43 protein-coding genes and 3 pseudogenes (1 of these 46 cut by a window edge) are annotated in these 57671 nt (G+C 35.6%); 5 read left to right on the top strand and 41 right to left on the bottom strand.

What is annotated here, in order from left to right; genetic code table 11:
* Both DS031_RS04560 and DS031_RS24615 read left to right on the top strand, forming a co-directional pair.
* A pseudogene (locus DS031_RS04560) lies at positions 1-38 on the top strand (IS982 family transposase) (it extends 776 nt beyond the left edge of the window).
* Between the two features lie 596 nt (positions 39-634).
* A pseudogene (locus DS031_RS24615) lies at positions 635-769 on the top strand (AAA family ATPase); the annotation flags it as partial.
* Positions 770-957: 188 nt separating this feature from the next.
* Here DS031_RS24615 and DS031_RS04565 read toward each other — a convergent pair.
* The 7 genes from DS031_RS04565 to DS031_RS04595 all read right to left on the bottom strand — a co-directional run bounded on the left by DS031_RS04565 (position 958) and on the right by DS031_RS04595 (position 11871).
* Positions 958-2292, bottom strand: a complete 1335-nt coding sequence (locus tag DS031_RS04565) for a glycoside hydrolase family 68 protein (protein ID WP_113804750.1) — start codon at positions 2290-2292, stop codon at positions 958-960.
* A gap of 56 nt (positions 2293-2348) precedes the next feature.
* A complete protein-coding gene (locus DS031_RS04570) occupies positions 2349-3725 on the bottom strand; it encodes a glycoside hydrolase family 68 protein (RefSeq protein WP_113804751.1) in 1377 nt (458 codons plus the stop codon).
* Between the two features lie 643 nt (positions 3726-4368).
* A complete protein-coding gene (locus DS031_RS04575) occupies positions 4369-5646 on the bottom strand; it encodes an ABC transporter substrate-binding protein (protein WP_113804752.1) in 1278 nt (425 codons plus the stop codon).
* A gap of 68 nt (positions 5647-5714) precedes the next feature.
* Positions 5715-6893 carry a response regulator transcription factor gene (locus tag DS031_RS04580; protein ID WP_113804753.1) on the bottom strand — a complete coding sequence of 393 codons (1179 nt, stop codon included), beginning with the start codon at positions 6891-6893 and terminating at the stop codon, positions 5715-5717.
* Positions 6871-8661, bottom strand: coding sequence for a sensor histidine kinase (locus DS031_RS04585; protein WP_113804754.1), 1791 nt, complete (start codon positions 8659-8661; stop codon positions 6871-6873). The genes DS031_RS04580 and DS031_RS04585 overlap by 23 nt, the downstream gene beginning before the upstream one ends.
* A gap of 313 nt (positions 8662-8974) precedes the next feature.
* Positions 8975-11371, bottom strand: a complete 2397-nt coding sequence (locus DS031_RS04590) for a glycoside hydrolase family 32 protein (RefSeq protein WP_113804755.1) — start codon at positions 11369-11371, stop codon at positions 8975-8977.
* Positions 11372-11550: 179 nt separating this feature from the next.
* Complete coding sequence (locus DS031_RS04595; protein WP_113804756.1) at positions 11551-11871, bottom strand: hypothetical protein; 321 nt, start codon at positions 11869-11871, stop codon at positions 11551-11553.
* 434 nt (positions 11872-12305) lie between these two features.
* Here DS031_RS04595 and DS031_RS04600 point away from each other — a divergent pair, with 434 nt between their 5' ends.
* Both DS031_RS04600 and DS031_RS04605 read left to right on the top strand, forming a co-directional pair.
* The gene (locus DS031_RS04600) at positions 12306-12653 is read left to right on the top strand and encodes a transposase (protein ID WP_113804757.1); all 348 of its coding nucleotides are present in this window, start codon (positions 12306-12308) and stop codon (positions 12651-12653) included.
* 156 nt (positions 12654-12809) lie between these two features.
* Positions 12810-13082 carry an acylphosphatase gene (locus DS031_RS04605; RefSeq protein WP_113804758.1) on the top strand — a complete coding sequence of 91 codons (273 nt, stop codon included), beginning with the start codon at positions 12810-12812 and terminating at the stop codon, positions 13080-13082.
* Positions 13083-13266: 184 nt separating this feature from the next.
* Here DS031_RS04605 and msrA read toward each other — a convergent pair whose 3' ends face one another.
* Positions 13267-13806 carry a peptide-methionine (S)-S-oxide reductase MsrA gene (msrA, locus tag DS031_RS04610; RefSeq protein ID WP_113804759.1) on the bottom strand — a complete coding sequence of 180 codons (540 nt, stop codon included), beginning with the start codon at positions 13804-13806 and terminating at the stop codon, positions 13267-13269.
* Positions 13807-13879: 73 nt separating this feature from the next.
* On the bottom strand, positions 13880-14251 hold the full coding sequence (locus DS031_RS04615; protein WP_113804760.1) for a DnaJ family domain-containing protein: 372 nt from the start codon (positions 14249-14251) through the stop codon (positions 13880-13882).
* A 234-nt stretch (positions 14252-14485) separates the two neighbouring features.
* Here DS031_RS04615 and DS031_RS04620 point away from each other — a divergent pair, with 234 nt between their 5' ends.
* Positions 14486-14623: a YflJ family protein gene (locus DS031_RS04620; RefSeq protein WP_113804761.1), complete on the top strand. Its 138-nt coding sequence runs from the start codon at positions 14486-14488 to the stop codon at positions 14621-14623.
* 109 nt (positions 14624-14732) lie between these two features.
* On the opposite strand, the gene DS031_RS04625 is transcribed toward DS031_RS04620, so the two are convergent.
* The 32 genes and pseudogenes from DS031_RS04625 to DS031_RS04785 all read right to left on the bottom strand — a co-directional run bounded on the left by DS031_RS04625 (position 14733) and on the right by DS031_RS04785 (position 57643).
* The gene (locus DS031_RS04625) at positions 14733-20069 is read right to left on the bottom strand and encodes a GH32 C-terminal domain-containing protein (protein WP_425451927.1); all 5337 of its coding nucleotides are present in this window, start codon (positions 20067-20069) and stop codon (positions 14733-14735) included.
* A gap of 290 nt (positions 20070-20359) precedes the next feature.
* The gene (locus tag DS031_RS04635) at positions 20360-21877 is read right to left on the bottom strand and encodes a glycoside hydrolase family 32 protein (RefSeq protein WP_113804762.1); all 1518 of its coding nucleotides are present in this window, start codon (positions 21875-21877) and stop codon (positions 20360-20362) included.
* Between the two features lie 23 nt (positions 21878-21900).
* Positions 21901-22881, bottom strand: coding sequence for an aminoimidazole riboside kinase (locus DS031_RS04640; protein ID WP_113804763.1), 981 nt, complete (start codon positions 22879-22881; stop codon positions 21901-21903).
* A 150-nt stretch (positions 22882-23031) separates the two neighbouring features.
* Positions 23032-24057: a LacI family DNA-binding transcriptional regulator gene (locus DS031_RS04645; protein ID WP_181833015.1), complete on the bottom strand. Its 1026-nt coding sequence runs from the start codon at positions 24055-24057 to the stop codon at positions 23032-23034.
* Positions 24058-24084: 27 nt separating this feature from the next.
* Positions 24085-24228 (bottom strand): sporulation histidine kinase inhibitor Sda, encoded by a 144-nt coding sequence (locus tag DS031_RS04650; RefSeq protein ID WP_342767228.1) that lies wholly within the window; start codon positions 24226-24228, stop codon positions 24085-24087.
* Positions 24229-24364: 136 nt separating this feature from the next.
* Positions 24365-24979: a YesL family protein gene (locus DS031_RS04655; RefSeq protein WP_181833016.1), complete on the bottom strand. Its 615-nt coding sequence runs from the start codon at positions 24977-24979 to the stop codon at positions 24365-24367.
* Between the two features lie 98 nt (positions 24980-25077).
* The gene (locus DS031_RS04660; RefSeq protein WP_113804766.1) at positions 25078-27336 is read right to left on the bottom strand and encodes a GH32 C-terminal domain-containing protein; all 2259 of its coding nucleotides are present in this window, start codon (positions 27334-27336) and stop codon (positions 25078-25080) included.
* Positions 27337-27460: 124 nt separating this feature from the next.
* The gene (locus DS031_RS04665) at positions 27461-29062 is read right to left on the bottom strand and encodes an ABC transporter substrate-binding protein (RefSeq protein WP_245947204.1); all 1602 of its coding nucleotides are present in this window, start codon (positions 29060-29062) and stop codon (positions 27461-27463) included.
* A gap of 154 nt (positions 29063-29216) precedes the next feature.
* Positions 29217-30833, bottom strand: a complete 1617-nt coding sequence (locus DS031_RS04670) for an ABC transporter substrate-binding protein (protein WP_113804767.1) — start codon at positions 30831-30833, stop codon at positions 29217-29219.
* Positions 30834-30923: 90 nt separating this feature from the next.
* Complete coding sequence (locus tag DS031_RS04675; protein WP_113804768.1) at positions 30924-31838, bottom strand: carbohydrate ABC transporter permease; 915 nt, start codon at positions 31836-31838, stop codon at positions 30924-30926.
* Between the two features lie 17 nt (positions 31839-31855).
* Positions 31856-32809: an ABC transporter permease gene (locus DS031_RS04680; protein ID WP_113804769.1), complete on the bottom strand. Its 954-nt coding sequence runs from the start codon at positions 32807-32809 to the stop codon at positions 31856-31858.
* A 501-nt stretch (positions 32810-33310) separates the two neighbouring features.
* Positions 33311-34867 carry a response regulator gene (locus tag DS031_RS04685; protein ID WP_113804770.1) on the bottom strand — a complete coding sequence of 519 codons (1557 nt, stop codon included), beginning with the start codon at positions 34865-34867 and terminating at the stop codon, positions 33311-33313.
* A gap of 36 nt (positions 34868-34903) precedes the next feature.
* Entirely contained in the window at positions 34904-36652 is a 1749-nt protein-coding gene (locus DS031_RS04690; RefSeq protein WP_113804771.1) for a cache domain-containing sensor histidine kinase, read from the bottom strand.
* 434 nt (positions 36653-37086) lie between these two features.
* On the bottom strand, positions 37087-37323 hold the full coding sequence (locus DS031_RS24045; RefSeq protein WP_113804772.1) for a glycoside hydrolase family 32 C-terminal domain-containing protein: 237 nt from the start codon (positions 37321-37323) through the stop codon (positions 37087-37089).
* Positions 37316-37573: pseudogene (locus DS031_RS24050) on the bottom strand (hypothetical protein); the annotation flags it as partial. The gene DS031_RS24045 and the pseudogene DS031_RS24050, both read right to left, overlap by 8 nt.
* 66 nt (positions 37574-37639) lie before the next feature.
* Positions 37640-37780 carry a hypothetical protein gene (locus DS031_RS04705; protein ID WP_181833018.1) on the bottom strand — a complete coding sequence of 47 codons (141 nt, stop codon included), beginning with the start codon at positions 37778-37780 and terminating at the stop codon, positions 37640-37642.
* 139 nt (positions 37781-37919) lie between these two features.
* Positions 37920-39275, bottom strand: coding sequence for an ABC transporter substrate-binding protein (locus DS031_RS04710; RefSeq protein WP_245947206.1), 1356 nt, complete (start codon positions 39273-39275; stop codon positions 37920-37922).
* 37 nt (positions 39276-39312) lie between these two features.
* Positions 39313-39984, bottom strand: coding sequence for a glycoside hydrolase family 172 protein (locus tag DS031_RS04715; protein ID WP_113804856.1), 672 nt, complete (start codon positions 39982-39984; stop codon positions 39313-39315).
* A gap of 750 nt (positions 39985-40734) precedes the next feature.
* The gene (locus DS031_RS04720) at positions 40735-42078 is read right to left on the bottom strand and encodes a NosD domain-containing protein (RefSeq protein ID WP_113804774.1); all 1344 of its coding nucleotides are present in this window, start codon (positions 42076-42078) and stop codon (positions 40735-40737) included.
* 740 nt (positions 42079-42818) lie between these two features.
* Positions 42819-43709: a carbohydrate ABC transporter permease gene (locus DS031_RS04725; protein ID WP_113804775.1), complete on the bottom strand. Its 891-nt coding sequence runs from the start codon at positions 43707-43709 to the stop codon at positions 42819-42821.
* A gap of 21 nt (positions 43710-43730) precedes the next feature.
* Positions 43731-44621, bottom strand: coding sequence for a carbohydrate ABC transporter permease (locus DS031_RS04730; RefSeq protein WP_113804776.1), 891 nt, complete (start codon positions 44619-44621; stop codon positions 43731-43733).
* A gap of 533 nt (positions 44622-45154) precedes the next feature.
* Positions 45155-46726 (bottom strand): response regulator, encoded by a 1572-nt coding sequence (locus DS031_RS04735; RefSeq protein ID WP_113804777.1) that lies wholly within the window; start codon positions 46724-46726, stop codon positions 45155-45157.
* Positions 46727-46754: 28 nt separating this feature from the next.
* The gene (locus DS031_RS04740; protein ID WP_113804778.1) at positions 46755-48494 is read right to left on the bottom strand and encodes a sensor histidine kinase; all 1740 of its coding nucleotides are present in this window, start codon (positions 48492-48494) and stop codon (positions 46755-46757) included.
* Between the two features lie 110 nt (positions 48495-48604).
* Positions 48605-49930 (bottom strand): ABC transporter substrate-binding protein, encoded by a 1326-nt coding sequence (locus DS031_RS04745; protein ID WP_113804779.1) that lies wholly within the window; start codon positions 49928-49930, stop codon positions 48605-48607.
* Between the two features lie 337 nt (positions 49931-50267).
* Complete coding sequence (locus DS031_RS23520) at positions 50268-50453, bottom strand: hypothetical protein (RefSeq protein ID WP_113804780.1); 186 nt, start codon at positions 50451-50453, stop codon at positions 50268-50270.
* 377 nt (positions 50454-50830) lie between these two features.
* The gene (locus DS031_RS04755) at positions 50831-51817 is read right to left on the bottom strand and encodes a PfkB family carbohydrate kinase (protein ID WP_113804781.1); all 987 of its coding nucleotides are present in this window, start codon (positions 51815-51817) and stop codon (positions 50831-50833) included.
* Positions 51818-51874: 57 nt separating this feature from the next.
* On the bottom strand, positions 51875-52021 hold the full coding sequence (gene sda / locus DS031_RS04760) for a sporulation histidine kinase inhibitor Sda (RefSeq protein ID WP_245947208.1): 147 nt from the start codon (positions 52019-52021) through the stop codon (positions 51875-51877).
* A 67-nt stretch (positions 52022-52088) separates the two neighbouring features.
* Positions 52089-52736, bottom strand: a complete 648-nt coding sequence (locus DS031_RS04765) for a YesL family protein (protein ID WP_113804782.1) — start codon at positions 52734-52736, stop codon at positions 52089-52091.
* 115 nt (positions 52737-52851) lie between these two features.
* Positions 52852-54342 carry a glycoside hydrolase family 32 protein gene (locus DS031_RS04770; RefSeq protein ID WP_113804783.1) on the bottom strand — a complete coding sequence of 497 codons (1491 nt, stop codon included), beginning with the start codon at positions 54340-54342 and terminating at the stop codon, positions 52852-52854.
* Between the two features lie 81 nt (positions 54343-54423).
* Entirely contained in the window at positions 54424-55797 is a 1374-nt protein-coding gene (locus tag DS031_RS04775) for a glycoside hydrolase family 172 protein (RefSeq protein WP_245947210.1), read from the bottom strand.
* A gap of 68 nt (positions 55798-55865) precedes the next feature.
* Positions 55866-56753, bottom strand: coding sequence for a carbohydrate ABC transporter permease (locus DS031_RS04780; protein WP_245947212.1), 888 nt, complete (start codon positions 56751-56753; stop codon positions 55866-55868).
* A 14-nt stretch (positions 56754-56767) separates the two neighbouring features.
* A complete protein-coding gene (locus DS031_RS04785) occupies positions 56768-57643 on the bottom strand; it encodes a carbohydrate ABC transporter permease (protein WP_113804784.1) in 876 nt (291 codons plus the stop codon).
* Positions 57644-57671: the final 28 nt, after the last annotated feature.

Below are 57671 nucleotides of genomic sequence, written 5' to 3' on the forward strand. Positions count from 1 at the left end.
CACACACACTTTGGATCACCGGTGCAGTTGAGCTTTAATGTTCAACTAGCACCATGGGTTAATATATATGATAAATGCAATATCTATTTCGCCCATATCAACGCCCTTAATATCACTAACTATATACTTCCTCCATAAATCTTCCAGTTAGCTCGATTAAAAATGTTACCGCATCATCCCACATCTTTTGCACTCAATCACTCTTTATTTTAATAAATTGCGTAACTACTCAGCCACCTTCCTGATTTAATGTTTTTTTATTTTCTATATCTTCTAGGTTTACTCCCTCCTTTTCCTGTTAACACTTGAGTTATCAAAGTTAGAGGCGAAGAGCATGAAACGAAAAGCCTATGTGGAAAAACCGGAAACAAAACAGGAGGATAGCCTGGACATGTCGGTCATCCTCTTCATCAAGTAGAAGAACCAGGTACGATTATTCGTCATCGTGTGACTGCGTGTTCATGCTGCTATACATCCCTTGAACAAGAATCAGTCGCTCTATCAAAAAGCGACAAGTATTTGACCTTCCATCAATCTTCTTTGAGATCACTCAACACGAAGTTGAACGAAAAGTATGTCCGCATTGTTTTCATATTGAAGAGTCGGCTTTTCCAGAAGGTGTTAGGAGTGTCAAGAAGCAATAAATATGATAATTAGAATTCGTAGTCGCAACTTCAGATTAATTCATAGGTTATTCGCTCAAATGGATGAAATTATACAGATAAATCCTCTATCAACAATAATAGCTAATGTTGTAGAAACTGCATGAAATAGTCTTATCATTGAAATAAAATAAACAACAAGCCTAACAACCATTGAAATAAAAGATTTCTAGGTTTTCTCATGCAAAATAAAATTAAAAATCAAAAAAGCTGACTCTAAAACGTCATTTTTAAATGACCTTTTGAGCCAGCCTCATCTACGCTGTTATTATTTTATATAGACTTGCAACACTATCTATTTAAATACCCCTGGTTCAAGTTCTTTCACAATCTTGGTCTTGTCCTGATTAATGGATATTTTCAATGATGGTGCCAACGTTCCTCCAAAATGTTCAAATTGCCATTCATGAGGTTGGTGACCAATATCATTAATGGTCTTACCTTCAAGGTCAAAGAAATTCAAGAAGCTAACGACTGTTCCGTTAGGCATAACCATCCACGAATAAGCCTGATAAGGATTTTCTTTAGGATTTGAAATGACTAGGCCATCTCCATTTAATGGTTCATAGCCTCCCACAAGAGTATCTGATACAAATCCAAAAAGACCATCCGGACCTGAAACGCCAGGTGCAAATTTATTTAAGTGAGTGTCTGTGAACAAATAATACTTATTTCCTTTTGTTACAATATGTGGACGTTCAAGTTCCTGGTTAACACAATTTGCTTCCACTAAAGGAGGCATAATTTCAAATTCGGTCAGATCGTCATTAGTTGCTTTGGCAATGCCAATGCTTCCATTGTGTAGCTTAGAAACCTCAGGGACTTCATGATTGGCACGGAATTCTTCCGAGCCGATATGCTCAGGTTCACACATGCGTTCAGCAGGTGTTCCATTGGAATTCCCTTCAAAGAGAATATATTCTTCTCCAGTTTTCGGATCTTCAAAAAACCACGGGTCACGGAATGCGTATGCAATATCTCCTTGCATGCCCTCTTCCATAGTTTGATAATATTTACCCTCAGGTTCAAGAATCACTTTATGATCCGACCAGTTAGAAAATGTTATTCCGTCTTTCTTTGATACTTCTATGTCAGCCGATGCTTTGACCAAGCGCTGTTCATAGGAAAGATGCTCTTCGCCTTTTCTCCCGGTTGCGGTGTAGAAAAAGTTCACCTTGCCGTTATCAACCATTGCTGAACCTGCCCATTGACGGGAACCAAGTGCTTCTCCTTCTGGGAACACAGTTCCGCCTAACTCCCAGTCCTGGCCATTCTTAGAGTAAAAATAACGAATTTCTGCAATATCATGACGTTTTCCTGGTAAAATATTGGACGGAGCAGTTAATGAAAAGATAATTTTGTACCCATTAATAACTGCGATGGAACCGTCACGATTTCTCAAAGGCCATGTATCCCAAACATGATAGTCCGGTGTCATTTTTTCTATTTCTCCTCCGTTAAAATACGGGGCTGTGTTATCCGCTGTTTGCTGGATTTTCGATGCTTGTTCACGTGTCCAGTTGACAGTTGTGCCTGCACCCTCCGCCAAAGTCGGAAAATTTGCTGAAGCAACAAGAGTTGCAGCTAATGCGAAGGTCGTTAGTGCTTTTTTTCTATTTCGAATAAACATATTTTTCTCCTTTCGTTCTAAAAATAATTTTCCTGATTAAGGATTGCTCTTATCAATTATCGTAAAGATCTTCCATAAGGTCCGAAAGGTTTGATTTCTCCAACTTCCATTTCTTTCTTTATTGTAGTTTTATCACCGTCAAAGGAAACTTTCAATGTAGGCGCAAATGTACCGCCATATTTCACTACTCCGTTCTCATCTGTCGGTTCGTTTATAAAGCTGATAGTCTGTCCGTCCGGAAGTACCATCCAAGAATACGCTTGGAACGGGCTTTCCTCTGGGTTAGCTACGATAACACCAGTGCCATTGTTGACTGGTTTATAATCAGCACGTAGTCCTCCTTTTCCATAAAAACCGTACAATCCATCCGGACCGTCCAAACCAGGTGCATATGTGAATTTGTGGCTGATCGTAAGCAAGTAGTAATTGTCACCGTCGACTACAACATGTGGACGTTCTAACTGATGGTTAGCCCCAACTGATTCGATAAGTGGCGGCAACAATTTCAGTTTTGTTACATCTTCGTCAAGTACTTCCGCAATTCCGATATTTCCGTTGTAATTTTCCGCACCTTCCGGAACAGTATGAGTATTACGATATTCCTCGTCACCGATGTTTTCCGGCTTCAAATAGTTTCTGTTAGAACCTGCTTGACCTTCAAAGAGAATGTACTCTTTCCCTGTGTTCGGATCTTGGAAGAAAAACGGATCACGGAACGCAGTGATAATATTTCCATGATTTTGGAACTGTTCAATCGTTTCATAATGTTCGCCGTCCGCTTCAAGAATAATTTGGTGCTCTCCTTCATTCGTAAGATGAACTCCATCTTTATCTGCGCTAATATCAAACGTCGTCTTGGCGAGGCGCTGCTCAGCTCTTTTTACCCAATCGTGTTGATTCCATTCTTTACCACCATTAGCATTCATATCAGTTGTTGCTGTATAGAAGAAATGCACTTTCCCTTCCTCATCTAACATTGCAGAACCAGCCCATTGCTGATGGCCATACGCTTTATCATACTCATATGGAATGCCGGCATAAGTCCAATCTTTCCCGTTTTTGGAATAGAACATCCCGATTCTTGCTTCAGTATGACGCTCATTCCAACCAAATGTGCGTGGAGCAACTAATGCGAATGCAACTCTGTATCCCTTTATAATAGCAAGAGAACCGTCTCTGTTTTGAAGAGGCCACGTATCCCAAATCCACACATCAGGTGCAGCATTTTCAAAGTCTGTATCGATTACAGGAGCTGTAGTCTCTTCAGTCAGAGCTACTTGCTCCGCTTGCTGACGAGACCAGATAGAAGTGTGATCATCTCGAACATCCCAGGTAGACTGCTGTGCTGATGCGGTACCTGCTATCAGAGTACTTGTTAATATCACAGTGCCTAAAACTATTTTTCCAATTTTTTCATGAAATTTCGTTTTCATTTGTCTCCCCCTAAATAGTTTTTAAAATTTTTGATTATTCAGAAAACAAAAAACCCAATCGTATAGCACTATCCCTCCTTTTCAAACAGCGGAACAAAAAACGATCAAAAATGACGACCCGCAACGATACAATCATTCTTAGACATTTTGAGTGTTTACTGAAAATATAATGCCAGTCCCGCCGACATTTACTTACATATCTTATTATAATTAGATCTACATTGTATGGATATGGCGCATATTGATTGAAATTCCGTCTTAAATTGATGAGGTATATGTGCCCATCATGCATATATGATTTAGGGTTCAAGACCCGGATCGTTGAAGTCGTTTTAGCGGTTCGACAAAGGAAAGGGGTTCCGGAGTGATCTGAAATCTGAAGGGAATTGGAGGAAAACGAAGGAAAACTTTCGACCTGAGAAACACGACTCTTATATATAACGGACTCGTTGAAATAAGATGGCGTAAACACATTGAAGTCCTAATCATCAAATGTTGAGAAAGTAAATAAAACAAATACAAGTGAAAAAAATTAGAATATTCTGGTCTGATTTTCATGAAATCACCGTTTACAGGTCCATACGCACAGTAGTATAAAGAAACAGGGGGAATCATCCCCCTCTATTCGATTATTCACCAGCAATTATTTCCTCGCGGCTCTCTCCCAAGACTTCTGAAATTCCTGCAATAATTGATCGCGATTAAGCTGTTTGCCTATGTACGCTTGCATTGCAGGGCCGAATTCATCCATTACTCCTCCAGGGTATTTAAACCAGTTGAAGGATAACGTCTTCTCAGCTTTGGAGTAGCGGATAATATCTTCCGCAAGCGGTCCTAAATTGTTCGTCTCAATATTTTTAAAAGCTGGAATAAATTTGAATTGTTCCGTCATAAACTTTTTGCCTTGTTTTGAAGAAACCATCCAGTTTAAAAATTCCTTTGCTTCTTTCTTCTTCTCTGGGGTCGTTTGTTTATTTATAACCCAGTAATTAGGTACACCGACCGTCAGAGCATCATTTTTAGGATCGTCATTAATTGGTATTGGCAGAAATCCGATGTTCATATTCGGGGTTAGTTGATCTATCATCGGTTGAATCCAATTACCTTGCTGAATCATCGCTGTTTTCCCAGTGGCAAACAGGGTTACTGCCATGTTGTAATCCGTAGTCAACGGATTATCGTTTCCATATTTCATCGTTACGTCCAATAATCTAACTAGATCTTTGAATTTTTGATTGCTTTCAATCTTTTGCGTTCCGTCATTTAGGCCTTTAATAAAAGCATCCGGATCTTCCTGTTGAGCAAAGGCAATATTCAAAAGATGACTTAATACCCAATCTTCATAATATCCGATTGCAAAAGGCGTAATGCCCGTCGATTTCAATTTCTCTGCCGCTGCTATCAATTCAGTAGTCGTTTTTGGTAACGTTTCAATGCCTGCATTTTCAAATAAATCCTTATTATAAATAAATCCGTATCCTTCAAAGTTTACAGGCATTCCATAAATTTCCCCATTAATTTTTATTGGTGCTAACCCATTATCATATGCATTTTCAATCCAAGGTTGATTAGAAAGATCCTCCAAATATTTGTTCCATCGTTTTGCCTGGCTATATCCACCGATTGTGAAAATGTCGGGACCTTTTCCGGCAGCAAACAGTGCTTTCAAATCAGTAAGGTTATCGTTGGCCCCACCTACAGTATAAATATTAATATCCACACCTGGGTGTTCTTCTTCATAAGCAAGCACCATCTGTTCAAACTGTGAAGAAATTTCGATTTTTGGATTTCGCACTTCCAAGATGACTTTTTGATCCGCACTTTTCGCTTTCTTTTTCACCGTTTCATTTTTTGCCTCACACGCCGAAAGTAATATGATAAGCAGCCCGACCAAAAACGTTTGAAAAACCTTTTTTTTCATTGTTTCACCCCCTAATAAATAACTTTTTATAACTACATCTTGTTTTATAAGGTGGAAACGGGAATATCTTAAATTTTTCCGCTTTGCCGATTCTTCGCAAAGTTCCGGTACTCAAGCAGTGTCATACCAACCATTTTTTTAAATAGTTTCGAAAAGTATTTTTCATCCTGATATCCAAGCTTTAATGCAATCGAGTACATCTTCTCATCAGTTTGACTTAACCAATATTTGGCTTGTTCAATTCTCAGTTGAATGACGTATGTTGACAGGGTCATCCCTGTTGCTTGTTTGAATTTTCTTGAGATATGTTCCCGGCTCAAGAAGAACCGGTTGGACAGCTTTTCCAAACTCAGCTCTTCCATATAATACTTATCTACATAAGCGACAATGTCATGCATGCGTCGAGCGTCATCCAAATTTGACAAACGGTGTATAGCTCTAAAGTTTTGATCGTCCACTGCTCTTTTCGCAGATTGAAAAGATGTCGGTAGTTCTGCAAATGATTTCAATGGAACTTCGCTAACAAGACGAACGGGGATATCAAAATGACGGATAATCCATTCCTCTACCGATAACCATTGACCACGTACAGTAATAACCACACAGATATTATGGTCGTTCTGAAGCGAAAATGCATTCCCCCACTCTCGATTACAAAGCTCATTAGCTAACAGCTCAATATAAGAATCAGAATGGTGCATTTGGTAAAAGGAAATTAAGGTAAGGTCATATGCATCAGCTTGCGGAAGACATAAAGACATTTCTTCAGCGTCAAAAGATTCCCCGTTACAAGCTGCCGTAATCAATCGGTTCATACGTAACCTTTCGACATCTTCATAGAAACCTGAATCTCTTTTACGGCGTTCCTCCTCTTCGTTTTTCCAACATTCAACAGATGATGCCAAGGCTTTATTTAGCGATTCCTCTTCAATCGGTTTTAACAAATAATCGATACTGTTGCACTGAATAGCTTTACGCATAAAAGAATAGTCGTCATACACCGTGATCAAAATTGCTTTTCCAGGATAAGATATGGTGTCTAACCACTCGATTAATTCAATGCCGCTCATTTTAGGCATTTTCACGTCTGTCAAGATAATCTCCGGGCATTCACGTTTAATTAAAGCTTTTGCCTCTTCACCATTGCTTGCTTCCAAAACAGTGGTAATACCATAGTTCTGCCATTGTCCTAAAGAACGAATGACATCTCGTACATTAAACTCATCATCTACGATCAGAGCTTTCATACAGTTCCTCCTCCTTTGAGAGTAGTGGAATAACTAGTTGAACAGAAAAACCTTTTCCCTGCTTGGAATCCAGTTCGATTCCTGCTGTCGATCCATAATTGAGAACTAATCGGTCATGAATATTTTTAAGACCGATATGTTCGTGTGTATCATAAGCCGGCGCATAGATATTTTTTCTTAATGTCTCTAACTCTGCGTTTGTGATACTAGATCCGTCATTTTCTACAACCAGATATAAATGTTCTCCTCGTATTTCTCCATAAATGTGCAAATGAGCTTCATAAAAACCTTCTTCATAACAGTGTTTAAAAAAATTTTCAACGAGCGGCTGTAGAATCATACTTGGAACTGGTATATCAAGAATAGCCTCGGGTATATCAATAGAGTAACTTGAACCGGTTCGAAAACGCTCCATTTGAAGTTCCCAATACGCTTTTATATAATCTACTTCACTTTGAACCGGTACCCATTGATCCGAACGAATGGAGTATCGCATCATTTTTGATAAAGACGTCACCAATTGATACACCTTTGGAGAATTAGATCGCAGGGCAACTGCACCAATAGACTGTAACGTGTTATATAAGAAGTGCGGATTAACCTGAGACTTTAGCGCCCTGAACTCGTTCTTCCTATTCTCAATCTCCAGTTTATATTCACGTTCAATGTGAAGGTTGATCCGAGTCATCATATCCTTCATATGCTTTTCTAGATGACCTATTTCGTCTTCTCCCTTGTCATCAAAAGGAACTTCCATATTCCCACCTTCAATTCTCCTCACTTTCCTGCTAAGGAGCTTGATTGGACGAGTAATCTTGTAGGAAATAATACTAATCATTAATAAGCCCAAAATTACAACTACCACACCGACAATGATATTTGTATAGGCGGTTTTCCTCACCTCATTGAATAAAAACTGACTAGAGGTTACCTTAACTAAACGCCATTGCCTTAACGGTCCCGACAACGTTCTAGATAAGATAATATCATCATCTGAAGAATAGACTGTCCCATCTATCTGCGTCTGTAAATCGTCAGGAATGGGCTTACCTATTATAGTTTGATCACTTGCATATATGACACGACCACTCGAATCAGTAAGCAATACCGATCCTCCTCCCTCCTGAATGAGACGATTACATATCCGTCCATATTTATCCAAATCGATATCAATCGTGATAATGCCGAGAAATTCGTTTGTTAAAACATCTAGAATTTTATGATGAATAGTCAAAACCATCGTTTTGTCCGACTCGGGAATGATCGCGGCATTGTTATAATTCTGGATTTGATGCGGCGGCTCAATAACAAAATTCAAGTTAGAATTCACCAGTTTCTGAATAGAATCTTGCTCCAATAAGTTTGGTTGATGCTTCCGGGCGCTTACCATCGCATTATAAACAGTGAACGAATCTTGTTCCTTAGCAATATAAAATCGAACTTGACGAATTTCACTTCGCATCAGATAAAAATTTTCCATACCTTTTTCGAGTTTAAGTTGGTTAAAATAAATAGAATTTTCAAAACCATATTTAAAAATACGGAAGATATCGGGATTTCGATATAAAACATACGGAAGGTTAATTATTTCATTAAAGTATTGTTCCAAAGATTCAGACGCCTTTTGCAGTTGTTCGCTGCTGGTTTCAAGCTCGTGCTGCTCCACATTCTTCTTCGTATACCCATAAATCAAAAGCACGGATAAAAAATACGGTAAAATAATAAAAATAAGAAGCATGAACAATAATCGACTTTGAATACTTTTCACTAGAATGATGCTCCTTTCGCTCATGATCACATCACTGTCTATCTAGTCTGAATTTATCAAGAGGTCTTGTCCAAAGTAGAACATCACCCATTTTCCAACATTTACTTTGAACATAAAAACATTATCCTAACAGTATTCGACATTAATAGACGATTATTTTCCATCAGATTGGAATTTTTGACTTTTATTTATCTAGGAAAAAGGAAGTTCATTCTCGAATTTAAAAGGTGTAAATTTCCTTAAACAAATTATAATATGAAGGCAGCCGGTTACGAAATAGGAAAGAACAAAACTTGTAACTTCTGTTTTTTAGTTAATCTTGTTCTCCTTCAATGGCTGTATCTATACTCCATACTCTCATCGATCGTACAAATGGCTCTCCTTCAATTCCATATAATTCGAGTCCTTTTGATTGGTCAAGTGTTGGAAATACCCGGGAGGAAATACTTTTTTCATTATTTACATATGCCTCCACGATTGATTTATCAACAAATACGTGAACTCTTAAGATATTGTCTTCAAGGTTTAATTCCCCACCTTGAATTCCCTTTTCAATATCAGCATTTTCACTTGAAAACCTACGATCTATGTTAACGGTTTTCGTTTCATTATTATAAAAAATAATCGTTTCTTCTTTATTATCCGGATGTTTTAGTAGTTTCAAGCCTGAATGTTTCGTATTCGAAACATCTAGTTCTAACTCGATTTCCACTTGATTACTTTGGATGTTTACAAGCTGTTTATTCGCTTCCTCCATTGTAACATTTTCAACAGATACCAGTTCTTGTCTACGGAGTGAGTAAACCTCTTCAATTGGACGGATACCAAGATCTTTCTTATGATTCAAGTAAATTTCTAGAGGTAATCCAGCTCCATGTGCCCATCCTGATTTATATTTTTCAGCCTCCGATCGCCTGTCTTGTAAAATACTTGTTAGAATCGTCCGACCTTTTTCATCAACAAATCCCTGTGCTCCTGTAAAATGTTCACCATAATCAAACATTTTTGGTTCCTCGTTGTCAGGTATAAACTCCAATCTTTCAGGGTTCCATGTTCCAATCCAATAAAACGTAAAGCGAGCGGCATATACACTAGGTGACATAAAATAAGGACTGATCATGAAAACATATTTTTGTTCACCTATATCACTATTTTTAATCGGTACTAAGAATGGTAGCTCCCAAACATCTCCAGTACGTGGGTATTTTACTTTATCGCCAATCATGAATGGCTTTTCATATTTCCAGTGTGCCAGGTCATCTGAGGTATAAAGTAACGCTGTCCCACCTGCTCCTTCCACACCTGAACCAACAAGCTGATACCATTTATCTCCGTCTTTCCATACATATGGATCTCGAAATTGACCGAACATTACCTTACCTTTTGATGTTTCTATATTTTTTTCTTGAATCGTAACAGGATGAGGATTCATATTCCAATAATGTAAGTTAACATCATCTGTATCCGTTGGACGAGCCATTCCTGTCATTTGATTCGGCTTCATTTCATCATGTCCTGCTGTGTAGAATAATATGGGTACTCCATTTTCATCATATGTTGCACTTCCAGACCATACGCCATCACGAGCTGCTGTATCTTCTGTTGGACTTAAAGCAATCGGACTGTCTTTCCAATGAATCATGTCATCACTAGTAGCATGTCCCCAATGAATCTGATGCCAAAAGGGACCAGCTGGATTAAACTGATAAAACAAATGATATTTACCGTTATAATAAATAGGTGCATGCGGTTCATTCATCCAATGCTGAGGAGCAGTAAAATGATAATTAGGTCTATATCGATCTCCTTTATAAACCGTTCGATCAAATGACGTATCTGGAATTGGCAGCTCATGGTTAAACGTGTTGCTGACCTCTTCATAGTGCTGTTTAATATATTCATTGCTAAATGCTTTATTGTACAATGAAACATTGTCCATTAATCCATTAAACATATTGACTTGGAACACATCAGACACAGAAACAGCCTGATTATGTTTTCCGACAAGTAATGGTAGATGATCCGCTTGTGTAAACTGACTATCTGCAGGCACTTCTTTTTCCTGTACAAGCTCACCGTTTAAATAAAGTGAGATTTTATTTGTTTGTTTATTAAATTGTGCAGTAACGTAGGACCATTTATCTTTCGGCAGAATTTTTCCTTCTGGTGACCAAATTTCATACCATTTCTCGTTAAGAGAAAGCTGAAACGTTATATATCCATGGCGTCCCATTCCTAAAATAAACCCTTGTTTATTTGCTTTATCATGTTGATTAATTATAACGGAAGTTTGTCCGTTGTCTCCCCATTCATAAGCTCTTGGTGCAACCCACGCTTCAACCGAAAAAGACTCGGTTGGTTCTTGAACCTTTTCTGCAGGGACTTCTATCCAGTTTGAATATCCATTAAATAATAATGTCCTGCCGCTAATGCCGTTTTTCCACTCTGGATCTAAGTTTAATGCATAATGAATATCGGAAAACACAGAATTAGCAAGGTCTCTAGTGACTTTTCCATCCCCTTCATCAAATCCCCATTGATGGAGTGCTTGATTATCAAGCGCAAATTCTAATAGTTGGTCTTCCTTTTTATTCTTATTTATTGTATCTGAATCAGATATCATTTGTTTTTTTATCAAAATTCCTACAATACTAATAACACATAGGGTTATAACAACCAGCCCCATCCATACAACTCTCTTCTTTTTCATCTTAAAACTCCTTATCTAGTAATCTTATTTGCAGCGTTAACAATATAAAAAAGACCTAGAATGGATAAGGGTTTGTACACAAAGGTACATACTGTCCTTACCACATTTTAGGTCTTGCCTGCTTTTCAGTCACAATCCTGCAATTTTTAATTTTCATGGCCATTCTATTTCATTCAATACTACCTTTCAATGAATATCCCCGGCTCTCCTTTACTGTTTATTGCCTGATAAAGTAACCTTAGTTTTTCAAACGTATAGGCCCCTTCACGAATTATTATACCAGCAATACTAGAAATAATGCATTTATTATTTTGAATCCGCCACGAGACAATATTTTCCACCTCTTCTTCCTCTTCTATTTTTTCTAATAAGTTGACGGATATATTCAAAATCTCGATACGAAAAGGCCGCCATAATTTCTCAAAATAGATTGTGCGATCAATACTTAATTTTTCAAGAGAAAACGTTGCATCAGGCAGCCTTTCGTTTTCTTCTAACATAATTTTCACTGTATATATATTGAAGAAGTTCCCTAGTTGCCATGAGGATTACCTCTTTATTCTTACTAACGGTACTTGTTGGAATGCCTGCTTCTATGAAGTATGGTCAGGTGTAAACTTCTTCCATATAACCCCCTCCTCTAATTTACTTCATATAAAAAATTCGTATAAAATATCTGCCTTAAGTCCGTCTTAACAGTTTCACAATTTCCTACCTATTATTGTAGGTGCTGTTTATGTTGGGTTACTAAGAATAAAATCAGGCTCCTCTAGCGCCTGATTTTTATTCTGGTGATTTATTCTGAATGAAATTAAAACAATATGAGGGTGTTGCAAAACGCATAATTGATATATAAAACTAAATAAAAAACCACCTTTTTTGGAAATCATGGAAAGTGCGAATAACCAAAATACCAAGAAAGGTGGCTAATTCCATGATATCCAATATCGCACTTGATCAATCCATTTCTTCTATTGAAGATCCAATTTTAAATAAGATATTAATGTTTTTTGATCGCCTTCGTTTTCCTGAGCTACCTTATGTGACTAGTAGACCACGTATTTCACGAAAAATCATGTTGAAATGTTTGGCGATCAAAGCTCATTTAGCCATTGATTCATTAAAGCAGCGCGTCAAATTATTTCAAGATTATCCTTATTGGCGATGGGTGGTAGGCTTTGACCATGTTCCCCATCTTTCAACCTTTTCACGTGCAGCAAAATGGTTTCGTGAAGAGGGATTTCCTCTTCTGCACTCGTATATTTTGCAACACGTTCTTTAATATAAAAACTTCTGCATACTATCACTTGTATATATTACTAGAAGTGACTACAGCTTACAATTCATCTAAACGTTTTAACCATTAATTTATGAGGGTATATATATATATATATATAGGATGTGCAAGATAGAATCTTTCAGGAAGGATGAAATAATTATGATAAGATGGCATATTATTATTCACGGCCGCGTTCAGGGTGTAGGATTTCGAGCTTTTACACAGCAGCATGCTAAAATGCATAACATTAAAGGATCGGTTCAAAACAAGCTAAATGGTACTGTTGAAATTGATGCACAAGGTAAAAAAAAAGACATGCGTTCCTTTATTTCAGCAATAAAAAAAGGAACGCCATTTGCTAAAGTAACTGACATTGAAATAGCTGAAATTGGCACGCTAAAAAATGATCAATCATTTAACATTGTCTACTAAATAATATAGCTTGATCATAGTTCTGCTCCAAACCAAGCATGTAAATGTCGTAGGATTCATTTCTCTGCGCTTGTGATGACTTCGTACATCAAGGCTTGTTCAATGAATTCTACGACGATTTAAGTTTTACACAGAAAAAGCCTTTAGAGCTAGGAAATCTAATCTAGAGGCTTTTTATCTTCAATTATTTATCCCAATGTTCTTCAATAAAAGCAGCGCGGCCAGAACCAATACGGTAGCGGCGGTAATGTTCAGGATTTTTTTTATAATACTGCTGATGATATTCTTCTGCCGGATAAAAAGGTTTAGCAGGCAGGATTTCTGTTACGATTGGTTTATTAAAAGGACCATTTTCTTGAAGATCTCGCTTTGAAGCTGCTGCTTGTTCTTTTTGTTCTTCATTATGATAAAAAATAGCCGTCTGATAAGAAGAGCCGCGATCATAAAACTGGCCGCCTGCATCTGTCGGATCAATTTGCTGCCAATAAAGACGTAACAATTTTTCATATGGAAAAACGGCTGGATTAAAGGTAATTTGTACAGCTTCATAGTGCCCGGTTGTTTCCGAGCAAACTTCTTGATAGGTTGGGTTTTCCGTTCTACCACCTGTATATCCTGATATCACTTCAATAATACCGGGCATTTCATCAAACGGCTTAACCATACACCAAAAGCAGCCGCCCGCAAATGTCGCAAGCTCATAGCGTTCCTTCTTTTCTTCCACGATCGGTTCACCTCTTCTTTTCTTTGTATTCTCATTTTAATCAATTGATTGTAAAAGAAGCAAATATACTGATTCAGAAGAAGCGGCTCATAATTTTTTCGCGATACGCTCCAAATGAGGACGAGCTTTTAGTTTTTCGCTTTTCCATTAACATATTAAACCGGATTGTTTTTTCATTTAACTGCTTTTTCAGCTTCTTTCGTTCCTCTTCATCATAGCAGCAGGAAATTAAATCTTTTAAGCTCAACATCTCTTTATTAAGCTGTACTTCTTCAGGAACAAAGCCAGCGTTTTTCAAAATTTTATATCCAGTACGGAGCTCTTCAGAAACGTCTGACAATTCGTCTAACTTCAGCGGTTTTCCCTGTCCAGGCAAGTTGTTGAGATCTCCATCACGAACAGCTTGACGTATTTTTTCTTCTGCAAGCATTGTAAATAAATCCATCTCTTCACCTTCCAGCAGTTATTCTCGTTAACTTCAACACACATTATTTGTATTTATTTTATCATGTTTCTTCTTATAAAAAGAATTCCAGAAAATTTCCTTTTATCCCTTTTCAAATTCCTTTTATAGATGTTACAATGGCACACGGTTGGTCTTATATCATTCTTGCTGGTTTTACAAAATCCGCAGCAAGGTAATTCCATCATATACATTATTCACAGAAAGGATGTTACCATGCATATCGGGAGCAAAGGTTGGTACGTAAACGAATTAAAAAAATTAGGAGTTCGCTATTATGGAAGCAGAAAAGTTGAAAGCTTTAAGAAGCCAATTTTGGCGAATATACTAGAAAGTAAACAAGGGAATAATTAATTCATACAAAAACCTCTTCTATTACAAAATAGAAGAGGTTTTTCTTTACTTTTTAAGCTTTACTTTCTTCATTTTGACTAGAGCCTGTTTCATTATCAACAATTTCTTCTCAATCCCCGTTGTTATCTAAAGCAACGGGAACATTGACATCATCAATATTAATATGGCCCCAGCCACCAGTTTCATAGTCAACAATTTTAAGGTACAGCTCTTCACCGATATAGTCAGACGCATCCCAATTCACTCTTCGATATGCTTCGCCGTTGTGACCTGTTGATTTCATGAGTTCTTTATCATCGGAAACTCGTACAAGTGCCACATATAATCTGTCAGGATTTGCTCCGCCTCCAATAAGAAAATCAATTTGGCCGCTGCCGCCTAAGACAAAGTTTTGTGAAGTTAACACACCTATTGCCGCGTCTCCTCCTTTATCACCGTTAAAGCCCCATAAATGATAACGCTCTGGATCTGTATCGCTAGAAGCTTGTCCAAATGGACCGCCCCAGCCCCAATCTTCTTTATTTGTTACATGATCATCACTAAAAGCATTGCCTTCTTTAACAATCCATCCTGTTAAATTACCTGTTTGGAAATCATGATTTGGAAGCTCACGATAATTTTGACCTGTATCGTTCTCGCCTTCTGATTGTTCAGGCCAAAATGCTGGAACTGTTTCCCCATAGGCAGAATTCATCTCCCATACTTTCATTGACTTAACAAGCGCCTTACCGTTATCGCTCCAAAGCTCAATGCCTAATGCATCCGCTCTAGTCGGATAAACACGTGTTGTAATGCTCTTCAAACCATTTGCATAAGCTTCAATCATCGAACGATCAAGGTACATATGAAGTTTTAAATGATCGCCATCAAATTTAAGTTCTCCGCCTTGAATCCCTTTTTGAATATCTGGATCTAAGCTGGATTTGTTACGATCAACGCTAAATGTATCACTTTCTGCATCATAATATAGAAGCGTCTCTTCTTCTCCATCTGCAGTTTTACGAACTTTAATACCAAACTCTTTGGCAAATGCTGCATCAATTTCTAATTCAATTTCAAGCATATCGCCTTTTACGTCTCGTAAAAGGTCATTTGCTTCATCAAATTTCTTATTTATAATGGAAACAATCTGTTCTCCTCTTAACGAATTTAATTCTGAAATCGGCTCAATGTTCAGCTCCCCATTTTTCTTTAATGAAAGTTCAAGCGGCAGTCCTGCATTGTGTGCCCAACCTGCATCATAATGCTGCTGCTCGGTGCGGCGGTCCTGCGCTATGCTGAACAAGATAGAACGTCCTTTTTCATCAACCATTCCGCTTGGTCCAGTAAAATGTTCACCATAATCAAATTGTTTTGGCTCTTCATGATCTGGAACAAACTCAAGCTTTTCTTTATCCCACGTACCAACCCAATACCATACATATTTCACGTTATGCGGGCTGTAACCGTCAAACCAAGGGTTAATTAAGAAAATATACTTTTCATTCCCTTTATTATCTTCACCTAAAGGAAGAAACACTGGAAGCTCCCACACTTGTCCTGTTTTTGGGTTATTTGCATAATCACCAACAAATAACGGCTTTTCATACTGCCAATTGATTAAATCTTTTGATGTGTAAAGAAGTGCTGTACCACCTACATCTTTAATACCAGAGCCAACTAACTGATACCATGTATCTCCGTCTTTCCAAACAAATGGATCACGGAACTGTCCGTACCAAACTTCTCCTTCTTCTGCTGGTAAGTTAGGCTCCTGCACTGTAACCGGTTCCTCATACATTTCCCACTCTTTTAACATTGGATCAGTTGGATCAGTGCTTCTTGCAAGACCTGTCATTTGGTTTGGAACCTTTGTATTATCACCAGCTGTAAAAAGAAGAACTGGATTTCCATTTTCATCAATTGTTGAATCACCTGACCATACACCATCCGGCGAAACGGAACCACCGTCTGGAGCTAACGCAATTGGCGCATCTTCCCAATGAACCATATCATCACTTACAGAATGCCCCCAATGAATTTGATGCCAGTACGGTCCTTGAGGATTATGCTGATAAAAGAGATGATATTTTCCGTTATAATAAATTGGAGCATGCGGCTCATTCATCCAATGTTCTGGTGCAGAAAAGTGATACTGCGGACGATAGCGATCACCATCATAGCGGCTGCGATCAACTTCTGTATGAGGCATTGGATGTGTGCCATTTTCAAATTGTTCTGTATAGCCTTGATAATTTGCGGCTACTTCATCATCTGTTAACGCATCGTTATAAATTTTTAATTCATCAATTAAGCCGTTAAACATGTTCCCTGTAAATACACCGTTTATTAATGCTGCAGTATTGTGCTTACCAATTAATAAATCATTATTAGATGGCACAATGGTTCCTTTTGGTGTATCTGTTTCACCGACTAATTCACCGTTTAAATACAGCTTCATTCTTTGAGTTTCTTTATCGAAGGTTGCGACAATATATGACCATTTATCCTTTTCTAAAGGCTTGTCTTCATTTGCCCAAACTTCTTTCCATTCACCGTTAATGCTTGCTTGAAATGACCATTTTCCATGGCGGCCCATACCAAGAATATAACCTTCACTTGCCGCTTTATTATGCTTATTTACGATCGCTGATAACTGTCCAAGATCGCCCCATTCATAAGATCTTGGTGCTGCCCATACTTCAATTGTTAGCGCTTCTTTCGGTTCAGCAATTTGATCTGTAGAGCGCTTTATCCACGTTGAATAGCCATCAAATAATAATGCTTTTCCGTTTATTCCTTCTCTCCATAACGGATCAGTGGAAGGTTTATATTTAGCTTCTGTAAATACATATTCAATCTTATCCTCATGTCCTTTGATTTCATCTTTGGCTTTAATGCCGCTTCCTTCATCAAGTTTCCAGTAAGCAATTGCCCCTGCATTTTTTACATGAAAATCATCGACATTAATATGACCCCAGCCTCCTGTCGCACGATCCACAATTTTAATATAAACTTCTTCACCAATATACTGAGATGCATCCCATGTTACACGTGAGTAAGTTTCACTGTCATTAAAGTTTTCATTTGCTGCTTTTATTAATTCTTTATTATCAGATGCTCTTACAAGTGCCACATATAAATTTTCAATATCGTTTCCACCGCCGATTAAAAAATTAATTTCGCCGGTACCAGAAAGGTTAAAATGATTTGATTTTAACACACCTGTTTGCGCATCTCCACCATCTTTTGCCCCCCATAAATGATACTTATTGTTGTGATTAAACGGACCGCCCCAGCCCCAATCTTCATCAGCTGTTACATCTTCATTACTAAACGCATTTCCTTCGACAATTGTCCAGCCTGTTAAATCACCTGTTTCAAAATCTGGATTTTCAAGGTTGTCGCCAATAATTGGATCTGTATTAAGAACATGAAAATCATCGACATTAATATGTCCAAAACCGCCAGAATGATGATCTACTACTTTAATGTACAGTACTTCACCTAAGTATTCAGATGCATCCCATTTTACCCGGCGATATTCTTCTGTATTTGTTCCTGTTGCCTTGAACAGCTCTTTACCATCTGAAGCTCTTACTAATGCCACATACAAATTATTAATATCTTGACCGCCGCCGACAAGAAAATCAATTGTTCCATTGCCATCAAGACGGAAAAGACTTGATTTCATGATACCTGCACGAAAATCTGACGCACTATCATCTGAAGAACCGGCAAATCCCCAAACATGGTATGTACCCTGCTGGTTAAAAGGTCCGCCCCAGAATGTCGCAGCATCAGAAACTGGATTATTAAAGGCAGAACCTGTTTCTGTCCAGCCTGTTAGATCACCTGTTTCAAAGTCTGGATTTTCGATATCCGCTGCTGTTACGTTATCAAGTGAACCTGTATTTTCTTTCACACTTGTAAAAGCTGCTTTCTGTAATGGGTAAATTTCTAAAGACTTTAATGTCACTTCCCCGTCTAACGTATACGCTTCTAAACCGATACTTGACGCATCAGGGAAAATTTGATCTGTAATCACAGCTTGTCCATCATTTCCAAACAGTTCAACAGAAGCTTGATCGACTAAAAGATGCATTTTAACTGTATTATTTTGTACAGTTAATGGTGCTTCATGTTTAGCTGCAAATTGGCTTTTAAAACTCGATTCACCTGCATTGGAACGATCAACAAACAATTTTTTATTCGCTGAATTATAACCTACTCCTGTAAACTGACTATCCCCTTTACGAACTTTAAAGCCAAACTCGCTTGCAGTAACAGATGACACATCAAATTCTGCAATTAGTTCAAATGTATCTTCATTAACGTTTGAGAGAAGATTATTTTCGGAAGTAATCACTGCATTTTCCCAAGTTTTTGGTTCAGCACGAAGACTTACAAGCTCAGTTACCGGTTTTTGTACAAGACGAATTCCTCCCTCCTGGACTTTAGATAACGTCAGTTCACGCGGTAACGTCATTGCACCTCTAAATGGTGATGTTGGAGTATCTTGTCCATACTGCCAGTTATTCATCCAACCAAGCCATAAACGACGACCATCTTCTTTAGGTACATCACTCCATGAAACCCCTGCATAAAAATCTGCTCCAAAGTCTGTCCACAGCACTTTATCTGGAGCGTTAACATTCGTAAACGTCGAACCATCAAAATCGCCAATAAAATACTGCATTCCAGAACCCCCTGCAGGTGCTCCTTCGCTAATACTAACAGTTAATACCCATTTTTTATTACTTAAATCTCCATCAACAGAAAGCTCGAATAAATCCGGACACTCCCATGTACCGTTATGTGACCCCTGATTACTGCCAAACTTGCTTGTAAGATCCCAAGTTTTTAAATCTGGGGAATTATAAATATATACACTATCATCAGCTGAAATAATCATTACCCATTGCTTTGATTTCTCATGCCAAAGTACTTTTGGATCACGGAAAACATCCACTCCTTCTGGCATCGGGATAACAGGATTCCCTTCATATTTCTTCCAAGTACGACCATTATCATTGCTGTAAGCTAAACTTTGAACTTGATGACCACCTTTTTCTTGTGTAAACATTGCAACCATTGGTGGCTTAGAGCCTGTCCCAAAACCACTTGTATTATTCCAGTCTACAACAGCACTTCCAGACCATATAAACCCATGTTCATCAGGGTACAAAGCGATCGGAAGGTGTTCCCAATTAACTAAATCTTCACTTACTGCATGTCCCCAATACATCGGTCCCCATGTTGTATTTGTAGGATTATACTGATAAAAAAGATGATATTCTCCTTCATAATAAACCATTCCATTCGGGTCATTCATCCAATTTTCTTTAGGAGAAAAGTGAAAATCTGGTCGATAGGATTCATTTTCTAAATTAGAAGGTGAGCCAGATTCTTCTGCATTTATAACCGCTATTGGCGTAAACATCGTAACAACAAATGAAACAATCATAACAATTGATAAAATTTTTCTTGTTAGCTTCTGTACCAACTTTTATCCTCCTTAGACAGTAGTTTCATAGTTTTTTCACAGCACTTCTAACAGTCCACGGCCACTAAAACAATAGCATTAAATACAAGCGTTTACGTAAGCGCTTACGTAAGCGCTTACATAAAACTTTAAAAAATATATTTTATTCTATTCACCTCCTCATTAAAATAAACAATTCATATAATGTCTTTTGCACATGTTATACATAAGTGCAAAAGACATTCTTCTTAAATAAACGTTTCATTGATTACTTACTTCCAAATATCTTTTAATCCCCATACATCAACAGATGAAGCTTTCGCTGAACCGCCTTTTGTAAATAAATCAATTCCAAGGCTGTGCTTACCTGGATAAATACGCGCTGACATAACAACCTCTCCATCATTTGCAAATACTTCTACAGATGAATGATCAAGAAACACATGAAGCTTTAACGTATCTTCAGCAGAAAGATGAAGTTTCGCGTGGCGAACACCACCGTCTCCTTCGCCAGAACGCTCACGGTCAAATACTAACTTTTCTTCCTCTTTATCATAATAAACAAGTGTTTCCTGCTTACCATCTTCAGAACATCTTAATTTTAGCCCGACTTCTTCTGCACTGAATTCAGAAATTGGTAGCTCAATCACTAGTTCAAGAGATTCACCCTTTAAACCGTCAAGTACGTTCGAAGCTCCTTCAGCTATTAATAAATCATTAAACTGTTTGTGAGATGTTCTTAATTCCTGCAGTTCAGATACCGGTGTCATAATCACTCTACCGTTATCAAGCAATGTCAGTTCACGCGGAATTGTCATCGCACCAGACCAACCTTTTTTCTGTGTTGGCATCGTTGATTCCCACATATCCATCCAACCGATCAAGATGCGGCGGCCTTTTTCATCTTCAAATGTTTGCGGAGCATAAAAATCAAATCCTCGATCGAGTTCTTCAAAACTTTTATACGTATATTCACCAGTTTCATAGTTTAGTTTCCCTACCATATAAACACTGTTGTGAACATTTTGATAAGAATCACCTTGCGCTTCAATTCCTTGTGGAGAGGCAACAAGAACCTGCTTTCCACAGAGGTGGAATAAATCAGGACATTCCCACATGTAACCTTTATCGCCGTTACTTTCAGCCATCACACCTACATAGTCCCACTTGCGAAGATCTTTTGATTTGTAAAGAACGACTTTACCTGTATCACCTTTACGAGTTCCAACAACCATATACCAATGATCTTCATGCTTCCATACTTTCGGATCACGAAAATGTCCTGACCCTTCTTCAGGATGCTTTTCTATAACAGGATTGCTTGTATGTTTTGTGAAATGAATACCATCTGTACTTGTTGCGATACACTGTGATTGCTCAACAATATCATTTTTTTGATCAAGGAAAATATGGCCCGTATAAATTAATGTTAATGTGCCATCATCATCGACCGCACTACCTGAAAAACAGCCGTCACGATCATACTCTTCACTTGGCGCTAACGCGATCGGAAGGTGTTCCCAATAAACGAGGTCTTTACTTTTTACATGTCCCCAATGCATCGGTCCCCACTCGGAGCTGTATGGATGATGCTGATAAAATACGTGGTATTCACCATTCCACTGTACGACTCCATTTGGGTCATTAATCCAGTTAGCAGGGGCCATAATGTGGTAACCGAGGCGATGTGGATCTTTTGCTGCCTCATCTTTTGCTTTTGCTACTGCTTCGTCTGCTTTATTTAATAACTCTTGATAACCTTCTTTTGTTTTTAATGTGCTGCTCTCCATCTCTATCCCTCTTTTCTTAAAGTCTATTTAGCATAAAACTCTTCAACTTCTGTTTTCGTTGGCAGTGCGGAAATTGCGCCTAGACGTAATGATGTAACAGCACCACAAATATTAGCAAATGCTAAAACCTCTTCAAACTTTTCTTTGTTTGTGAGAAGTTCATTAAGCTTTTGAATGGTGTTTACATTTTCAGTTAACTGATAAAGAAGTCCGCCAACAAACGCATCGCCAGCCCCTGTTGTATCAGCAGCTTGTACTTCACAACTTTTCACATGTCCATTAAGTTCTCTCGTATAATACGTACAACCATCTTTTCCTTTTGTAATAAGAACGAGTACAACATCACCTTTAAACAGTTCCTGCACAGCTTCCTGCTCATTTTTAATGCCTGTTAAAAACTCTAATTCTTCTTCACTAACCTTTACAATATGAGCACTCGGAATATATTTTAGTATCGTTTCTTTTGCCATTTCTTCATTTGGCCAAAGCGGCATTCTAATGTTTGGATCGTAGCTAATGAGAGTGCCTTTTTTCTTTGCTTCAAAAATTGCTTTATATGTCGCGCTTCTTGATGGCTCGCTAATTAACGAAATCGATCCGTAATGTAAAATATCGCCTTGTTGAAACCATGTAGATTGAATTTCTTCAGGCTCTAACAGCATGTCTGCTGACGGATCGCGATAAAAGGAAAAATCACGATCACCATCTTCTTTTAATGAAACAAATGCCAGGGCTGTTTTTGCTTCATCTGTTGTTAGCATATAATCTGTCTGAACACCTTTTTCATCCAAAACATCTTTTAAAAATTCACCAAATGCATCATTTCCAACCTTTCCGATAAATGCTGCATGCCCACCAAGTACCGCAACCGCTGCAGCTACATTAGCCGGTGCTCCGCCTGGTGCCCTCTCAAAACCGTTTACATTTTTTAAAGCAATTCCTTTTTGATTTGGAATAAAATCAATTAATGCTTCACCAATCGTTATCACTTTATTATTTTTCATGGTTATTCACCTGCTTTTAATAAATTTTTATCGGTATTATAGGTGAAAGGTTTTATTTAATCGATTACGTAATCGATTAAATAAAACCTTTCAAAATAGGGACTTACTCAAAGGTTGAAGATCAGACCCTATTTTGAAAGCTTCTATCCTTTAAATGGATTTTCGAATGACTAGTTCTGTTGAGAGACGATTTTCCCGATACGACTGATTAGGATTGTTAATTCGATCAATCAATGCTTCAGCAGCTTTTTCTCCTAATTCATATGCAGGCTGTTTAATGACTGTTAGCGGCGGTGTTGTAATCTTCGCCCAATCATAGTCGTCATATCCAATTACTGCAAGCTCTTCTGGGATGTTCGTTTGTTTTTCCTGCAGGTAAGCCATCGCCCCCATTGTCATAACATTATTTGATACAAGCAGTGCGGTAATTTCTTCTTCCATTAAACGTTTCGCTAACTGATAGCCGATTTCAAAGCTTGCATCACCAACCTTAATAAATGATTGCTGTACAAGAATGTCGTTATCGATTAACGCTTTTTTATAGCCTTCTAGTCGTTCATCACTTGTTGATAGTCCAAGTGTCCCGGAAATAAATCCAATTTGCTTATGCCCCTTTTTAATAAGCATTTCAACTGCTTCATACGTACCCGTAAAATTATCAACGAGTACACAATCACCTTTATATCCTTTAGGTTTGCGATCAATAAAGACGACTGGATACGTGCCGCTTAATGTTTCATCAAGATAAGCATGATTATTCCCAGTCGGAGCCATAATTAACCCGTCAATTAACTGAGCATTAAACGCTTTAATTTGCTCTTGTTCATTTTCAAACTGTTCATTTGAGTTGCTTAAAATAAGGTTATAACCGTACTCTCTTAGTTTACTTTCAATTCCTTGTGCAATTGACATAAAGAAAAAACTTGATGTATCTGTTCCCATTACAGGGACAAGCAGACCTACTGTTTTTGATTTGGCACTTCGTAAACTCCGTGCCACTGAATTTGGACGGTAGTCAAGTTCCTTCATGGCCTGTAACACTTTTACTTTTGTTTCTTCAGCAACATAACGCGTTTGATTAATAACGTGTGAAACAGTTGCAGTAGAAACCCCAGCTTTTTCAGCAACATCTTTCATACTTGCTGCAGGCTTTTCTATTCCTTTTACTACCTTCATAATCCATTACCTCACCCAATTTATTTTTCAAGAAGAAGCTTTTATCGCTAAATTTCTTCTGTTAATTTCACTTTTTAATAATGCGATAAATTCTATATTTAATTCTAATCTCATCGCTTGATAATATGCATTAATTAAAATACTATCGCTTAGATTATTCAAGGTAATCACTTCCTTTTAAAGAGAAGGATAAGTCAATAACGTAATCGTTTGCGTAATCGTTTAATTTTAATTTAATATAAGTTGAAAACCCTGTCAATATTTTTTAGGATTATTTCCCAATATTTTTAAATTTCTTAAACAAGTTCTACTCTTTATTCTCGATCTGCTGCACCTTCATAAACACTTGATTGCACATGGAATACATCATATAAGCAATAAAGCTTCCGATAAATAAAATCAATACAGGATATATCGATAACACATAAGCAGTTACCCCTACAAAACCTAATAGAAGAATTGTCACAAACGGATTTACAATTGATAAAAGCAGTGCATTTCGCAAAATGTTTTTCCAACTTGTCTCAATATGAACGAGCACTGGAAAAAGATAAATAGAAATAAATACATACAGCAATACAACAATAAACACAATTCCATATAAAATAAGAGAAAAAAACGACTCTGTCGGCTGAATTAATTTTAAGTCCCAATATAAAAATAATCCAAGTGCTGTCCAAATAATAGAAATCCCCATAGTTTGAACAAAGTTATCTTTAAATAAGGAAAAAAATGTTTTGAATACACCATGAATCTCTTTCCCAAGCACCCATTTTCGCACAACACCAAACATCGCTGTGGTCGCTGGATAAATAGTGATGATCGGTAAACACATCACAATCCATAATACATTTAACAGAAAGAAATCAACACTTTTCTCAAGAAATCGATATATTCTGCTGTTAAGGTTTAACATATTCATAAACATCTTCTCCCTATAAAACTAATTTCTTACCAAGCGAGGCTTCTATTGTTTCCTATTATAGCAGGAAGTAATAAGTAAAAATCTAATTCACATTATCAGTTTTTATGAATAGAATTCATTTCCCAAACTTCCATTGATTTAACAATCAAACTGCCGTCTCCCCATATTGCCACTCCTAGTGAATCAAGTCTCTGTGGATATACTCTCGTTGTTAAACTTTTTAACCCATTTGCATAAGCTTCTACCATAGAACGGTCTAAATAAATGTGAAGTTTTAAGTTCTCAGCACGCAGTTCAAGCTTTCCTCCTTGAATACCTTTTGTTCGCTCACGAGGATCAATCGTTGTTTTTTCCCGATTAACATTAAAGGCAGCAGATTCACTATTATAATAAAGCAGTGTCTCTTCTTCGCCATTAGGGGAACGTCGGACTTTAATACCATATTGTTTCGCTGTATTAGGCTGTATTTCCAATTGAACTTCTAACATATCACCTTTTATATCTTTCAATAGTTTATTCGCTTCTTCAACCGTTTTCTCTTTAAAAGAGATCAGCTTTTCTCCCCGAAGAGTTTGAAGCTCTTTAATTGGTTCAACACCTAGTCTACCATTCTCTCTTAACGTTAAACTAACAGGCAACCCGCCATTATGTGCCCAACCTGCATGATATTCACTGTCAGGGGTTCGCTCTCCTTGAGCAATCGTAAATAAAATTAACCGTCCTGTTTTCGGATCGATCATTGCGCTTGGACCTGTGAAATGGAAGTCTCCAACATCGATCAGCTGAGGTTCTTCATAATCAGGAATAAATCGATAGTTTTCTCTATCCCATGTACCAATCCAATAAAAAACTTCTACATCAGCACCTTCTCCAACAGGACTGATAATAAAGATATGTTTGTCGTTTCCAATCGGCAGTAAAATTGGAAGCTCCCACACTTCACCTAAGTATGGATACTTCCTATCATTGTCCTCATAAAGTAATCCTCGATATTCCCAATCAATTAAATTATTTGATGTAAATACAACTGCAGTACCGCATTTACCTTCAATCCCAGAACCGACGATTTGAAACCATGTGTCTCCTTCTTTCCAAACAAATGGATCACGAAAACCATCATAATGAAGTCCTAAACCTTTTGGTTGCTCTGTTACAGGGTTTGGATATTTAACCCAGTTCACTAAATTGAGATCACCGTCATTATGATACGTACTTCTAGCTAGACCTGTCATTTGATTTGGGGACTTTTCCTGATTTCCAGCTGTAAAAAACAGAACCGGAATCCCTTCTTCATCGTAACAAGCATTTCCTGACCAAATACCATCAGGGGCTAAACCATCATCTTCTGTAGCTAGAGCAACAGGAAGGTCACTCCAATGGACCATGTCTTCACTTACCCAGTGTCCCCATTGAATGTTTCCCCAGTATGGCCCCTGTGGATTATGTTGATAAAACAAATGATATTTGCCATTAAAATAAAACGGCGCGTGAGGTTCATTCATCCAGTGCCCTGGAGCTGTAAGATGATATTGTGGACGATGGCGATCACGTTCATATACACTTCGGTCAATAGCAATATCTTCATAAGAGATAGACGGAACTTTCCCATCAAAAGATACTAAGTAATTATTAGAATTATCCTTAATTTCCACCTCTGAAAGTGCTCTGTTATACAATTTCACTTCATCAAGCAGTCCGTTAAACATATTGAGCGAAAATGCTTCTGCAATTACTTTGGCATGATTGTTCTTTCCAATCAGTAAGTCTTCATTACTTGGTACCATTCCAGTATTACTGTGAAGAAGCTTTTCAGCAACTTCTTCTCCATTTAAATACAGCTTCATCATTGCATTTTTGCTATCAAATACAGCAGCAATATAGGACCATTGATTTCTAGGCAGCGGCTGGTCATTAGCCCAGATTTCTATCCACTCATCTTCAACCCCTACCTGCAGCGACCATTTTCCATGTCTATGCACTCCAAGAATAAATCCTTGGTTTTTCTCACGATCATGTTGATTAACAATCGCAGCAAGCTTCTCATCTTCATTACCACCAAACGAACGCGGTGCTATCCAAGCTTCAATTGTTAATGCATGACTGAAGTGCTGAATATTTTCAGATTTTCTAGTTATCCATGTAGAATAACCATCAAACAATAATGCACAGCCACAAATTCCTTTTCTCCATTCCGGATTACTTGATGGCTGAAAACGCGCCTGATTGAAGACATAGTCAATCGGGTCTTTTGTTTTTTGAACTAAATCTTCTACTATTTTTCCCTTTCCTTCATTAAAAGACCAATGAGCAATCAAGTTAGCAGCATTTTTATTAATAGAATAATGATTAGACATGGTACAAACACTCCCTAAATTTTCAACTCTCCAACATCGTTTACCAATAGTTTTTTCTAAAAAGCAAGCCAGAACGAAGAAGGGGGTGGTCCTAGCTTGCATATTTTTAAATTTTAAACCTTAGTTATGATTTATTTTCATTAAATTCATCTAGACCATCTTGGTAAATTTCCATCAATTGATCTAAGCCCATATCCTTTAATTGCTTTACATAGTCATCCCATTCTTCTTCAATGCCGCCTTCCATTAACCATTGTGCTTTCTTTTGATTAACAAACTCTTTAATATCCACTTCAATTTTATTAATCGTATCCAGCTCTTGCGGACTGAAGAAAATTTGCGGATAATTTTCTTCTTCTAAATGCGGTCCATAAATTTCTTTAATGCTTTTCAAACGTTCTTTTGCGCGAGGTTCCATATCAACAACTACACCAAAGTCTTCTCGTAATACAGCAGTTGGTCCATTAGGAGCTACTTTTTGACGAAGTTCACCCATTGCTGTACCTTCTGGAAGCTCTTTATTCACTAACATACCATTTTCATCTTCTTCATAAATTGTTCCAATAGGTCCCCAACTAATTTGTGCAGATATTTTTGGTTCATATAATTGATCTACCCAACGCATTGTAATTTCAGGATTTTTGTTGGCAGAAGTAATAACAAATGCTCCTCTTTCATATTCAGAATAATTAGAACGCCCTACAACTATATCGCCATGAGGACCTTCTAATGGCGGAAGAAGTACATAATCATCTGCACGTTCTGGACCGACAACTTCTTCGGTTTCCCACCAAATGTATGAACCTAATGTTGCATCTTTTGTTTTCCCTTTTGCAAAATATTGCGCTACATCTTGTGTAAAGGATTCTGGGTCAATTAATCCTTCTTTTACCCATTCATGATAATATTGAATAGCTTCTTTATATTCAGGCTGTACAGCTGTAAAAATTACTTTGCCGTCCCGTACAATTCTGTGATCCACATTATCCGGCATATCAAAAGCTCCAAACATATCGCCAAAGTTTCCAGTCCAGAAATTGTACATAAAACTTAATGGAATTTCGTCCTGCTTGCCGTTTCCGTTTGGATCTTGTTCTTTAAACGCTTTCAAAACATCATGATATTCTTCAAGTGTCGTTGGCATTTCTAAACCTAGCTTATCTAACCACGCCTTATTAATAGATTGAAAGTTCGGCACTGCGGCAAGTCCCATTTCTTCTGCACGCGGAAGAGAATAAATATGACCATCTGGCGCCGTTACCATACTCTTAAGCTCAGGTCTTCTTTCAAAGAGCTTCTTAATATTCGGTGCATACTTATCGATTAAATCTTCTAATGGAATAATCGTTCCACCTTGACCATATTTTACAATATCTTGATCGGTGAATTCAGCTTTATAGAATGCATCAGGTAAATCACCGCTTGCTAATAATAAATTCTTTTTTTCTTGATAGCCATCTCCAGGGATATTATTCCACTGAATATGCACATTTGTCATCTCTTCAAGTTGCTGCACAATCTCCATTTTATTATAATTTGGTGCAAGTGGGGCTTTTGGTGATACAAAATTTAAAGTGATTTTTTCCTCTACAATTGGTAAGCCCGTTTCATTAAATGCCACTTTTGTTTCCTCTTTTTTGTTGGATGTTTCATTTGATGAACATGCTCCTAAAAGAAGAGCTGAGCTTAACATAACACTAGAGAAAACTTTTAATCCTTGTTTCATTTTCTTTTCCCCCTTTTAATAAGAAAGATAAACAAATGACATAGTCGTTTGCGGCATTACTTAACTTTTTTATCCTGATTAAGAAACAAGCCAGAATAAAACAGTCGATCGTTCCGGCTTATGCAAATCAAAACAGCTAACTAACAATAAGTGATTATTCTGCTGCGTTAAAGCGATCTAAACCAGCTTGATAAATTTCCATTAACTCTTGAAGGCCCATTGCATCTAACTGTTTTAAGTAGTCATCCCACTCTTTTTCAATGCCGCCTTCCATTAACCACTGTGCTTCTTTTTGTTTTACAAACTCTTTAAGCTCAGGCTCAATTGTATTAATCGTTTGAAGCTCTTCCGGTGTAAAAAAGATTTTTGGATAATTTTCTTCAACCATATGCGGCTCATAATGCTCTTTAAGAATTTCTAATCGTTCTTTCGCCCTTGGCTCCATATCAACAACTGTTCCAAAGTGCTCTTCTAAAACAACGAATGGTCCACCTGGTGCTACTTTTTGACGATATTCTCCCATTGCTACACCTTCAGGAAGCTCTTTGTTTACTAACATACCATTTTCATCTTCTTCATAAATTTCACCAATTGGTCCCCAGTTGATCTGTGCAGACATTTTTGGTGCGTAAAGCTCGTCTACCCAACGCATTGTAAGCTCAGGATTTTCATTTGCCGAAGTAATAACAAACGCATCTCTTCCATATTCAGAGTGATTAGAACGTCCAACGGCAACTTTTCCGTCTTTCCCTTTTAATGGCGGCAGGACAACATAATCATCCACACGATCTGTTCCGACTACTTCCGTATCTTCCCACCAAATGAAAGAACCAAGTGTTGGATCCTCTGTTTTTCCTTTAGCAAAAATTTGCGGTACATCTTGTGTCGCAAATTCAGGGTCAATTAATCCTTCTTTAAACCATTCATGATAATAAGCTAATGCTTCTTTATATTCAGGCTGTGTCGCTGCATAAATCACTTTACCGTCTCTAACAATACGGTGATCCTGTTCAAATGGTACATCTGGTAAACCAAATAGTCCGATCAAGTCACCTTCATTCCCGCACCATCCGTTAAACCAGAATGTTAATCCGATTTCATCCTGTTTGCCGTTTCCATTTGGATCTTGCTCTTTAAACGCTTTCAAAATATCGTGGTATTCTTCTAATGTTGTTGGCATTTCAAGTCCAAGTTTATCGAGCCACGTTTTATTAATATACATAATGTTCGGCATTCCAACTAAGCCCATTTCTTCTGCACGCGGTAATGCATAAATATGGCCATCTGGAGCTGTTATTGTCTTTTTAAGTTCTGGTCTTTCTTCCAACAACTTCTTAAGGTTTGGTGCATATTGATCAATTAAATCTTCAAGCGGAATGATAACACCATTTTGTCCGTTTGTTACAAGGTCATTATCGGTAAATCCAGAGTTATAGAATACATCTGGTAAGTCACCGCTTGCGAGTAATAAATTTTTCTTTTCTTGATAGCCGTCCCCAGGAATATTGTTCCACTCAATCTTAACATTTGTTTCTTCCTGCAGGCGTTTAAAAATGGTCATCTCACTAAAGTTTGGCGCTAATGGTGATTTTGGTGATACAAATTCTAATGTGATTTCTTCATTAACGATCGGCAAGCCTGTTTCATTAAATGCTGCTTTTTGTGCTTCTTCTGTTTTATTTGATGCTTCGTTATTTCCTGAACATGCCGTTAAAAGTGCGGCTGAAAGTGCTAATGATGCAAAAGCTTTTTTAGATAATACGTTAATCATTTCTTTTCCCCCTAGATCTTTTTTATTTTATAATTGGAGGGAAGGATGCTTTTTTGTACCCCGCCCTCGTGCCTTCAATGAATATGAGAATTAACCTTTAATTCCGCCAATCATAACACCTTTAACAAAGTATTTTTGAATAAATGGATAGACAATTAACAGCGGAATCGAAGCAATAATGATAACACCGTATTTAATAAGTTCTCCAACTCTTTGCTGTGCTGCTAATGATTCAATATCACCAATCATACTTTGTGATGCTTCACTTTGAATTAAAATATTTCTTAAAATTAATTGCAGTGGATATAACCCTTCATCATTTAAATAGATTAGTGCGTCAAAATAAGAATTCCAGTGACCTACTCCGTAGAATAAAACCATAACCGCAACAATTGGTTTTGATAATGGCAGTACGATTTTTGTAAAGAACTTTGTATTGGAACAACCGTCAATTTTTGCTGCTTCTAACAATTCATTTGGAATAGTAGATTCAAAGAATGTTCGTGCAACAATTAAGTTCCAGACAGCAACTGCTTTTGGAATAATGAGTGCCCACATTGTGTTTAACATGCCAAGTTCTTTCACAATAAGGTACGTCGGAATTAATCCGCCAGAAAAAAACATTGTAAAGGCGATTAAAATCATAAAAAAGTTTCTGCCGTAAAAGTCTTTACGTGACAGCGCATAAGCTGCCATTAATGTAAAGGCGACATTGACTGCTGTGCCAACAACTGTGTAGACGATTGAATTTTTATAGCCCGTCCATATTTTTTCATCCTGCAAAATTCGCTTATACCCATCAAATGTAATGTCTTGCGGGAAAAACCACACCTTCCCGGCATTGATAAGATCAGGATTACTAATGGAAGCAATGACGATAAAATATAACGGATATAATACGGCAATTGATACCACTGTAAGAAGCGTAAAGTTTAGAATATCAAAGATTCTATCTTCTTTTGATCTTGGTTTTCCTAATTTTCTCTTTGCTGCTAAGCTGCTCACTATTTATCCCTCCCCTTCTACCATAAACCTGTGCCGGATAATCTTTTAGCAATGCGGTTAACTGTTGATAATAAGATTAAGTTAATGACTGCGTTAAATAATCCAACTGCGGCCGCAAAGCTGTACTGTGCTTGCTGTAAACCTGTTTTATAAACATAAGTTGGAATAATCTCAGCTGTTGGTAAATTTAATGGTGTTTGCATTAAATACGCTTTTTCAAAGCCAATGTTCATAATATTACCGACAGATAGCACTAATAAAATAACAGCTGTTGGTAAAATCGATGGTAAGTCAACATGGAGAATGCGCTGAAATTTATTGGCTCCATCCATTACGGCTGCTTCATGAAGTTCTGGACTAACCCCCGCTAAAGCTGCCAAGTAAATAATCGCTGCCCAACCTGTTTCCTGCCAAATACCTGATCCAATATAAAGGGGCTGGAACCATTCTGGACGTGTAAAGAATGCAACTGGATCGCCACCAAGAATCACAATCAAATTGTTAATTAAACCGTTGTGTGAAAAGAAAACATACATCATACCGACTAAAACAACGACTGAAATAAAATGCGGTGCATAGATTACGGTTTGAATGAATTTCTTATAGCGCGTATGCATAAATTGATTTAATAAAAGAGCGATAATAATTGGTAACGGAAAACCAAAAATCAACTGCAGTGCACTTAGTCCCAATGTATTTCGAATTAAATCCCAAAATTTAAAGGAGTTAAAAAAACGTTCAAAATGCTCAAATCCTACCCAAGGGCTTCCCATAATTCCTAATGTCGGAATATAGTTTTTAAATGCGATTAATACTCCATACATTGCCCCGTAGTGGAAGATAAGAAAATAAAGAAGTGCTGGCAGTAAAAATAAATAAAGTTCATAATTGTTTAAAATGTTCTTTAGTTTACTATTTGTTACTTTCGTACGAGGTTGTGCGATACTCTTTGATGCAGCTTTTAATGTCATTTTCAAATCCTTTCCCTCACTTTCTACTGCAAAATATATTTTTACTGATTGACCAAAGAAATAGATTACGTAATCGATTAAATTAATTTGAAAGAAAGATTAGTTAAAACGATTTTAAATGTATTACTATCCTATTTTATACATTCCTTCATATTGTTAGCGCTTTCTTTATACTTAAAATAATAAAGTGTCTATTAAATTTTAAAAAGATCTAACTTTAACTCTTTAAGTTTAATAGATCTTAATACTAAAGCCACTTTGACGTAATCGATTACGTATATTCCTTTTAAAAACAACCACGCTTTCCATATGTAATCGTTTGCGTAATCGTTTAAATAAATAGTAAATCAATTATCAGGCTATGTCAACACGTTTCCAGATAAATCCTTTCAAAAGTATTCATATTTCTTCACAATTCTTGTAAAGCAAACTTTTTATAATAAATTTCATAGAAAAAAGAGTAGAAGCATTTCTTTCTACTCTTTTTTCATATACATAAAATTAACTTTCATTTCCAAGTAAATGTTTTGAACGATATTGCCCTGGTGTTATACCAATCTGCTTTTTAAAAACTTGATTAAAATAACCTTGATTATCATACCCAACTTCATTACATATTTCATGGATTTTATAATTAGTTGTTCGTAGTAACTCCTTTGCTTTATTCATTCGAAGATCAGTAATGTATTCGAAGATCGTCATGCCAACTTTTTTTGAAAAAATACTGCTAAGATAAGCAGCACTTATATGAAAGCATTCGGCTATATCGTCCAAAACAATCGGTTGACCAAAATGATTTTTCAAATAATTCTTTACATCTAAAATTAATTTATCCTTATATGAAATTTTATTTTTATTTAAATAGTTAAAAGTTTCATTAACAAAGTTTTTAAGCCAGTGACTCATTCCTTCAATTGATTGTAAGTTATTCAGCTCTCCATATAACTGAAATTTCCCCCCTGAAATGTTTTCAATCTCTATTTCAAATTCATCATTCACATATTCAGAAACATAATTGATTAACTTAAAACATAAATATTTAGATTTTACTGGTGAAAGCATATGTTCAATTGAATAATTTAATATATCATCAATTAATTGATTCATTTTTTCTAAATCAAATTGCTTTTTCTTAAAGTGATTTTCAATTTTTTCAATTATTTCATTGCCAACAGTGTTGTTTATTTTTTCAAGGTCATTGTAATTAGTAATCAATTGATTTAAATAAACACCGATTCGAAAGGCTTCTTTTGCTTCTTTATATGATTGATTGGTATATGAAAGATCATTATAAGTATTACTAACTCCGATAATAGGAAGCGACTTCAATTCATCTTGTAGAAGAGATAAAAGTTCCACTAATAAAGAGTCATCCCCTTGCTTTTGTGTAGAATGGGCATACATTGTAACAATACTATCTTCAATAATATAAATAAATGCTTCATATCCTCTTTTTTTAAAAGGCGTTTTTAAACATTCAAGAAATTCCTGTACACTTTTTTTTATATGATTTTTCCATGTTGAATTTTTAAAACCAGTAATTACTATTTTACAGTTTTTAAATTGATCATATGTTTCAAAATGATCAAATTTATGACCTAAAATAAAATCGAGTACATACTTCTCTTCTAATTCTGATTGATATTTTTGAATTTGATTATGATGCTGTTTTTCAGCTTGCATCTTTTCATATTTATTGGCTGCCTTTTTTACTGAACTAACAATGTCATCAAGTCCTATAGGCTTTACCAGGTAATCAACAGCTTCTAACTCAATGGCTCTTTTCGCATAATCAAATTCTGTATAACCGCTAATAATAATAAATACAGTATCAGGACAAATATTTTTTACTTTTTGTATTAAATCTAAACCATTTAATTCCGGCATTTGAATATCAGCTAACACGATATTCGGCTTTTTATCTACAATACATTGGAACGCTTCTTTTCCATCAGATGCGGTTCCAACAATCTCAATTTGGTGCTCTTTCCAGTTAATTGCCGATGTTAATCCATCAATCACTACTTTTTCATCATCAACGATTACTAGTTTGTGCATATTGCTTCACCTCCTGTATTGTAACAATGCCTTATATTACTTACACTTATCTTTTTCTAATCCAACTGTTAAAACAACCTTTGTCCCCTTATTTACTTCACTTTCAATGCTTAGGCCATATTCTGAGCCATAATGAAGCTTAATTCTTTCATGAATGTTTTTTAAAGCATAACCTTGATCTTTTTTAATAATTTCTTCTCTATTAAAACCAATCCCATTATCAATTATTTCAAAAACCATCATTTTTTCTTTTTTAACCCCTCTAATCACTATTTTTCCTTGACCTTTTTTTGGTTCTAGACCATGCTGTACTGCATTTTCCACAATTGGCTGCAATAACAATTTGATGATTTTCTTATCAAGGATCGATGGGTCAATATTTATCGAGTATTCAATTTTATTATCAAAACGAATATTTTGTATTTGAAGATAACTTTTCACTTGTTCAATTTCATTTCTTACTGCAGTAATTGGATCACCATTATTTAATGTTAGTTTAAAAAGCTGAGATAAGCTTAATGCCATTTGAGAAATCGGCTTCGCCTTTGCCTTTTCTGCCATCCAGAATATAGAATTCAACGTGTTATATAAAAAATGCGGGTTAATATGACTTTGCAAGGCTAATAACTCTGCTTCTTTTTCCTTTAACTGTGCTTCGTATAATTGGGCGGTTAATTTATTGTTTCGGTTATATAGTTGAACAACACGATTACCAATTTTACCAATGTCATCTTTAGCATCAAATTGAATAGAGGATATATATTCTCTGTTTTCCATCTTTTGCGTAACATTTCTTAATAACGCAAGCTGCTTTGTAATTTTTTTTGCAATTAATAAAGCGCTGAACGTTGCTAATAGAAGAGAGAGAACCAATAATGACGCTGTGATAATACGGATCGTATTCACTTCTTTTACAATGCTTTGATAAGGAATGATGCTTACAATTTTCCAGTTTGTATTGAAGTTTGTATGAAAGTTTAATACATATTTTGTTCCATGAATTGTCTCAATAATCGTTCCTTGATCACCATAATTTTTTAAAAGACTCGACAATTCTTTTGTTGTCAATTGCTTTTCGTTCCCGCTAAAGTAAATCGTACTGTCCCCATCCGCTATTAAAATCGTTCCATCTGTTTGAATATCTTTAAACATATTATCAAAAACAAGCTGATCAACACTTATGATTGTTATTCCAATCTCTTCTGATGTACCAATATCTCTAATAACTCTTCCAAACATTAACGAGTTAGCAGACCCTTTCACAAAATTAACTTCACTTCCCTTAAACCACACACCTCCCCATTCACTTTGCTTTAAACCATTGTACCAACTTGCATTTTGAATCTGTTCATAAATATTACTTGTATAATTGCTTTCCCCTCGATTTACTTTTAGAAATTCATGATGTTCATTACCTATATAAACGGCATTGATATATGGTTTGTTAACAATTGTAATATTATTTAATACATTTCTTGACTCTGTTTCCAACATATAAAGCCTTGGGGATAATTTATTGTAACTTAAATAACTTCGAATATCATTTGAGGAGAAAATTGTATTTGAAATATTTTCCACATCAATGACAAACGTATTGATATTCCAATCCAATACGCTTAATAAATTTGAAGTCGTTTCCGAAACCTTATTTTCAACAACTTTGTTTAAGTATAGAAAAGTAAACGGCCCAATGATCACTAATGGAATTAACGTTGAAAAAAGAGCTAATAGAATAACCTTCCATTTAACCGACAACTTTTGTTTCTCTCTTTTTAACACATTCATTTCGCATCCCTCATTGCTGTTTACAAAATCAGTAATCAATTACTCTTAGCAGAAATCGCTTCCAAATTACCGGTAACACTATCTGGAAAATTAATATTCTCATCAGCCGCCTTTTCTATTAGTTTAAAATATTTGTATAAGTTTATTTTATATGATTGATTAATAATCTCAATATTTTCATTCACCAAGAATTTTTAATTCGTATAACTATAAGCTGATTAAACAAATTCAAAAAAGATATTCTACTATATTAACAAATAAAGAGGGTTCCAAACTAACGTACATATATCCTTATTCATTTCTAATTAGAAATGAATAAGGATATAATTACACTAATAAAGTGCTGCTTGTTACCATATTGATCTTAAGTGATAAATTTCTAAAGAAACAAGCTTCACTTCCCCATCTTTGGTGTACAATTCTAACCCATTACTTTAGTCGTCAGGAAAAATTAATTCTGTTATCACGCTTTCTCCATTATTTCCAAACACTTCAACAGATGACCAATCAACAAAGAAGTGCATTTTTACTTTGTTATCGCTAATCGTTAATTTCCCTGTATGTTTACCAGCAAAAGAATCATTAAATTGAACAACCCCAGATTTCGTGCGATCTACAAACCATTCTTCTTCGCTCACATCATAGCCAATACATGTTTCTTCATTGTTCATCTGGGACCAAAGCAATCGGAAGGTTCTCCCAATGTACTAAATCTTTACTAACAGCATGCCCCCAATGCACTGGTCCCTAAGTTGTTCCATTTGGATGATATTGATAAAACAAATGATACTCACCATTGTAATAAACCATACCATTTGGATCATTCATCCAATTCGACTGCGGTGAAAAATGAAATTGTGGTCTGTACTTTTCATAATAAACTTTCGAACACGTATTTAATGAAACATTTTCTTCTATCATAATCTAGTATACCTCCTAAAATTCACATGTAATATCTAATCATTTAAAATCGCTTAAATGATATTTCTATTCCTTTACAGCTTCCACCATCATGCCGCTAACAATATACCGCTGCACTAAAAGCAAAAAGACCATAACCGGTAAACTAAATGAAATCGCTGCAGGTAATAGTGCTAATAAGACGTTTAGTAAACTTTTTTTCAACAAGTTTCTACCTCCAATATATAGAGCAGAACCTCCTCTTCTGCTTCAACTTAATTAATTAAAACATAATAACGAGGAGGATTCTGTCTACATTTTATTAGATCAACATTTATTTAGCATGGTGGTAGTTCTACTATCTTTATTAGGGTTGTACAATACCTTCAATAATGCTTGCAGCCCAATCGAGTGCTTCTTGAGGTGTTTGTTCACCTGACAGTGCATATTGAACAGCAGGAATTAATGCTTCACTTTCAATTTGCTGCCATTCTCTTATCGGAGGACGATTTTGAGTTTGTTTTCCAGATAAAGTTGTCATAAGCGGCTCTAAATGTTCGTATCCTTCTTTTTGACTATACTTTTCAAAAACAGATTTTCTTGCTGCTACACCTAGGGCTTCCATGTATAATTCATTTTTGCCGTACAAGAATTCAAGGTACTGCTTAGCAATTTCTTGTTTCTTTGAGGATTTCGGTACGACTTGGTACCATGGTCCCGGAACAGCGCCAATTCCTTCTGATCCCGCAATCATTGGTGCTGATCCAACTTTACCAGCAACATCTGATTGGCTTGAATCATTCGATGGTACATAGAAGTGGCCCCATGCCAGCATCATCGCTGCATTTCCGCTCCAAAAGAGTTCAGCTGTTTCTGCTGAAGCCATTTCAAGAGCTCCAGGCGGAACTGATTTATCTTCATTTAGCATGTCTGTTAACAATTCAAGTGCTTCAACATATGGCTTTTTATTAACAAGCACTTCACCATTTTCACCAATAACTAATGGTTCAGCTCCTGCTTGTGCCGCATGATCTAACCAACTTGCTACCGCATCACCGTTATTTGCACCAAACACAGTTGTACCATATAAATCAATTTGTCCATTTTCATCGGTATCACGCGTAAAAAATTTCGCTGCATCTTGATATTCTTCCCATGTTTTTGGAGGCTGAAGTTCATATCCATATTCTTCTTTAAATGCTTTTTTATTCGCTTCATCTTCAAATAAATCTTTTCGATAGAGTAATGTTTTTGCGTTTGTCCATACCGGCATTCCTAATACCTTGTCATTATAGCTTCCACCAGAAATAAGTCCAGGAAAGAGATCATCTTTTACTTCTTTAGTTATCAAATTATCAAGAGGCAGTAATCCCCCTGCCAGTGAAGGGAACCAAAGAATATCAATTGTCGCTACATCATAAGCACCTGCTCGCGAAGCAACCTCTGCTTTTAATTTGTCATAAACACCAATATAAGGAACTGCTTCAATTTTCACTTCATAGCCTGTTAATTCTTTAAATTCATCTGCTGTTTGTTGAGAAACCTTAAATGCAGGACTTCCGCCTTCAACAAGCACTGTTAAAGATTTTTCACCATTACTGGTTGAGCTATCTCCATCACTCTGTGTATCACCGGAAGTCTGATTTCCAGCACATCCGGTGAGAAAAGCAGCAATAACTATTAGACATGTAAGCAAACTTACAACAACTTTCCTTTTCAACAAATCCATCTCCCCCTTGAAATTTTTCTGGATTGATCGTTTATTTATCCCATAAGCCATGTTCCGGCCATCTTCTCGGAAGGCGCTCTTCAACAGGCGGCAGTTCAGATAACGGTTTATGCGGCTCAGGATGATACCAATAGGCCACGCTTGAATAATCATTTCCTTGATCATTCGCATGTCCGTGTTCAATTGTTGCACGAATTGATGTATTAAAGCGAATGGGATCCTCGATATGGAAGCGATAGAGACTCCATTTTCCAAAGTGTTCCTGTACATCACTTCCTAATGAAATACCGTGATATGGTCCGGCATATTCTCCACTCGGGAATCCCCATGCTGCATTAAAGTAGTCTTCTGTTCCTGTGCCGTGAATAGACGGCGGCCATTGTTCACCATCGATAAAGAACATGTCGTCTCCTTCACCAAGCCAAGTAAACTCTTGATTCGATGCATCAAAGTTATCAATGTTTAGGACACACCCGACATAATGTCCTTTTCCTTCAGCATCTAAAATGACATAATTTTTGTCTCCTGTTAAATTCTTACCCGGAAGTTCCCATGGTGCTGGATTTTCCATTTCAGCATCATGGACAACCTTTTTACATGGATTCTCACGGTGACAAGTCGCATGAAACCTTCCCATATCTTCTGGAATTTCATCTTTGTCATCATATAATTCATAATCTTTGGTATTATTTAATAAAGTCATTTTTTTTAAACACACAATTGGTTATTCTTAATGAAGGATTTATTCCTTCATCTTTTTTTATGTTTTTGATAACGTTTACATATTGATCCTAAATAGAAAATGACGACTAACAGCAATTAAACAAAGTAAATCATTTAATAAACCATCCTATTTTAGCAGTACATCACCCCTTCCAAGGCTATGCCTATTTGGTAACGTTTACATGTTTCTCTTGAAAATATTGAACAAAAATTAGTTAGCAAGATTCTCTAAAATAAGTTCCCAATCATTTTAAAATCACTTTTTGCTTAACACCTCCACTGTATTAATCAGAATTTTTAGTAGTTAACTTTGTCTACACTTATAATTTTAAAGATGTTTAAAGAATTTGAAAATTGTAATATTTTTTAAAACTATTATATATTTTTAGAATGTAAGCGCTTTTTAAACAAGAACTGTTTTTTCGTACAACTGGCTTGTTTCGAATATATTGAAGGGTTTTATAATCCTAGAAGACCTTATTCTCCCATTGTCATGCTTTCTCCAAACTTAAAAGAAGACATTTTCTGGCAGTCTTCCTAAAGAAACATTCCTTTTTTCTGTCTACTTTATTGGCATTTATCCAAATATGGGAAACACTATAAAAAGAGGCACTTCCATCGCTAGGAAGCACCCCAAAAATTAAATGACAAACGAAATAATTCAAGTGTCCGACTTGCAATTGAAACTTTGGAACAAAAACTACCACAAAAACATAGTTGAATATATTATTTATGCTCCTGGCGTTGGAGTGGCTCTGAATGCATTTACAGTCTTGTCCATAACAACCTGTGCATCACTTCCCGAATCAAGAATCGTATTTTGAAGCGATTCTTTTTCTACCAATACTGTTGTTACGGTAAGCGGCTCTGATGCTTCGGTAGTCAACAAAGCGTCTACTTGCGCAGAGAAACAAGAATCACTTATCTTGGCATGAATCTCCGTGGCAACAACATGATTATTAGAAATATAATTTCCATTACCCGAAACAATACGTATGATTACAGGTGTTGCACCTACCAGCTTGATGTTCTGAGTATTAATTACTTCAGAAAAGTGATTAGCAATTACAGAATTATTATTGCCACTGATATAGAGGAGACCATACAAATCATCTAAACCATTGTCTATTCCCACAAAAGGAGTCCAAGGTTCATGGTCACGTAAAAAGTGATTTGAAGAAACCAAGTTTTCAGAACAATTTTCCTTGAATACCACCATTCCTGGATAAAATGAATGAAGTCTATTATTTGTGATACTGGAACGTGTCACACCATCAAAATAGATACTGCTCGCACCTCGTGGAAAAACATTATTCGCTGTAATCAAAAGTCCACCAAAATTTTGAGCGTAAATTGAATATCCTTTAAAACCGGCTCCTATCAAGTTATCGGTTATTTTTGAAGCCTGTCCCCAACCTCGTAGTTCTATACAGTTACCACATTCAGCTATGAAATTATCATGTATAGTCAGTGCATCTGCATGATAAATAGTAATTCCATGCTCTAAATACACAAACCCCATGCCTGTAATCCGAAATGAGTCACAAGCACTTGCAACATAAATACCCGTTTTCCCATTAGTGTATGTGTTTTCCGGATTTGTTTCTCCTGAACCATCTTCAATAAAATGCAAACCATCAATACAAAAGTCAGAAAACTCTACCGAACTTATTCGGGGATTTCCACTTCGTTCAACATAAAATGCAGCTCCTTTATATTCCTCGTCATTTACTTCTAGGGGAATATCTACGAGTATGCGACTTCCTCCCGGCCACAATTCATGCAAATCCGCCCATTCATTCTCAGAAGTATTAAAACGAATACTCGAAGATGTAAACCCGTGTCCAGAGCCCATAATTTTAAGATAACTGATGTCTATAACTACTTGACTGCCAAGATGATAATCTCCCGGTGGAATATAGATAACCGCACCCGGTTTTCCCCCTTTATTCACATCAGTGTCCGTTTGCCTACTTTTAATATCTGCTATAATGCTATTGATTACCTCACCAATATCCTCATACGGATTACCGACAGGCCACTCTGTTACGTCGTAATAATTTTTACTAGCCATAAATAAATTCTCCTATCAATTTAGTGTGTTTGTTCATAAACTACTTTTTCCTTGATATAGCTGGAAGTAAAGTCTTACGAATTCGTGCTTTTCCTGCAGCTTTTCTGTGATAATTTATTAAATCTAACAATCTATCAATATCAGGTAAGAGTACCCCTTCCTCAAGGAATGTGAAGGGCGATAGCCCAAAGAGTAGGGAGGGGGTGAATTACCATCATATATTACGAACGCAAGTACGTAATATATGATATAATAATAATAGTACATCCTTGTACATGCTCATTGAAAACTGAACATATAAGGTTGTAGCAGGAAAAGACGCTCTGCTACGTAAAATGTTCAAGCCTAGAGAAGCCGAAGATGCGTTGATCATGACTAGCACAAAAGTGTGAAAATGTTGCAGTAGGCTTAGTGAAAGAAGTCCCAAAGGCAAGACCGATGGGATAGAGGAGTTGGGCGTATTCAGACCGCCAATGTGTCAACTCCACTAACGTTAAGCGTTCAGAAATGTTCGATACGTTAGAAACCCCCACTTCAAGCGTAGCTAAGTGGTGGGAGTATTCATTTATTGAAAAGTGCTTCAGCTTCTAACAGTGAAGCCATACTTGGAATATCACCTTTTTTCATAGTAGACATAGCAGCTAAACGATTTGCAAATTCAGCAATTTTTCCAACCTCATACCATTCTAACTGAGAAGGATGACATTTTTTTCAATTTAAAATCGATTAAATAAAATTTTCTATTCTTTTACAGCTCCCAACGTCATGCCGCTAACAATATATCGCTGCACTAAAAACGAAAAGACCATAACCGGTAAACTAAATGAAATCGCTGCAGCTGTCATAGGTCCTAGATCAAGATTATAGGCGGTTAAAAACTCTGAAATCCCAACTGTCGCTGTTTTGGAGTTTGTACTTGTTAAAAGCAAAGCAAATAAAAAGTCATTCCATGCTAACATAAACGTAAAGATCGCCGTCGTCGCAAGTCCCGGAAGGGAAACAGGTAAAATAATCCGAAGAAATGCTCCTAAGCGGCTGCAGCCATCCACACGTGCTGCTTCATCAAACTCTTTTGGAATTCCATCAAAGAAACCGATCATCATCCAAATCGCAAAAGGGACATTAATGCTCGTGTAAACTAAAATGAGCGCAAGTTTTGTATCAATCAATCCCATGTCTTGAATAATCATATACATTGGAATCGCAATACTAATCATCGGAACCATTCGAATCGCTAACGTAAAAAGAAGAAAGACATTACCCAACTTTGATGTAAATCTCGAAAGACCGTAAGCGGCTAAAGCTCCTAAAAAGACACTTAACACCATACTAATCGTTGCTGAAGTTAAACTATTTAGAAAGTACTTTCCAATCGGCAGGTACTCAAACATTCCCACATAGTTTTCCAAAGAAAATTCTGAAGGCCAAATTGTAGGTGGTACGCTCACGGCTTCTGAAGACGGTTTCAAAGAAGTAAGCAGCAAATAAATATAGGGACCTAAAAATAATAGGGCTAATCCACATGTTAAAAGTATCACAAATGCCTGCCAAATATGTTTGGAACGAAACTGAATACCTGCGTTTTTCAAAGTTCTGTTTGCTTGAGAATTCGTTAATGGTTTTTCAAACATGTTCCAATCACCTCCCATTCGTTATGCATGTTTTTTACTCGGAGACCACATTCTTTTTATAAAGAACGAACTTAATGCCAGCAGCAATATGATAAAAATAACCGCCATTGCACTTGATTCGCCAACATATCCATACCTTGTTAACGTTTTGTACATATACGTACTTAACACTTCTGAGGAAAAACCCGGTCCACCTTGTGTTAACACCCAAACGATGTCAAACGTCCGTGCGGCATCAATAATTCGAATCACAAGCGCAACAGTCGCAACTGGAACTAATGAAGGCATCGTAATATAACGAAACGTTTGCCATTTATTTGCCCCGTCAATTTGTGATGATTCGTATAAACTTTTTGGAATTCCTTGAATTCCCGCCAGAAGAACGAGCATCATAAATGGGGTTGTTAACCAAATATCTGCGATGATTGTTGAGAAAAGGGAAAATTTCGAGTCCGATAACCATAAAATTTGATGGGGATCAGAAAGAATCCCTAATTTATAGAGCCCCCAGTTAATTACACCAAACTGATCATTTAACATGAATTTCCATATCAATCCTGACACTAACGGCGCTAACATTAATGGACTTAATAGAAGCGTTCGAATAAATTGACTGCCCTTAAAGCCTGTACTTAACAAAAGCGCTAATATAAGACCGATTGTAAATTCAAATCCTACAGCCACCACAATATATATGACTGTATTAAAGGCCGATTCTAAAAAGCGCTCCGATGTAAGGGCATCGATATAATGTGCGATGCCTACAAATTCTTTTACGGATGGATCATATAAATCGTAAGTAAATAAACTATCTTTTATAAGAAGAAAAACAGGATAGACGAAGAAAACGATTAAAAAAACGGCTGCAGGTAAGAAAAAAAAGGAAGCTAACATTCCATTTTTCAGCTTCATATCAGTCACCTCTTTCTTAATTAAAATAAGTTTCTCACTAAAATCCATTTGGTATTATTTAATAAAGTCATTTTTTTAAAACACACAATTTGTTATTCTTAATGAAGGATTTATTCCTTCATCTTTTTTTATATTTTTGATAACGTTTACAAATCAAACCTAAATAAAATAAGAAATAACGACTAACATCAGTTCAACAAAGTAAATTATTTAATAAATTAACCTATTTCAGCAATACATCCCCCCATCAAAAACTCAGTTTATTCGGTAGCGTTTACATATATTTAAAAATTAATTTTTCCTAACACCCCCACTTTATTAATGAGTGTTTCTCGTAGTTAATCTTATCTACACTTATAATTTTAAAGGCGTTTAAATAGTTTGAAAATTGTAATATTTTTAAAAACTATTATATATTTTTAGAATGTAGTGAATTTCTTGGTTGATACAATAGAAATGTAGTAAACAAAACTGGTTACCAAACTAAAACACCAACAGCCCTCACCAGATAAAAAGTGAAGGCTGTTGGTGTTTTAGTTTAACGTTGTATTTACCTCTTGCTTAATTAAATGTTTTGAGCGATATTTTCCCGGTGTTGTGCCAACGTGCTTTTTAAATACTTGGTTGAAATACCTCTGATTTTCATAGCCTACTTGATCGCAAATTTCGGATATTTTATAATTTGTTGTTCTTAATAATTCCTTTGATTTATTAATTCTCATATTTATAATATATTCAAACATCGTAACGCCAACTTTTTTTGAAAAAACACTGCTAAGATATGCAGGACTAATATGAAACAAGTCTGCAACATCATCCAAACTAATGATTTTACAATAGTTATCTTTTAAATAATCTTTCACATCAAAAATTAATTTATCTTTATATGACATTTGATTATCATTTAAATAGTCTAAAAGCTTACTAATCTTGCTTATTAACCATTCTCTGATTTCTTCAAGTGACCTTAATTGATTTAACTGTTTATAAATAACGTATTTTTCTTCCAAAATGCTTTCAACATTTAAATCAAATTCTTTCTGAACATATTCAAATACATTATTGATTAACTTAAAGCATAAATATTTAGACTTAACAGGGGTAAGCATTCTTTCTGTACAATAATGCAATAAATCATTAATTATTTGAGTGATAGCATATATATCAAAATCTTGTTTTTGAAAATAATGATCGATTATTTCTATCATATCAGTACCAACATTTTGATCCATCTTTTCTAAGTCTGTATAAGAAGTAAATGATTGATTTAAATAAAGACCAATATGAAAGGCTTCTATTGCTTCTTTATATGATTTATTAATATTTGATAACCCACCATACGTATTACTAATTCCGATAATAGGAATATCTTTCACTTCATGCTGCAGTATATTCGAAAATTCAATCATAGCAGCATTAGATTCTTGATTTTGCTGATTGTTAGCATATACGACAACGAGGTATTCTTCCATAAGATAGATAAAGGCACGATAACCTCTTTTCACAAAAGGTATTTTTAAATGTTCAATAAAATCTTGGCCATTGCTTGTTAGATTAGTTAACCATTTTAAAGATTTAAGTCCAGCCACAAACACCGTACATTTTTTAAATTCAGCGGCTAATTTTTGCGAATCCAATTGACGCCCAAGCATAGAATCCAAAATATATTTTTCCTCTAATTCCACTTGATACTTCTGAATCTTATCATTATTGTTTTTTTCTGCTTGAATTTTCTCATATTTATTAATCGCTTTTTCTACTGTCTGAATAATTTCATCAAATTCAATCGGTTTTGTTAAATAATCAACCGCCTCTAATTCAATTGCTCTTTTCGCATAATCAAATTCTGTATAACCGCTAATAATGATAAATACAGTATCGGGTAGAATATTTTTCACTTTTTGAATTAAGTCTAGTCCATTTAATCCAGGCATGCGTATATCAGCCAATACAATATCAGGCTCAGTCTCTTCAATTAATTGGTACGCAGCATTACCATTCAGAGCTGTTCCAACAATCTCAACTTGATAATCTTCCCAATCTACCGCTGATACCAAACCATCAATCACTACTTTTTCATCATCTACAATTAACAGCTTGTACATATTTTTCACCCCTTATGGCGCTTCTTCCTTACGGACATTTCTCAATATTAAGTCCAACTTTTAAAATAACCTTTGTACCTTTATTTTTCTCACTTTCTATTTTCATACCAAATTGCGGACCGTACTGAAGTGTAATTCTTTCATTTATATTTTTTAATGCATATCCTTTTTTATTTGCGAGAATTTCTTCACTATCAAATCCTATCCCATCATCAATCACTTCAAAAATCATGAAGTTTCCTTCTTTTCGACCCTTAATGGTAATTTCCCCGGTATCTTCTTTTAATTCAAGTCCGTGATAGACCGCATTCTCTACAAGTGGTTGAAGAAGAAGCTTAATCATTCTTTCATTATAAAGCGATGGGTCCACATTAATGCTGTAATCAATTTTATTATCGAATCGAATATTTTGAATATCAAGATAGCTTTTTACTTGTTCAATTTCATTTTTTACATAGGTAATATATTCACCATTATTTAATGTTAATTTAAAAATTTTTGATAAGCTTACTGCCATTTTCGCAATTGTTTTCGCCTTCGCTTTTTGTGCCATCCAGTAAATTGAATTTAATGTATTATACAAAAAGTGCGGATTAATATGATTTTGCAGCGCCAAAAGTTCGGCTTCTTTTTCTTTTAACTGTGATTCATATAATTGCACAGTTAGTTCACTGTTTCGGTTATATAAAGCTATTAAACGATTACCAATTTTTCCGATTTCATCTTCAATATCAAAATGAATATTTGAAATCCTTTCTCTTTGTTTCATTTTTTCAGTGACAGCTCTTAATAAAGAAAGCTGTTTCGTAATTTTCTTAGAAATTAAGAAAGCGCTAAATGTTGCTAAAAGAAATGAAATTCCTAATAATAAAACGGTAATGATGCGCGCATAATTAACTTCTTTTATAATTGTTTCATAAGGTATAATGCTCACAATTTTCCAATTTGTTTCTTGATTTATATCATAATTTACAATATATTTTTCACTGTTTATTTCTACAATTTTTGTTTCTTTATTTTCTCTACCTTTTAATTTATTAATAATATCTTTATATTTCGCTTCTTCCTGCCCGTTTGAATAAACAATATTGCCTTGATCTAGAATTAAAATTTCTTCTTGTTTTTTAATATTTTTAAACATATTTTTAAAAACAGCTTTATCAACACTAATGATTAATACACCGATATCTTCTAATGTTTCTAAATCACGTATTACTTTTCCATACATTAATAGATTTGAACTTTCTATAAAGTTTACATCACTGCTTTTAAACCAAACACCATTTCCTTTTGTTTCTTTTAAAAATTCATACCAAGTTGTATCCTCTATTTCATTGTAAATATTTCCGAAATAATTACTTTGTCCTTGACTAAGCTGTAAATATTCGTTGTGTTCATTGCCTATATAAACTGCATTAATGTAAGGTTTATTATTTGTAATATTAATGAGAAGATCTCTTGCAGCTGTTTGTGCTTTATATGATTCTAATGTAAACTCTTTTTGTTTTAAATATTCTTGAGTATCATTTGATGCAAAAATGATACTCGAGCTGCTTTCAATATCTACAACAAATGTGTCTATATTCCAATCTATAACACTTAAAAGGTTTGAAGTTGTATCTGAAATTTTATTTTCTATTACGTTATTTAAATATAAAAAACTAAATGTCCCTACTATAAGTAAAGGAATTAATGTTGAAAGAATTGCTAACAAAATAATTTTTTGTTTAATGGATAGTTTTTGCCCGTTCATTTTAAAAAGCTTCATTGAACATCCCTCTTATAATATTAAGTAATAAAATGATACAATTTAATCATTAACAGTTAAAAAATTCTATAAAAATGAATTTTGCTCAGACAATTCTTTCACACTATTACTTAATGACCATTCATTTTTTTATCGACTACGTTTAGTGCTTCTTCTGGTGTATAAATGCCATTAATAACCCCGTAAATACTATCATTTATCGCATTCGCTATAGGCTCTGGCACAATAAGATCTGGTTGATTAGGTTGACTTGTCCAGTCTGGATTATTCATCTGCTCAATAACTTTTGCAAATACAGGATGTTTTTCTTGATCAATCTCCCCTTTAAATTTAATCATCGGGGGAACTTGATTCTCTAACATAATTTGAGCGCCCTCTTCACTGTAATAAAACTTTAAGAACTTCATCACTGCCTCATATTTTGCTTCGTCATCTTCGACCTTTTTACTTACGACTAGCGGAGCAGCTGGTACGATAGAAGAAAGCTGCTGATTTCCTACACCATCTGAGAATGTTGGCCCCCACCAGAACCCTACATCATTTGCAATCGGACTTTCTTCGATTTTTTTTGTTTCCCATACGCCAGCATCGAGCATTGCCGCTTCTCCATTTAAAAACATTTGAACGGAATGAAAATAACTTAGGGCGGCAACGTTTTCTGGAAAAGCACCCAATTCTCTTAGTTCAGCAATTTTTTTATAAAACTTTAAAAATTCCTCGTTATTGTAGCTTTCTTCTCCAGCAAGAATGTTATCGATTTTATCAAAGTATCCATATCTCGATAACATCGTTAGAAAAGCCCAAACAGAATAAGGATCTCTAGAGCCTTTAGCGATGGCAATCACATTATTTTCTTCAAAGATTTTTACAGCTTCTATTAAATCTGTATACGTTTCTGGCAGTTTTACACCGTATTGATCAAATAATGCTTTGTTATACCAAAAGCCTGTAACTAAAGATTGATACGGAAGACCAAATTGGCTGCCGTTAAGTTGATAAGGATTGAGCATATTAGAATGGAACTTTTCAATAATTCCCCTATTTTCGTTAAGAAAATCTGTTAAATCAAGCAGCATCCCCGCTTCTTCAAGCTCTTTCGCTGAAGCTGGCAATATCCAAAAAATATCTGGAAGAGTATCGGATTGAGCCATCATCTTTATTTTTTTTATATGCGCTTTTTGTTCAGTACCCTGTAAATTTACTTCAATATTTGGATTCTTCTCCATGAACTTTTGAACAGTCTGATAAAAAGCGGCCTCTTGGCCTTTCGGGTTTGCTACGTGGATAGCAACATCGATTGTAACTTTTTGATTGCTGCTTTGATCATTTGAACGATTAATAAAATCTCCATTATTTTGACTGCACCCTATTACACCGACCATAAGAAAGTACAAACCGACTGAAAAACTTAGAGATTTTCTTAATACTTTTTTCATTATTTTTAGCTCCCACTTATTTTAGTTCTTTAATCATTGTGTCGCTGTAAAAACTAAAAGTTATTAATAATTCCTCAAGCCACCAAATTATTTTATTAATTTGTTTAAGTAATCGTTTACCGTAATCGATTAAATAAGTAAGCGATTACAAAAAGAAATAAAAGCTAAGTATGGTTTGAAATCCGAGTTCAATATCCACATCATAGCTTAACAGCGCATTTTACAAAATAGAGTAATTCCTAGTATCTATTATACAACAAAAATCGAGTACAAGATTTCTTGTTAAAAATAATATTGACTACGAATTTCAATTGTGTCGTCTAAGAAATAATGAACATTATAACGCTATAAAATTGCCTAGATAGTGCAAAAACTTATATGAAGCCGGATCATAAAATTCATAAGAAAACAGCTTGCCTAATAAAAGAAGTGCAAATGGAAAGATTAATAGAAGGAAAGAAATAATGATTGGCAATGAACGAACTAAAAGATTTAAACTGTTTTCTTTTTCTCTTCTAATCAATTTTATCTCTCCAATACAATATAAGTATTTATATAAATCATTGTTAACCTCTCTATAAGTTCATAATAATAAATTCCAACTTTTTTTGTTATCGCTTTCATTCGGCTTTTTATAAGATCTCAGTTATGTTGTTTATAATTTTTAAGCTAACTTTTCACTTCATAGTACTTCTTATTTTATAATGTATTTATATAATTAAAAATTCTAATATTTTTAAAAAATGTTATATATTTTTCAGAAAATACAATAATTCAAAACTAAGGTAAAAAATTGATCTAATGAAGAAATATAATAATAATTTTCATCACAACAAAAAAGGCAAGCAGAAATAAATCCGATTGCCACTTTAGAGTGTATTATAAACTTTAAAATAAATATTATAATCCAATGCTATCAACGCTGTTTTTCAGTTCATTTAAAAACACCTCGACTTGAGATAATGACGGCATGCTTGGAATGCCGCCTTTTTTAGTTGTAGAAGTTGCTGCTAATGCATTAGCAAACAGAGCGATATTTTCTACCTCAAAAACCTTTAACTGAGAAGGGTGTTCTCCTTTTTCAATAAGTTTATAAAGAACACCGCCACAAAAAGCATCTCCAGCTCCTGTTGTATCTACAGCATTTACTTTAAAACCTTCCTTAATGCTTGTATAATCGCCAATTCGATAAAAACAACCTTTTTTACCCATTGTTACAAAAACAAGTGACACACCGTAATGACTGCATAAATACTTTGTTCCTTCTTCTAGGTCTGTATATCCAGTAATAAATTGAAATTCTTCTTCTGAAATTTTTAATACATCTGCAAATTCTAACCCTTCCAAAATCTTTTGCTTGGCATGATCAGGTGTATCCCAGAGAGACATTCTTAAATTAGGATCAAAAGAAATAATCTTCCCTTGTTCCTTCGCATATTTAACTGCTTCAAGTGTTGCGGCTGCTGCTGGTTCATGCGTCATCGAAATAGAACCAAAATGAAAAATGCGAGAATTTCTTATAATCTCTTTATTTATTTCTTTACTATCAAGTGTCATATCTGCACCTGGATTTCGATAAAAACTAAATGACCGATCCCCATCTGCATCTAAATGCACAAAAGCTAATGTTGTATTTATATCTTTAGAAAAAATTAAACCATTTGTATTAATATGATTTTCCTTCAATACTTCATGTAAAAAATGACCAAATTGATCATTTCCTATTTTGCCAATAAAAGCGGTTTGCTTATTAAGTTTTGCTAAAGCCGCTAACACATTAGCAGGAGCCCCTCCAGGATTTCTTTCTAATAGTAAACTGCCATTTTCAGAGGTTCCATTTGGTGTAAAATCAAGCAACAATTCACCTAATGCCGTTACATCATACATATTATCCCTCACTTGTTCCAATTGAATTTTAGATTATTAACCTATCAGTTTTATTAGTCAACTAGGATTTAGATATTGACTTAATGTGAACTTTCTTCTATTTAATTCTTCCTGCAACAAAGAAATAAAAGCGGTGTCAAGTTGTAATTCTATGGCTTTACTGTAACTATGAATAAGAACTTGGTTACTTAATTTATGAATCATTGTTATCTCTCCTGATCAGTTAATACATTATGCATATTAAATTCCTTCTATTTAGATTTTCTATGAACTAATGACCTTGTTCCACTATTTTTGAGAGGCGATGTTCAATTTTTATAAAAGCGCGATAAGCTGACCACATTAACAACAGCGCTAAGGAACTGCCGCTGAAAAATAAAAATAAACCTGAAAAAGAAAATGTGATAAAAAAAACGAGCAAGCTTCCAACAATCATCATCACTGTAGAGAAAGGATTTGAAATAGCTACTAAAAAAACATTTTTTATTAACTGAAATGTTTTTATGTCATAATGAACAAAAACTGGAAATACATACAGTAGAAATAAACCGTAAAAGATTAATAAAGTTAAAAATAAATAAGACAATAAATGCAAACTAGAGTTTTCCATTGAATCAAAAAATTGATAATCAATAAATAATACATAGCCAATAATTGCCAAAATGTATCCAAATAGATTAATCTTTAAAAATTCAGCTTTATACGCTTGGTAGAACGTTTTAAATACCGGAACATCTCGTTCACCCATCACCCATTTTCGAATAACCGCAAACATCGCTGCAGTGGCGGGAAATAATCCAAAAAGCACTAGTCCAACAAGGGTGAAGCTGATCCATAAGAGATTGACATAAGCCAAACGCATACTCCATTCAGAAATACGATATAGAAATCCTGTAAGACCACTGTACTGCATGCTCATTCCTCACTCCCTGTTAGCTAATTTTATTTAAAAACGTCATATACTCATCCAGCATTTTTACATAATGAAAAGGAATGGGACCTCCACCTCACAAAGGTCCCAACATCACTCTCCTCTACTTCCACACCGAACCTAGTTTCCATGATTCCATGCTGTTTACACTTAATTTCCCATCTTTTGCAAAGATATTAAACTTGTTACTGTTTACATCGGGGAAAATTCGATTTGTAATCACTTGCTCGCCGTCGTTTACAAAAACCTCAACAGATGTTGTATCCATAAAGATGCGAAGGTTAACACTACCATCTTTTACTACGAGCGGTGCTTTACTAATTCCTTTTTCACCGCATCCAGAATGTTCACGGTCCATTACAATCTCTTTGTTAGTAAGATCAAGCAGGATTTCTGTTTTTTCTTTGCCATCTTCTGAACATCTTAATTGAATGCCGAACTCTGAAGCTGTTGTTTCATTAATATTAAAATCAATGATAGTTTCTGAAACTTGCTCCTGCAGTTCATGAATTGTCGTTGTTTCTTCTACTTCAAATGCCTCTAATTTCTTATAATCTGATCTTAATTCAGATAGCTCAGATACAGGCTTTTGTTTAACGATTTTGTTTCCTTCTAGTACGAGCTCTCTTGGAATAGTCATGGCCCCAGCCCAGCCATGCTCTTGAGAAGGCATTTTTGTTAGCCATTTCTCCATCCAGCCAATCATAATTCTTCGACCTTTATCATCAACTAATGTTTGCGGTGCATAAAAATCAAAACCATAATCTAATGTTGTACACGTTTCTTGTGTAAAAATACCTTTGTCATAATCCATATCGCCAATTACATAAAACGTTTTTTCGTTTTTAGTACCGTACATTGGAGAAACAATTAGCACATGAAGATCACCAAGTGGAAACAAATCTGGACATTCCCACATATCTCCTTGGGTGCCGTCACTTTCTGCAGCAGCTCCTTTATATTCCCAATTTCTTAAATCATCAGACACATATAGAACAGCTTTTCCTTTACCATCCTTCTTGGAACCAACTACCATGTACCATCTCTCTTCATGCTTCCATACTTTTGGATCTCTAAAATCTTTACTGCCGTCAGATGGGAAGTTATCAATAACAGGATTTTGGCTGTACTTTTCAAAATTGACGCCGTCTTCACTTGCTGCAATACATTGAACTTGCATTGGCGATTTATCATCAACATGTCCTGTATAAATTAATACAAGCTCTTCACCGTCTACAACCGCACTTCCAGAGAAGCATCCATATCCTTGTACATCACCAGAGTCGTATGACTCTGATGGTGCTAAGGCAACAGATAAGTGCTCCCAATGTACTAAATCTTTACTTTTTGCATGTCCCCAGTGCATTGGACCCCAGCTAGAAGCGTATGGGTAATATTGATAGAATAATTGATACTCGCCTTTATATTGGACAAGACCATTAGGATCATTGATCCAGCCAGTAGGGGCCATGAAATGATACTGTAATCGATAAGGACTATTCTTAACTTCATCTTTTTTGTTTTCTATTTCTGCATTTGCTTTATTAATCGCTTCTTGGTGTTTTAAATTGATCGAATCTAGAGAATTTTTCATTTATTTCAACTCCCTGCTTTTTTCTCATATTAAAAGCCTTTAAACTTCATGAATAGCTGATTATTGAGTTACTTCTTGAAATTATTCACCTTTAAGTGAATCTTTCACGCGTTTAGCATGCTCTTTATTTCCTAAAGAAGATTCTCTTGTTTTGTTGTACTTTAATTCCATCTGATTTTGCTTCTCGCTCACATATGCTAATTCTCTTTCTTTCGCAGATTCATAAGCTTTTTGCTGCTCTTTATTTAACCCTTTTTTAGCTTTTTGAGTAACAGCAGGCATCTCTGCAACATGTGGAATTCGTTCTTCTACTGGAAGAATATCAAGTTTTGGAGATGGTAATGTTTGATACCAGTAAGCTGTTGAAGACCAGTCATCAGATAAATGATTTGCATGTCCGTGCTCAAGTGTAACTTTAATACTTTCAGAGAAATGAATTGGATCTGCGATATGGAATCTATATGAAACTTGATAGCCAGGTTTTTCACTTTCATGAATAATTGAACCATTATATAAGAAAGCATTTTTCTGCATGCCCCACGCATGTCCAAAATAATCTTCACTACCTGTTCCATTAATGCTTGGTTCTTTTTCTCCGTCAATGAAAATCATGTCATCACCTTCACCCCACCAGCTTCCTTGGAAGTGGTTTACGGATAAGTTACAGCCAACATAATGTCCTTTTCCTTCTGTTTCTAAAATGACATAGTTATCTTCACCCGTTAGGTTCGCTACACTTTGAACTGCTGGGCTGTTTACTTGAAGATCATTTCCCCATCCTTCGCAAGGATTTTCACGATGCCAATTTGCATGGAAATATACTGTATCTTCAGGTAATTCTTCTTTGCATAACTCATAATCAATATAGAAGTATAAGCCAAATGGAAGATCATTTTCATTCACTATCTCAATTTTAGCTTTTTTGTTAAACGGCATTGGAAAGAAGCAGTTTAAGGCAGCAGGAGCACCAAATTTATTAGCTTCTTCCGGCTTAACAGATACGTTAAATGGTGCTGATTCAAAGTTACCTGGTAATGAATGTCCGACACAGAAGAAGTCTCCAAATGGCGCTAATACACTCGGTGTATCTTGATCATCCCAAGTAATTTTAATCAATGCTTTTCGGTAATAGAAAGGATCCTGCTCCTCCCAAGTCACTCCTAATGCATTATGAATTTCATTAACAGGCGCTACATTACTTCCTAAAACCGGATCAACAATACTTGGCCCCATAATTTTTCTGCAGAAAGATGTCATCCAAAAATGCGTTAAGCAGCCTGGTCCTGCAATCTCACCTAATACAACTGACTCATTTGGTGGAATTAACCAGTAATCTTGGTTTCTTCCTGTTTGATCAGAGCTTGAAAGTCTTGCTGATCTTACATCAGCATGTCTTGTTAAATTTTGCATGAATCCATTTGAAATAGTAGTGTTTGCTTTTGACATTGTTTTCATAGTTTTATTCCTCCATAAAATAGTTTTTTATTTTTCAACTGCGTCAGCAGTTATTACTAAAGTCGTTTTTATCCTTTAACTGCACCAGCAGTCATTCCTTCAATAATGTATTTTTGGAAAAAACCGTAGAAGATTAACTGCGGAATCATTACTAATATACTTGCAGCAATAATGCCGCCGTAATCGATGCTCCATCTTCCTTTAAATTCTGAGATACCAAGCGGAACAGTCGTTAATGCATCACTGCTAATTAACGTAACGGCAAACGGAAACTCATTCCATACATAAAGCACATTAAAGATAAAGATCGTTGCCACAACCGGTTTAATAATTGGAAAAACAACTGACTTACAAAGAGTAAATAAATTACATCCATCAATAATCGCGGCTTCTTCAAGTTCCTTTGGAAAGCCTTTTAAAAACCCTGTAAACAGCAGCGTATTAAACGAAATAGATGTTGCAATGTACGGTAAAATAAGGGAAGCATGCGTGTTCATCAAATCAAACATGATTGTAATTCGATATACCGGAAATAACAGGATAAAAGGTGGGATCGCTAACCCTAGTAACAAGAAATAAGTAAGTCCTCCTCTTAATTTTTCCGATCGAAATATCATTCTGCTTAGCGCAAATGCGCTCATAAACGTAATAATAATCTCCACCACAATTGTCACAATAGCGATAATAAAGGTATTTTTGTACATTAAGAGAATATCAAGTGTTTCAATTGCTTTTTGATAGTTTTCAAAACTAAAACTTGCTGGTAAAGCGAAAGGACTATTTAAAATTTCACTATTTGTCTTAAAAGATAATAGGATCATCCATAAAAAGGGAAGCATCACTATAAAGGTAATTCCGTAAATAAGCGCATATGATCCTATTTTTCTTTTAACTTTTTTCTCTTCAGCTTGAATGATCATCTTATCTGTTCGACTTTGCTCCTCAACGTGATTCATTACTCTCACCTCCTTTAATTTTCAGCTCTTTTTTTCGTAAACATCATGTAAATGCCAGTAAATAGAATCGTGATAATAAATGTAACGACAGCAACCGCCATACCATATCCATATTCACTTGAAATAAAGGTTACATTATACATATAAGTTACAAGCACTTCAGAAAGATGGTTAGGTCCTCCATTTGTAAGCTGTAAAACAGTCTCAAAGATTTTAAAGCAAAATGTAATAATTAGGATCACATTAATTTTGAATGTTTCATTCAACATAGGAATCGTAACAAAAATTAACTGCTGCATCTTATTAGCACCATCAATTTCACTAGCTTCATAAATTTCGCGAGGAATAGTAGTTAACCCAGCTAAAAATATTGTTGCGATAAACCCTAAAATCCGCCAGCTTTCTACAATACCCACCGAGTATGGTGTAAGAGTTTCTCCGCCAATCCATTTAAATGCCAGCTCTTCTAACCCTATTTTTTGTAAGAAGACGTTCACAAATCCAATCTCAGGATCAAGAATAAATACCCAAATTAACCCTACAAGAATAGGCGCAATTACAGCAGGTGCAAAGTTCAAAGCTTTTAATACATTTCCACCTTTCACCTTCCTAATCAGAAGCAATGCGAGTAAAAATGAACTAGGTACTAAAATCAGTAATGTAACCGCTAAAACGATAATTGTATTTTTTAAAGAAGTCCAAAAGAATGGGTCTTGCATGAGGAGCAGATAATTTTTTAACCCGATAAATTCCGGCTTGCCAATTCCTGAAAACTTCGTAAGACTATAATAAAACGCTATAATTACTGGTAAAATAAGATAAGCTGAATATACAACCAATGAAGGCAGCAGCATAAAAGAGATATATCGCTTTTTACTAAGCCAAATCATTTTCACCCCTCCTTGTTTTGATTACTGG

The sequence above is a fragment of the Bacillus taeanensis genome, from assembly GCF_003318295.1.
Lineage (GTDB): Bacteria > Bacillota > Bacilli > Bacillales > UBA6769 > Maribacillus > Maribacillus taeanensis.

What these genes read in the sequence shown, in the direction of transcription:
- DS031_RS04565 (WP_113804750.1), bottom strand. Translation starts at nt 2,292, where the DNA reads ATGTTTATTCGAAATAGAAAAAAAGCACTAACGACCTTCGCATTAGCT.
- DS031_RS04570 (WP_113804751.1), bottom strand. Translation starts at nt 3,725, where the DNA reads ATGAAAACGAAATTTCATGAAAAAATTGGAAAAATAGTTTTAGGCACT.
- DS031_RS04575 (WP_113804752.1), bottom strand. Translation starts at nt 5,646, where the DNA reads ATGAAAAAAAAGGTTTTTCAAACGTTTTTGGTCGGGCTGCTTATCATA.
- DS031_RS04580 (WP_113804753.1), bottom strand. Translation starts at nt 6,893, where the DNA reads ATGAAAGCTCTGATCGTAGATGATGAGTTTAATGTACGAGATGTCATT.
- DS031_RS04590 (WP_113804755.1), bottom strand. Translation starts at nt 11,371, where the DNA reads ATGAAAAAGAAGAGAGTTGTATGGATGGGGCTGGTTGTTATAACCCTA.
- DS031_RS04595 (WP_113804756.1), bottom strand. Translation starts at nt 11,871, where the DNA reads ATGTTAGAAGAAAACGAAAGGCTGCCTGATGCAACGTTTTCTCTTGAA.
- DS031_RS04600 (WP_113804757.1), top strand. Translation starts at nt 12,306, where the DNA reads ATGATATCCAATATCGCACTTGATCAATCCATTTCTTCTATTGAAGAT.
- DS031_RS04605 (WP_113804758.1), top strand. Translation starts at nt 12,810, where the DNA reads ATGATAAGATGGCATATTATTATTCACGGCCGCGTTCAGGGTGTAGGA.
- DS031_RS04615 (WP_113804760.1), bottom strand. Translation starts at nt 14,251, where the DNA reads ATGGATTTATTTACAATGCTTGCAGAAGAAAAAATACGTCAAGCTGTT.
- DS031_RS04620 (WP_113804761.1), top strand. Translation starts at nt 14,486, where the DNA reads ATGCATATCGGGAGCAAAGGTTGGTACGTAAACGAATTAAAAAAATTA.
- DS031_RS04625 (WP_425451927.1), bottom strand. Translation starts at nt 20,069, where the DNA reads ATGATTGTTTCATTTGTTGTTACGATGTTTACGCCAATAGCGGTTATA.
- DS031_RS04635 (WP_113804762.1), bottom strand. Translation starts at nt 21,877, where the DNA reads ATGGAGAGCAGCACATTAAAAACAAAAGAAGGTTATCAAGAGTTATTA.
- DS031_RS04640 (WP_113804763.1), bottom strand. Translation starts at nt 22,881, where the DNA reads ATGAAAAATAATAAAGTGATAACGATTGGTGAAGCATTAATTGATTTT.
- DS031_RS04645 (WP_181833015.1), bottom strand. Translation starts at nt 24,057, where the DNA reads ATGAAGGTAGTAAAAGGAATAGAAAAGCCTGCAGCAAGTATGAAAGAT.
- DS031_RS04655 (WP_181833016.1), bottom strand. Translation starts at nt 24,979, where the DNA reads ATGAATATGTTAAACCTTAACAGCAGAATATATCGATTTCTTGAGAAA.
- DS031_RS04660 (WP_113804766.1), bottom strand. Translation starts at nt 27,336, where the DNA reads ATGTCTAATCATTATTCTATTAATAAAAATGCTGCTAACTTGATTGCT.
- DS031_RS04665 (WP_245947204.1), bottom strand. Translation starts at nt 29,062, where the DNA reads ATGAAACAAGGATTAAAAGTTTTCTCTAGTGTTATGTTAAGCTCAGCT.
- DS031_RS04670 (WP_113804767.1), bottom strand. Translation starts at nt 30,833, where the DNA reads ATGATTAACGTATTATCTAAAAAAGCTTTTGCATCATTAGCACTTTCA.
- DS031_RS04680 (WP_113804769.1), bottom strand. Translation starts at nt 32,809, where the DNA reads ATGACATTAAAAGCTGCATCAAAGAGTATCGCACAACCTCGTACGAAA.
- DS031_RS04685 (WP_113804770.1), bottom strand. Translation starts at nt 34,867, where the DNA reads ATGCACAAACTAGTAATCGTTGATGATGAAAAAGTAGTGATTGATGGA.
- DS031_RS04690 (WP_113804771.1), bottom strand. Translation starts at nt 36,652, where the DNA reads ATGAATGTGTTAAAAAGAGAGAAACAAAAGTTGTCGGTTAAATGGAAG.
- DS031_RS24045 (WP_113804772.1), bottom strand. Translation starts at nt 37,323, where the DNA reads ATGAACAATGAAGAAACATGTATTGGCTATGATGTGAGCGAAGAAGAA.
- DS031_RS04715 (WP_113804856.1), bottom strand. Translation starts at nt 39,984, where the DNA reads ATGACTTTATTAAATAATACCAAAGATTATGAATTATATGATGACAAA.
- DS031_RS04720 (WP_113804774.1), bottom strand. Translation starts at nt 42,078, where the DNA reads ATGGCTAGTAAAAATTATTACGACGTAACAGAGTGGCCTGTCGGTAAT.
- DS031_RS04725 (WP_113804775.1), bottom strand. Translation starts at nt 43,709, where the DNA reads ATGTTTGAAAAACCATTAACGAATTCTCAAGCAAACAGAACTTTGAAA.
- DS031_RS04730 (WP_113804776.1), bottom strand. Translation starts at nt 44,621, where the DNA reads ATGAAGCTGAAAAATGGAATGTTAGCTTCCTTTTTTTTCTTACCTGCA.
- DS031_RS04735 (WP_113804777.1), bottom strand. Translation starts at nt 46,726, where the DNA reads ATGTACAAGCTGTTAATTGTAGATGATGAAAAAGTAGTGATTGATGGT.
- DS031_RS04740 (WP_113804778.1), bottom strand. Translation starts at nt 48,494, where the DNA reads ATGAAGCTTTTTAAAATGAACGGGCAAAAACTATCCATTAAACAAAAA.
- DS031_RS04745 (WP_113804779.1), bottom strand. Translation starts at nt 49,930, where the DNA reads ATGAAAAAAGTATTAAGAAAATCTCTAAGTTTTTCAGTCGGTTTGTAC.
- DS031_RS04755 (WP_113804781.1), bottom strand. Translation starts at nt 51,817, where the DNA reads ATGTATGATGTAACGGCATTAGGTGAATTGTTGCTTGATTTTACACCA.
- sda (WP_245947208.1), bottom strand. Translation starts at nt 52,021, where the DNA reads ATGATTCATAAATTAAGTAACCAAGTTCTTATTCATAGTTACAGTAAA.
- DS031_RS04765 (WP_113804782.1), bottom strand. Translation starts at nt 52,736, where the DNA reads ATGAGCATGCAGTACAGTGGTCTTACAGGATTTCTATATCGTATTTCT.
- DS031_RS04770 (WP_113804783.1), bottom strand. Translation starts at nt 54,342, where the DNA reads ATGAAAAATTCTCTAGATTCGATCAATTTAAAACACCAAGAAGCGATT.
- DS031_RS04775 (WP_245947210.1), bottom strand. Translation starts at nt 55,797, where the DNA reads ATGAAAACAATGTCAAAAGCAAACACTACTATTTCAAATGGATTCATG.
- DS031_RS04780 (WP_245947212.1), bottom strand. Translation starts at nt 56,753, where the DNA reads ATGAATCACGTTGAGGAGCAAAGTCGAACAGATAAGATGATCATTCAA.
- DS031_RS04785 (WP_113804784.1), bottom strand. Translation starts at nt 57,643, where the DNA reads ATGATTTGGCTTAGTAAAAAGCGATATATCTCTTTTATGCTGCTGCCT.